This window comes from Mesorhizobium sp. B2-4-1 (assembly GCF_006442185.1).
GTDB lineage: Bacteria > Pseudomonadota > Alphaproteobacteria > Rhizobiales > Rhizobiaceae > Mesorhizobium.
In genome coordinates this window covers 1-55,567 of the sequence record NZ_VFVN01000015.1, presented here as the reverse complement: position 1 = coordinate 55,567, position 55,567 = coordinate 1, and the positions used below count along the sequence as shown (strand labels likewise).

Below are 55,567 nucleotides of genomic sequence, written 5' to 3'. Positions count from 1 at the left end.
CGAGCAGCGCCGCCTGCTGGCGCTCGACGCCAACGCCAAGCCGCGCGTGCTCGACCTGATGGATGCGATCACGCTGCGGCCCGAGGACACGTTCGACAACATGTCCCACTACCTCGCAATCATGAGCGCGCGCAGCCGGTTGAAGATGGCCGACAGCGACGACCAGTTGCGCAACGAGGTCTCCTATCTCTGGGAAATCGCACTCGGCATCGAGGAGGGCAATCTCTCGGCTGCCGAGAAGCGGCTGCGCCAGGCGCAGCAGGCTTTGCAGGACGCTATCAAGAACGGCGCCAGCGACGCGGAGATCGAAAAGGCGATGAAGGAACTGCGCGAGGCGATGAACCAGTTCCTGCAGGAATTCGCCGAGCGCGCCAAGCAGAATCCCAACGCCCCGCAGATGCAGCAGAACGGCCAGGAACTGCGCCAGAGCGACATCGATCGCATGATGGACCAGATCGAGAACCTGGCGAAGTCCGGCGATCGCGACAAGGCGCAGCAATTACTGTCGCAGCTGCAGGACATGATGAACAACCTCCAGGCAGGCCGCCAGCAGCAGGGTGGCCAGCAGGACAGCCAGATGCGCCAGCAGATGGACAAGCTCGGCGACATCCTGCGGCGCCAGCAGGAGATGATGAACGATACCTTCCGCATGGACCAGATGCAACGCGGCGAGCGCCAGCGCGGCCAGAACCGCGATGAACAGCTCGGCGAAGGCGGCGGCGAGGATCAGGACAGACCGGGCGCAGGCGAGAACCGCGATCCGCTCGCCGGGCAAAAGCCGATGACGCCGCAGGAATTCGCCGATGCGCTGAAGCAGTTGCAGGAAGGCCAAGGCCAGCTGAAGAACGACCTTGAGCAGTTGAAGAAGGGGCTCGAGGGCATGGGCATGGAGCCCAATGAAGGCTTTGGCGAGGCCGGCAAATCAATGGGCAATGCCGAGCAGGCCCTGGGCGATGGTGAAGGTGATCAGGCCGTTGGCCACCAGGGGCGCGCGCTGGAGGCGCTGCGCAAGGGCGCCAAGGACATGATGAAGCAGATGCAGGCGATGCAGGGCGACGAAGGCGGCAGCCAGGAAGGCGGTCGCCAGCAGAACGCCGATCGCGATCCGCTCGGCCGGCCGCGTGCCAGCCAGGGTCCCGATTTCGGCGATTCGGTGAAGGTGCCGGACGAGATCGACGTGCAGCGCGCCCGCCAGATCCTGGAAGCGATCCGCAAGCGGCTCGGCAATGCGCTCAGCCCCGATATCGAGCGCAGCTATCTGGAACGGCTGCTGGAACTGAAATAGGGATCGCCGCCGCGGCATCCGCTGGGAGCGGCTGCAACATCATGCCCAAACTCGGCACAGTGACGCCCATCCTGCGCATCTTCGACATTGCCAAGGCCCACGAGTTTTACGTCGGCTTCCTCGGCTTCCAGGTGCTGTGGGAGCACCGCTTTGACGACAACGCGCCGCTTTACATGGCGGTCGGCCGTGACGGCTGCATCCTGCATCTGAGCGAACACCATGGCGACGGCGCGCCCGGCATCGCCATGCGCATCAAGGTCGAGGACATCGCCGCCCTGCATCGCGAGCTGATCGGCAAAGCATACCGTTTCGCCAGGCCGGGCCTGGAAAAGACGCCGTGGAAGACCCGCGAGGTGTCGGTTGCCGATCCGTTCGGCAACCGGCTGCATTTCTACGAGGATGCGGCCGGCTGAGTCTGCCTGTTGACGAACGCCTCGCGGATCGCCTCTTGCATGCCGTCGATCGCCTCGCCCGACGCATTCGGGTTGCGATGCATCACCACATTCGAGGAATCGATGTCGCCGAAACCGTCGGCGGACGTCAACTCGCGGCAGCCGTCCGGAATGTTGCTGCGCGAAATCGGTGCGATCGCCAGTCCCGAGGTGACGGCAAGCTTCAGGCCGCCGGTCGTGTCGCTGGTGTAGGCGACACGATAGCCGAGCCCGCGCTGCTCGAGCGATTTGATGGCGAAATCCTTGCACCAGCCGGCCCGGTTGTAGAGCGCGATCGGCACCGGACGCTCCTCATGCATGTTATGCAGGATCGATGTCACCCACACCGTCGGATCGTGCATCAGCACTTCGCCGCCTGAAGGATCCTGCCATTCGAACACCACGCAAAGATCGAGCTCGCCGGCGGCAAGCGCCGCTATCTGCGCCCCCGAATGGGCATAGCGCACGGTGACCTCGACCTTGGTGTGACGCTTTGAGAATGCGCCGAGCGCGCGCGACAGGATGGCATGGCCATATTCCTCCGGAATGCCGATCCGCACCGGCCCGCCGAGCGGCGCCGCCGCCATCGACGCTGCCGTCTCGTCGAGCAGCGAGACGATGCGGCGGGCATTGACGATCAGATCGCCGCCGCGCCGCGTCAGCGCCACGCCGCGCGACCCACGCTCGAACAGGCTGTCGCCGATGACGCTTTCGAGCTTCTTCATCTGCATCGAAACCGCCGATTGGGTGCGACCGGCCTGCTCGGCCGCCTTGGTGAAATTGCCTGCTTCGACAATGGCCACGAAGGTGCGCAGGAGATCGCTGTCGAGAGTGGGCCGCATCCCGTCCGCCATAAGGAATTTTGATTGCTGGTATCATTCCAATTCGTTTGCAACATGTCAAACACGGGATGATAGTTGGTTCACCCATTGGATATGTGGCTGAGGATTCGGCCACGGACCAATCAACAGTCCTCACTCATGCCCGCTGCCCGAAACGGTGGCGGGTTCTTTTTAGCTTGCTGCAAGCTTGCTTGCGTCCTGGTACGGGAGCTTGGGATCCTTATGCGCAATCGGATGGTGCTCGGCATGCTGAGCCTGTGCCTGGGCGTGTTGGTCTTCTCGTTGCAGGACCCGCTGGTCAAGGCGGTGTCGGGCGGCTACCCCGTGACCGAGGTGATGGCCATCCGCGCGGTCGTCGCCCTGCCGATCCTGATCGTGCTCGTCCATGCCGATGTCGGGCTGCGTGCGATCCTGTCGCGGCGGTTCGGCATGCTGACCATGCGCGCCTTCATTCAGTTCACCTCCTACACCATGTACTACCTCGCCATCGCCGCCTTGCCCCTGGCCGATGCCGTGGCGCTCTATTTCATGGCCCCGCTCTGCATCATGGTGCTGGCCGGGCCCTATCTTGGCGAACGGGTCTCCTGGCAGACGCTGGCGACCGTGTTGATCGGGCTGCTTGGCGTCGTCGTGATGCTGCGCCCGGGTGCGGGACTGTTCGACTGGGCGGCGCTGCTGTCGCTGGGCTCCGCGGTGCTCTACGGCTTCTCGCAACTGATGGCGCGTAAGATCGGCGACACCGAATCTTCGACCGTGATGGCTTTCTACCAGAACGGTGCCTATCTCGCCGGCGCCGCACTGGTCGCAAGCCTGTTCTGGCTTGCCGGCATCAATCATGCCGCCCATCCCAGCCTGGAATTCCTGGTGCGGCCCTGGCTGTGGCCGACGCTGCCGGATTTCCTCAAGATGGCCGCCTGCGGCTTCGTCGCCTCCGCCGGCATGATCTTGCTGTCGCAGGCCTACCGGATGGCGCCGGCAAACCGCGTCGCCACCTTCGAATACACCGGCATCCTGTGGTCGCCGCTGTGGGGTTTTCTGTTCTTCGCCGAAGTGCCGCGGTCGACGACCGTGATCGGCGCCGCCCTTATCATCGGCGCCGGCCTGCTTGCGCTCAACACCGGACGGCGCAAGCTCCCGGTACTCGTCGCTGCCGATCCCGCCTGATCAGGCGAAAATGCTCAGCGCCCGTTCGACGCGTGAACGGATTTCGGCCAGCGTGAACGGCTTCTGCACGACGTCGAGGATGATGCCGTTCAACTCCTCGGCGCGCTCGCGCTGATCGGCATAGCCGGTCATCAGCAGTATCTTCATCGACGGGAAAAATGCCGAAGCTGCAATCGCCATCTCGATGCCGTCCATCTCGGGCATGCGGATGTCGGAGACGACGAGATCATAGGCGCCCTTCGCGGCGCGTATCAGCGCCAGCCCTTGCGCGCCGTCGGCGGCGATGTCGATTGCGTGCCCGGCGCGTTCGAGCGCCCGGGCTGCGAGGGTGCGGACGGACTCATCGTCCTCAACGATCAGAAGCTTTGCCATGGCCGGCATGTTTGGCGAGCAAACGTTGACTTTTTCTGAAGGGCCCGGCGCTCCGGCATGGGTTATTTTCTTGAAGCCGTTAAGGCCTTTTTCAGTATTTGCCGCTGCCTCACGCATCGCCTTTGACGACGCCGACGAACGGCAGTTCGCGAAAGGCGTGCGCGACATCCATGCCGTAGCCGACGACGAAATAGTCGGGGCAGTCGAAGCCGACATAATCGGCATTGAGGGTGGTCTGGCGACGCATGCGCTTGTCGAGCAGCACCGCGATGGCGCAGCTTCTGGCGCCGCGTGACAGCATCAGGTCGCGGGTGAAGCTCAGCGTCTTGCCCGACTCCAGAATGTCGTCGATCAGAAGCACGTCGCGGCCGGCGACCTCGTTGTCGATGTCGCGCAGCACCCTCACCTCGCCGCTTGTGGTGCCGGCGCCGTAGCTGGAGATGAAGATGAACTCGACCTCCGGCGACAGGCCGACATCATGCATGGCGCGGATAAGGTCTGCGGCGAAGATGAACGAGCCCTTCAGCACCGAGATCACCAGAAGATCGTGATAGTCGTGCCCGGCGATCTCCTTGGCGAGTTCGAGATTGCGTCGGGCGATGGCCGACGCCGAAAACAGGACCTCGATGTCCTTGCCGCGCACAACTGGCATTCTTCGTCCCTTCAAGATTTTCAAAGGCCTTCGCGCACCGGAAGCGCTGACATCAGCCGTTTGCGGGCCGGCCTCACCTGTCGCACATGCTATTCCGCGAAGGTGACCGACACCGTCCTTACGCCGTTTCTAGGGACGTCTAGCCGGCTGGCAAAGCCGAATCTTTCACTTGGCGCCAATGAGCGGCTGGATGTCCCCAAAGTATAGCGCGTTGTGCGCCCATCATTGCCGGTGACGCGGATCTCGAGAGGCGGCAGCGTCGCCGGACTTGCACCGTCATTGGCGGCCTCGCCGTCGACGAACAGCACGGGGTTCGCCCCAGACGCGTCCACGCGTGACGTCACCCCTGAAATGCTCAACGCCGAGGCCGGTCCGCCCGCGGCGGGCGGCGCCTGGCGCACCAGTGCATGCCCGCCGGAGATCCAGAAGACGGCAAAGGCGGCGCCGACACCGGCGATCCAGAAGATCGGACCGCCGCGCGGCGCCGGCGGCCGCACCGGCGGCGGCTCGGGCTTGCGCAGCATGTCCATGCCTTCGAGGGATGGCATGGACATCACGCGCCGCGGTGAAATGGCTTCGGCATGGGGCATGGCCCGCGGCACCACCACATAGTCGGCATCGACGATATCCGCCGCGCCAGCGCGCAGGATACGCTCCGGCGCGGCATTTGCCGGCGGGTCGGTCATGATTTCGCCGGAAACCGGGCGCGCGGTTCGATCCTCAGCCATCATGGCCCCAGCATTGCAGCACGTTCGCTTTTCGTTTCTTTTGCGTAAAGGCAAATGGTTAACGCTTCCCCCACCGGAGCCCTTGTGACGAGCCGAAACAACCCGCTAATTAACCGCCGGTTAACCATGCCGGCCGATGGTCTTTTCCCAGAACAGGCCGGCTTGCCGCCGACGGATTCCGATTTCAGGTCAAATCGACCTGAAATCTGAATCCGCCTCCGAATTAGAGTGATAGAGCATGATGTCGCCCGAAAACCGCCTCACACTTTTCGGCATCACGCTCTAGGAATTTCAGGTCGCCGAAAGTGATTCGCTTCGAAAATGTCGGCCTCCGCTATGGCATGGGTCCGGAAATCCTCCGCGACATTTCCCTGCACATACCGGAGCGCTCGTTCCAGTTCCTGAGCGGGCCTTCGGGCGCCGGCAAGACGACGTTGCTGCGGCTTCTCTTCATGTCGCTGAAGCCGACGCGTGGGCTGATCACCATCTTCGGCAAGGACCGCTCCCGCATCTCGCGCGCCGAACTGCCGCATCTCAGGCGCCGTATCGGCGTGGTGTTCCAGGATTTCCGCCTGCTCGACCACATGACCACCTATGAGAATGTCGCGTTGCCCTTGCGCGTGCGCGGGCGCGAGGAAGCGAGCTATCGCACCGACGTCACCGAGCTGTTGAAATGGGTCGGGCTCGGCGAACGCATGCATGTGCTGCCGCCGGTCCTGTCGGGCGGCGAGAAGCAGCGGGCCGCGATCGCCCGCGCCCTGATCGAGCAGCCGGAGATCCTGCTGGCCGACGAGCCGACCGGCAATGTCGATCCGCCGCTGGCGCGACGCCTGCTCAGGCTTTTCATCGAACTCAACCGCCTGGGCACCGCCGTGGTGATCGCGACCCACGATCTCGGCCTGATGGAGCAGGTCGATGCGCGCCGCATGATCCTGGCCGGCGGGAGGCTTGATATCTATGACTGAGCTTTCCGCCGAACACCTCGACGCACAGGCCGACGAAGCGGCCGCGCCAAGGCCGCGCGTCCAGCGCAAGATGGCGCCCATCGTGCCGGCGCAGAACATCGCCGGCCGCGCCCTGGTGCTGGTCATCGCCATCATGACCTTCCTGTCCTGCCTGACCTTCGGCGCGGTTACCCTGGTGCGCGACACCGCCTCGGTCTGGGAAAACCAGATCTCGCGCGAGGCGACGATCCAGATCAAGCCGGTCGACGGCCTCGACATGGAGGCAGCCCTTGCCCAGGCCTCGCAGATCGCCGGCGAATTCCCCGGCGTGAAGGCGACCAGGATCATCGACCGCGACGCCACCGCCAGATTGCTGGAGCCGTGGCTGGGTTCGGGCCTCAACATCGACGAACTGCCGGTGCCGCGGCTGATCATCGTCACCATCGACGAGAGCAACCCGCCCGATTTCGCCGCCATGCGCGCCGCGATCACGCCGAAGCTGCCGAGCGCATCGCTTGACGATCACCGCACCTGGGTGGACCGGCTGGTGGCCATGGCCCGCACCACGGTGACCATCGGTATCGCGGTGCTGGCGCTGATGCTCTCGGCGACGGTGCTGACCGTGGTGTTCGCCACGCGCGGCGCCATGGCCGGCAACGGCCACATCATCGAGGTGCTGCATTTCGTCGGCGCCGAAGCGCGTTTCATCGCCCGCGAGTTCCGTCGCCATTTCCTGATCACCGGCATGAAGGGCGCGGCCGCCGGCGGAGCCGCCGCGGTCGCCGTCTTCATCGTCTTTTCCTGGTGGTCCTCGCGCAACATGGCGACCCCGCAGGCCGACCAGGCGACTGCGCTATTCGGCAACTTCGCCATCGGCTCGGCCGGCTATCTCGGTGTCGTGCTGATGGTGCTGGTCATCGGCGCGCTGACGGCTGCAACCTCGCACGCCACCGTCGTCGCCTATCTCAGCGACATCGACGTGCGCCAGCCTGAAGCATGACGACGTCGAATGACCAGGATCGATCACGCATGAAGAACCGCCGTAACGCAAATTGCGATTTTTACCTACCAAAGGCCGCATTTCGGGATTAACCATGTCATGATGGAGGTGCGGGACTCGACCAGTACCGTTGGACCGATGCCGGCGTTGGCGGCGCGTCCGCATGGACGCGGCCGGGTTTCGGCCGTGCTGCGCGTTTCTTCTTTCGCCTTGCTTGCCCTGGTCGCCCTGTTTGCCGGCGGCTTCGGCTGGTTCGCCAACACCGTCAGCCATCTGACCACCCCTGCCAACCCGGCCAAGGCCGACGCGATCATCGTGTTGACCGGCGGCCAATCGCGCCTCGATGCGGCGATGGAACTGCTGGCGTCCGGCAAGGGCGCGCGGCTTTTGATCAGCGGTGTGCATCCCTCCGCCAGCCGGCGTCAGCTTCAGGCCGCGACCGGCGGTGACATCAGGCTGTTTTCCTGCTGCGTCGACATCGACCGCGCCGCGCTCGACACGATCGGCAATGCCGAGGAAAGCGCCAAATGGGTCGAGAGCCATGCCTACGGCACGGTGATCCTCGTCACCAACAATTACCACATGCCGCGCAGCCTGCTGGAAATGGGCCGGCTGCTGCACAAGGCCAAGCTCGAACCCTATCCGGTGGTCAACAGCAATCTCGACAATGGCGGCTGGCTGACCAAGCCGCGGGCGCTGCGCGTGCTGTTCACCGAATACAATAAATATCTGCTCGCATTGGCGCGCGGCATCGTTCCGGTGAAGCCGACGCCGGACGGCATCGCGTTGGCCGAGATCGCCGCCGGCAGCTGAACCTGCTCGTCATTTGGTGACGACGGATCCCGGCGCCTGCCGCAGGCGAGCGACTTCCTGTTCGAGCCGTTCGATCCGCCTGTCCCGTTCGGCCAGCGCCGCCGCCACATCGGCGGCCTCGAAACGCTGCGGAATGTGCTGCGGACAATTGGCATCCCAGGTCGCTACGGTGAACAGGATGACCTGTTCGGGCCGTGCCGCATAATCCCGCGGCATCAGCCTCGCCATCAACTCGGCGTCGCCTTCCACCACGCGCGCGCTGCCCCAGATCTTGACGCGCCGGCGATGGGCATAGTCGATGAGGAACAGGAAGGCCTGCGGATTGTCGGCGAGATTGCCCTGGGTGATGAACTGTCTGTTGCCGGCGAAATCGGCGAAGCCGATCGTCTTTTCATCGAGCACCTTGAGGAAGCCGGCCGGCCCGCCGCGATGCTGGATATAGGGCTGGCCAACACCGTTGGCCGTCGACAGGAAGACGCTGGTCTGCATCTCGATGAAGGCCGCAAGGTCCGATGTAATCACCGACTGCCAGCCACCGCGTTCCTCGACCCGGGAAAAGGCCTGGCGAGAGCCCTTGCGGGCCTGGATCGCCTTGACGGTCGGCGTGAAAGCGACGTCGCTGGTAAAAGCATGCGCGTCCATCGATAGCCTTTCTTACCCGGAGAGGTTAAAGCCCGAGTTCAGACAGCGACGGATGGTCGTCCGGCCGTCGGCCGAGCGGCCAGTGATATTTACGGTCGGCAGCGCCGATCGGCAGGTCGTTGATGCTGGCGATGCGCAGCCGCATCAGCCCATGTTCGTCGAATTCCCAGTTCTCGTTGCCATAGCTGCGGAACCACGAGCCGCTGTCGTCATGCCACTCATAGGCGAAACGCACCGCGATACGGTTGCCATGGAAAGCCCAGACCTCCTTGATCAGCCGGTAGTCGAGTTCCCGGCTCCATTTGCGCGTCAGGAAAGCCTGGATGGCATCGCGGCCTTGCAGGAACTCGGCGCGATTGCGCCAGCGGCTGTCTACCGTATAGGCAAGCGCGACACGGGCTGGATCGCGCGAGTTCCAGGCATCCTCGGCCATGCGCGCCTTCTGCGCGGCGGTTTCCGCGGTGAATGGCGGCAGCGGCGGGCGCTCTTGCGACATGACAATTCCTTCTTGACCCGGGTCGTCTGCGTCACGGCCAATATGGAGGCTTCCATCAGACAGATGTAGATGCCATATTTGTAATCTATCCTTCCAATTTCCGGAAGAATCGATGGACCGGCTCGAAGCCATGTCGCTCTTTGTCGCCGCGGCGGAGGCCGGCAGCCTGTCTGCCGCCGCGCGCCGTTTTCGCATTCCGCTGGCGACGGTCAGCCGCAAGGTTTCCGACCTGGAACGGCATCTCAAGACCCGCCTTCTGAACCGCTCGACGCGCCGGCTGACGCTGACCGATGCGGGCCAGGCCTATCTTGCCGCCTGCCGTCGCATCCTGGGCGAGGTCGGCGAGGCCGAGCGCATGGCGGCCGGCGAATACAGCGCCCCGACGGGCGAACTGGCCATCACCGCGCCGGTCGTCTTCGGCCGCCTGCATGTGCTGCCGGTCGTGACCGGCTTCCTCGCCGCCTATCCCGACGTAGACATCCGCCTGACCCTGGCCGACCGCATAACCCGGTTGGTCGAGGACCATTTCGACCTCGCCATCCGCATCGGCCGGCTTCCCGACTCCAGTTTTGTCGCCATGCGGATCGGTACGATCCGCCGTGTCGTTTGCGCGAGCCCCGGCTATCTGGCCGAACGCGGCGCCCCGACGGCGCTTGCGGACCTCGAGTCCCACAGCTGCATTACCTTCGAAGGGCCGGGCGCGCTCTCGACATGGAGCTTCACCGTCGGGAAGGCCGAGATGCCGATTCGGGTCCGCTCGCGGCTTCAGGTCAACACCGCCGAAGCTGCGATCGATGCCGCGCTCGCCGGCGTCGGGCTGACGAGGGTGCTGTCCTACCAGGTCGACGCGGCGGTGCGGTCAGGCGCGCTGTGCGTGCTGCTGCGGGAGTTCGAACCGGAACCCTGGCCGGTAAGCCTGGTGCACGCAGGCCACGGCTTGCTGCCGGTCAAGCTGCGCGCATTTCTTGACTTCGCCGCCCCGCGCCTGAAAGAAAGACTGGCGCGGCTGATGTAGCGCGGCTGGGCCGTGGGCGAAGCCGAAACGTCTTTCGGCGCCGTTCGTGGGCATCTTCGACCATTTCCTTTTTGCGCCCGCTTGGTGTAACCAACGCACACCTCCTTACCGGGCCTCCCCCAATGCTCCAAGTCCGATCGCTGGCGTTCAATTTCGTCTTCTACGTCAATCTGATCGTCCAGATGATCCTCTGGACTCCCTATTATTTCCTGTCGCCGCGCCATCGCGCCTGGTTCGTGCCGAAATTCTGGTCGCGCACCTCGATGTGGCTCTACGACAAGATCGCCGGGACCAAGAGCGACATCACCGGGCTGGAAAATCTGCCCGAAGGTTCCTTCATCCTGGCGCCCAAGCACCAGTCCTTCTGGGACGCGATCGCCTTCTTCCCCTATCTCCAGGATCCACTCTACATTCTGAAGCGCGAGCTGACCTGGATTCCGTTCTTCGGCTGGTACATCCTGAAAATGCGCATGATCCCGGTCGACCGCGGCAGCCGCTCCAAGGCGCTGAAGGCGGTGGTTGCGGCGACCAAGGAAGAAATCGCGCGCAACCCGCGGCAGCTCATCATCTATCCCGAAGGCACCCGCCGCGCGCCCGGCGACGAACCCGCCTACAAATACGGCATCGTCGAAATCTATGCGCAGCTCGGCATTCCCGTGGTGCCGGTCGCCCATGTTGCCGGCCTCTATTGGCCGCGCCGCAAGTTCCTGCGCTATCCCGGCACCATCAAGGCGCGCTTCCTGCCGCCGATCCCGCCGGGCCTGGACAAGGAGGAATTCATGCGGCGGCTGATCGGCGAAACCGAAACCGCCTGCGACCAGTTCCTCATCGACGCGTCCCGTGCACCCAATCCGCCCGCCTTGCCGCCGACGGCGGTCAAGCGGCTGCGGGAACTCGGCGCCAAAGCCTGAAGTGCGGCCTTCGGCGCGCCGATGGCGGCTCGCGCAACGTTCAAGCGAACACAGCCAGTGCGGTCGTCAGCACCAGCGTCGCGGCAAAGACCAGATTGATGATGCGCGAAGCCACCGGCCTGCGAAGAAAGCGCGCGAAAGCAGCGCCCGCAAGCAGCCACACGGCATGGATGGCGACGATCATGAATGCGAGAGCGGTCAGCTTCGGCCCGGTGCCGATGGCGCCGGCGCCCGAATCCGCGGACGCGCCGGCGAACACCGCGGCGATGGCCACATAAGCCTTCGGGTTGGCCACCGCCAGCAGGAACCCGCCGGTGAATGTCGGTCGCGCGGCCTCGCCGGCATCCGCCGCCAGGGGCGGCGCGCTGGCAATCTTGAACGCGAGATGGAGGATATAGGCAGCCGACGCCGCGACAAGCAGCGGCGCGAGCCGCGGCATCGCGGCAAGCATGGCGCTCACCCCGCTTGCCACGACCAGAAGCACGGTGATCGTGCCCAGGATGACCCCCAAGGCGTAGCTCAGGGAACGGCGAAGGCCGAACGCCGCGCCGACGGCGGTGACGCTTATCGTCGCCGGTCCTGGGCTGCCCATGACGGCCGTGGCGGCAAGCATCAGCGCAACGAGCTGACGCCACATATCCGGCTGCGAAAAAAGCGGGCCTGCCATCCGCGCCTCCTGTCTTGCCAAGCGTCAATGACGGTATGTCAAGGTCGGGGCGACCGTCTTGGACGATCGTGCGCGCTGCTGACGGCTCAGCCGCTCGCCTTGTCGAGCTCGGCCATGTCGTCGGCGCTCAGCTCCAGCGACACCGCCTTGATCAGGCTGTCCATCTGTTCAGGCTTGGTGGCGCTGGCGATAGGCGCGGTGACGCCCGGCCGGGCAATGACCCAGGCAAGCGCCACTTCCGCCTGTTTGGCCGAATGCCTGGCGGACACCGCGTCGAGTGCCGCGAGGATGCGCATACCGCGCGCATTGAGGTAATCTTTCACGCCGCCGCCGCGCGGGCTTTGACCGAGATCGGCCTCGCTGCGGTATTTGCCACTCAAGAAACCCTTGGCCAGGCTGAAATAGGTGATCACGCCGATGTCCTCCGCCATGCAGAGATCGCGCAGCGGGCCATCGAACGACGAGCGGTCGTAGAGATTGTATTCCGGCTGCAGCACTTCATAGCGCGGCAGGCTGCGCAGGCTTGCCACGTCGAGCGCGGCGCGCAACTGGCCGGCGTCGAGATTCGAGCAGCCGGCATACCGGATCTTGCCCTTGGCGAGGAGCTTTTCATAGGCGCCGAGGGTTTCCTCATAGGGCGTGGTTGGATCCGGCCAGTGCGACAGATAAAGATCGATGAACTCGGTCTGAAGCCGCTTCAGCGATGCATCGACGGCCTTTTCGATGTAAGCGGCGGACAGGTCCTTGTGGCCCTGCCCCATGTCCGAGCCCACTTTGGTGATCATCACGACCTTATCGCGGTTGCCGCGGTCCTTCATCCATTTGCCGATGATGGTTTCCGATTCGCCGCCCTCGTGGCCGGGCACCCAGCGCGAATAGGCATCCGCTGTGTCGACCGCGTTCAGGCCGGCGCCGACGAAGCGGTCGAGCAGGTCGAACGACGTCTTCTCGTCGGCGGTCCAGCCGAAGACATTGCCGCCCAGAACCAGCGGCGCGATGGAAAGGTCGGTGCGACCGAGACGGCGTTTCTGCAAGGCTGATCTCCGTGTTGGTGGGATTGGGCGGCTATCGCCCGTTGAGAGTCGGAGCCTAACCTAGGTCTCGCCGCATCGAGGTCAAAGACCTCGCCGGATTTTTCCGCAAGCCAGCGCTTCACAAAGGCGCGATCCGCCTGGCCACGTCTTCCAACCAGTGATCGCGGATGCCGAGCGCCCGGAGATGGTCCAGCGTGCTCGACACATAATCCTCATTATTGCCGGATTGGCCGACAGCGCCGCGCACCACATCAGCGGCGTGGGCCGCATCGAGCGCACCGGCATACTGCTCATGATTGCGGTCGACGATATAGGCCACGGCCTCGACCGTGCCGCCGCCGTCAAGGCGGACATTGAGCATGCGCTCGAGATAGACATTGGTGACCAGCTCGCGCTCACGCAGATAGGCGATGACCTCGTCCCGCAACTCGCCCGGCACCCGGAAAGCCAGCCCGACGCAGGAACCCCCGCGGTCAAGGCCGAGCACCAGCCCCGGACGTTCCCGCGTGCCGCGATGCACGAAGGAATAGACGCACAGCGCGCGACGATAGCCATGCAGGCGCGCCCGCCTTGTCTCGACATGCGCGAACCCCGGCCGCCATATCAACGAACCATAGCCAAACACCCAAAAATCGCCCATATCGCCGTGCCTGATTGCGTAAGAATGGCAACACCACACCGGAATCGGTGTTTTTTCCGTCCATCTCTGTCTACCTATTGTCGTTGCCAGAATCGACAGCCCGCCCACAGCCCCCATGCGTGAACGAGAACCGCAGCATGACGTCCACTGACGAACGCCAGCCGAAGCATCGCCGCCGCCTGTTCTGGCTTGCAGCGTTTGTCATCGCGCTGTTCGCCATCTACAGCGGCGGCTGGTTCTATCTCGCCGACAGGGTCCGGAGCGAAGCCGACAAGGCGATCGCCACGCTCAACAAGAGTGGCATCGAGGCCGGCTGCGCCAATCTCCAGGTCAGCGGTTATCCCCTGAGCTTCGCCGTCTCCTGCGACAATCTTGCTTATGAGGACGACGCCAAGAACCTTGCCGCCTCTGCCGGCTCCTTCAACGCCGTCGCCCAGATCATCCAGCCGCTGTCGCCGGTCGCGGACCTGCGCGGTCCGCTCAGGACCTCGGTTCCGGGCATGGTGCCGCTGTGGATCGACTGGGATGATCTTAAGGCCAACGTCAAGCTCTCATGGCCGCTGCCGCGACGCATTTCGCTCACGGCCGAGGGCCTGTCCGGCCAGACCGATCCGGCCGACGACACCGATCCGGTGCAACTGTTCAGCGCCGGCAAGGCGGCGGGCCAGCTGCAGCCGAACGGCAGGGATATCGACTATATCGGCAGCTTCGGCGATCTGGAGATCGACCCCGATGCGATCGGGGGCCGCGTCCTGCCGCCGCTCGACGCCAGTGGCAAGGCGACGCTGAAGAACGGCCTGGCCCTGATCGGCACGCAACTGAAAAGCCTGCGCGGCCAGGCCGTCGAGATCCGCAGGCTCGATTTGTCGTCGGGCACGGCGCACGTCACCGTTTCCGGGCCGCTGTCGGTCGACGCCGAGGGCCTGGTCGATGCCGATCTGATGATCAGACTGAAAGACCCGAAAGCCGTGGCCGCCATTCTCGGCGCCGCCATACCCGAGCAGAAGAACCAGATCGAACAAGGCTTTGCCGCCCTGGCGCTGCTCGGCAACGAACCGTCGATGCCGCTCAAGGTGGTCAAGGGCAAGGCCTCGCTCGGCTTTATCCCGCTGGGCAAGATCAAGCCGGTCGACTAAGCATCCCCAATGGACAGACCGGCAAAACTCCTGAGCGTCGGCGCGCTGACGCTCGACACCATTCTTCGCGTCGAAGCGCTGCCCATCCATCAGGGCAAGTTCATGGCCGCCGATGGCGTCCAGATCGCTTCCGGCATGGCCACGAGTGCCGCCTGCGCCGCACGCCGGCTGGGCGCCGAAGTGTGGCTTTGGGCGAGCGCCGGCGATGATCAGGTCGGCGACCAGCTGATATCGGGCATAGAGGCGGAGGGCGTCGATTGCAGCCTTGTCCGTCGCGTCCCCAGAGCGTCCTCGGCGCTGGCCGCGATCCTCGTCGATGGCCATGGCGAGCGCATCATCGTGCCTTTCTACGATCAGCGCGCCCAGGCCGATCCCGACGGCTTGCCGGTCGCCGATCTCACCGCTTTCGATGCCGTGCTGGTCGATGTGCGCTGGCCGGGTGCGGCAGCGCTGGCGCTCAGCGCTGCGCGCGCTGCCCGCCGCCCTGGGATCCTCGATGCCGACACCGCGCCATTGGCAGTGCTGGAGCGGCTGTTGCCGCTCGCCTCGCACATCGTCGCCTCCGAACCGGCGGCGCGCATCGTCTGCGGCCAGGCGCTGGACCCGCAGGCCGCATGCGCCGACCTTGCCTCGTGCACCGACGCTTTCGTCGCGGTAACCGCCGGCGGCGCCGGGACCTGGTGGTACGACAGGCAGGCCGGTTGCGTACGTCACGTCGCTGCGCCAAGGGTCAAGGTGGTGGATACGCTGGCAGCCGGCGACGTCTTTCACGGTGCCTTCGCCGCGGGGTTGGCGCAAGCCATGCCGATCGAGCAGGCGCTGCGCTTTGCCAGCGCGGCCGCGGCGCTCAAATGTCAGCGCTTCGGCGGCAGGCTGGGTGCGCCGGACCGGGCCGAGACACTGGCGATGATGGCGGCGACCTGGCCTGAAGGAGCCTAGTTCTTCGCTGGATGCTCGACCGCCTGGCGGCCGAAATCCGGCACGTCGATGTCCTGGCCGGCCTCGATGATCGAGCGTCGCACGGCGCGGGTGCGGGTGAACAGGTCGAACAGCTTGTCGCCGTCGCCCCAGCGGATCGCCCGCTGCAGAAAAGCCAGATCCTCCGAGAACCGCGCCAGCATTTCCAGGATCGCGTCCTTGTTGTGCAGGCACACGTCCCGCCACATGGTCGGATCGGAGGCGGCGAGGCGCGTGAAGTCGCGGAAACCGGAAGCGGAATATTTGATGACTTCCGTCTTGGTCACCGATTCCAGGTCATCGGCGGTGCCGACGATGTTGTAGGCGATGATGTGCGGCAAATGCGAGACGATGGCCAGCGTCATGTCGTGATGCTGCGGATCCATCGTGTCGATGTTGGCGCCACAACGGCGCCAGAATTCGGAAAGCCTTTCCAGCGCGTCCGGATCCGTGTCCGGCAGCGGGGTGAAAATGCACCAGCGGTTGTCGAACAGATCGGCGAAACCGGCATCGGGCCCAGATTTCTCCGTGCCGGCCAGCGGATGGCCGGGAATGAAATGCACCCCACCGGGTATATGCGGCTGCATCTGTGCGATCACGGAAGCCTTGGTCGAGCCGACATCGGTGACGATGGCGCCCCTCTTCAGCGCCGGCGCGATCTCTTGCGCCACCGCGCCGGACGAGCCGACCGGCACCGAGACGATAACCAGGTCGGCATCGCGGACCGCTTCCTTGGCATCTATGGCGTAGGAGGAGCCCAGCCCAAGCTCTTGCGCCCGCGCCAGCGTCGCGGCGCTGCGCGTCGAGATGGCGACATGGCCGGCCAGGCCCTCGCGGCGGATGACGCGGGCCAGCGACGAGCCAATCAGGCCGATGCCGACCAGCGCGATCTTTTCGAACATCGGTGATGCCATGGCGTTCTAGCTTTTCAGGAATGTCGTGAGTGCCGCGACAACGCCGCGATTGGCCTCTTCGGTGCCGACCGTCATACGCAGTGCGTTGGGAAAGCCATAGCCCGAAACACGCCGCAGTATGTAGCCGCGCTGGGTGAGATAATCGTCCGCCGCCGCGGCCGAATGCTTGCCGTCGTCAGGAAAATGAATGAGGAGGAAATTGCCGACGCTCGGCGTCACCCGCAACCCGAGCCCGGTCATCTGTTCGCTCAGCCAGGCCAGCCAGGTCTCGTTATGCGCGACGCTACGCTCGATATGGGCGCGGTCGCGGACGGCGGCGATGCCGGCCTCGATCGCCGTCGCATTGACGTTGAAGGGACCGCGTATGCGGTTGATCGCGTCGACGATGTGCATCGGCCCATACATCCATCCGATCCGCGCCCCGCCAAGTCCGATCTTGGAGAAGGTGCGGGTCATGACCACGTTCTGAGAGCTGCCCGCGAGCTCGATGCCGGCCTCATAGTCGTTGCGCCTGACATATTCGGCATAGGCGGCATCGAGCACCAGAAGCACGTTCTTCGGCAGGCCGGCATGCAGGCGGCGCACCTCCTGGAACGGCACGTAAGTGCCGGTTGGATTGTTGGGATTGGCGAGGAACACGATCTTCGTACGTGGCGTGACGGCCGCCAGGATCGCATCGATGTCGGCGCGCTCCTCGGTCTCCTTGACCGCGACAGGCGTCGCACCCGCCGACTGGATGTAGATCTTGTAGACCATGAAGGCGTGTTCGGTGAATATGGCCTCGTCGCCGGGCGCCAGATAAGTCTGCGCCAGCAGGCCGAGGATCTCGTCGGAGCCGTTGGAACAGATGATGTTCTGTGCGTTCAGACCATGCACCTCGGCGATTGCTTCGCGCAGGCGCCGGGCGGTGCCGTCGGGATAGACGTCGAGCTTGGCGGCGACCTCGCGCGCGGCCTCGATTGCCTTCGGCGAGGGGCCGAGCGGGTTCTCGTTCGACGACAGCTTGTGGACCTTGTCCACCCCGGCGGGGGCCGAGCTCTTGCCCGGCACATAGGCCTGGATGTCCATGATGCCCGCGCGCGGGGTTGGACGTGTCTTGTCCGAGGTCTGGCTCATATCGCAAAATCCGTCGAGAACGCCTCCATCCTGGAAGCCGCTGCGGAAATACAAGCCATGGCCGGCAATGTCGAGAGGTGGCAGTGGTGCCAGCAAGCGGCATTGACGGCGAGGCAGGTGAGTTCTAGAAGGGCATCGACAGTTCCGTGGTGATTTGGCCGGTCGGCTTGCAGCCACGTTAAACAATTCGCTAAAGGGCCGTTTGCGCGACGTAACCGGCTTTGCGAAGGCAATGCCGGTTTTTTGTTGTCCGCGATCGGCCGGACGAACGCATCGGCGGCGCGGAGATCGGCAGCGATTTCCGCAAAGGCAAGGTGCAGCAAGAGAGACGAGATGGCCGCTCAGCGCGCTGGCAGAACCAACAACGAGGCAGACCAACCGTCGAGCCCGGTCGTGCGCTTCGGCGCCGACAAGCCGCTCAAGCTCGACGCCGGCACGCTGCTGTCGCCGTTCCAGATCGCCTACCAGACCTACGGCACGCTGAACGACGCCCGTTCAAACGCCATTCTCGTCTGCCACGCATTGACCGGCGACCAGCATGTGGCCAGCACCAATCCGGTGACCGGCAAGCCGGGTTGGTGGGAAGTGCTGATCGGACCCGGCAAGATCATCGACACCAACCGCTTCTTCGTCATCTGCTCAAACGTCATCGGCGGCTGCCTCGGTTCCACCGGCCCGGCCTCCACCAGTCCCGCCACCGGCAAGCCCTATGGGCTCGACCTTCCGGTCATCACCATCCGCGACATGGTGCGTGCCCAGCAGATGCTGATCGACCATTTCGGCATCGAAAAACTGTTTTGCGTGCTCGGCGGGTCGATGGGCGGCATGCAGGTGCTGCAATGGGCGTCGAGCTATCCGGAGCGTGTTTTCTCGGCGCTGCCGATCGCCACCGGCGCGCGTCATTCCTCGCAGAACATCGCTTTCCACGAGGTCGGCCGGCAGGCCGTGATGGCGGACCCAGAATGGCATGGCGGCAAGTATTTCGACCACGGCAAACGCCCGGAAAAGGGGCTCGCCGTGGCGCGCATGGCCGCCCACATCACCTACCTGTCGGAAGCCGCCTTGCACCGGAAGTTCGGCCGCAACCTGCAGGACCGCGAAGCTCTGACCTTCGGCTTCGACGCCGACTTCCAGATCGAGAGCTATCTGCGTCACCAAGGCATGACTTTCGTCGACCGCTTCGACGCCAATTCCTATCTCTACATGACGCGGTCCATGGACTATTTCGACCTCGCCGCCGACCATGGCGGCAGGCTGGCCGATGCTTTTGCCGGCACCAAGACACGCTTCTGCCTGGTTTCGTTCACCTCGGATTGGCTGTTTCCGACAGAGGAGAGCCGCTCGATCGTCCATGCGCTGAATGCCGCCGGCGCGTCGGTGTCCTTCGTCGAGATCGAGACCGATCGCGGGCACGACGCCTTCCTGCTTGACGAGCCGGAACTGTTCGCCGCCATCAATGGCTTCATCGGCTCGGCCGCGCGAGCGAGAGGGCTCGGCGCATGACCCCGCAAAATTGCAGACCTGTCCATCAAGGGTCACGCACCACGACAAGGGGCAAGCCATGAGCGTCAACCGCGCCCAGCGCGTCGATCTCGAGGTGATCGCCGGTCTGATCCCGCCGCAATCGCGGGTGCTGGACGTCGGCTCCGGCGACGGCTCGCTGCTCGAGCTTTTGCAGGAAACCAAGCAGATCGACGGCCGCGGACTGGAGCTGTCGCAGCGCGGTGTCAACGAATGCGTGGCGCGCGGCCTTTCCGTCGTTCAGGGCGACGCCGACAAGGATCTCGAATTCTATCCCGACAAGGGTTTTGATTTCGTCGTCCTGTCGCAGACCTTGCAGGCGACCCGCAACCCGAAGCTCGTTCTCGACGAACTGCTCAGGATCGGCGAACACGCCATCGTTTCCTTCCCCAATTTCGGCCACTGGCGGGTGCGCCTGTCGCTGTTCGTCAAGGGCCGCATGCCGGTGACCAAGGACCTGCCCTATTCCTGGTACGACACGCCAAATATCCACTTCTGCACCATCCGCGACTTCGTCAATCTGTGCGAGGAGCTTGGCGCGACCGTGGAAAGGGCGACCGCGCTCGACGCCAACGGCCAGAAGATCGGCCTGTCGATGCCATGGTGGTTCTGGAACTTCTTCGGCCAGCAAGCGGTGTTCTTGTTGAAGCGATAAGGGCCATCCCGGAGGTGGCTATGACACCCCCTTTTCGGGCGAAGTCGAGCTGCAGGCTGATCTCTGCGACGAAGGTCATCAGCAGGTTGGAACGCATAGCCCGGCCAAGGCTCAGCGATCGAGCTCCGGGAAATACGGATCCGACAAGAACCGTCTGTCGCGTTCGCCTTGCAGGCAGTCCATCGGAGCCTCGGCTTCGGCGGGAATGATCCTGGTCTCGTTCTGAACGCCGCTCACTTCGAGAATCAGCTTGCGCCGGATTGCCGTCGAAAATTCGGCGGCTGTATAAATCGGCAGCACGAAGGAGCCCGGCCCGCCGGTGACGCACTGGGCGTAATACCGGTCGAGGTGGCTGAAGGTGGGCGATGGATTGATCAGGATCGGCAGGCCGTTGATGACGATGCCTCTGGCGTTTGCCGCATCCCGCGTGGCGGTGACGGGCAGCCCGATATTGTTTGGTCCGTCACCGGAAATATCGATGACGCTGCGTTCGCTTTCGAAAGTAGTGCGGTCGAAAAGCCCTGCACCGAAGGCGAGCGCGCCGGAGATCGACGTGCCGCGGAAGCTGCGGAACGGGCGGGCTGCAATCTTGTCGGCAAAAGCGTTGGCGCTCTCAGCGCCGTCGATGACCTGCCAGCCGATGAGCGCGTCGTCGCGCACAGTGCCGGCCCATTCGAAATAGGTGAGCGCGATGCGACCGGCGTTCCCGGCGCGGACCGCCTTGATGAAGTCGGGATGACGCAGCGCCTCCACATAGCCGGCGCGCTGCAGGGCGAACTCCTTCTCGTCCATCGACAATGAGATATCGACCGCCAGCACCAGTTGGACATCAACGGCCAGACTATCCGGCGCAGGCGCAGTCACGGCGGCCTCGGTGCAGGCCAGGCAGGCAAGCAGGCTGAGAGCATCAAGCATGGCCGGCTCAAGCTATGTTTCCGGTGCGATCTTCCCTCGCGATCACGGCGAAATAAAGCTGCCACGTGGCGTGGCGCGGGCTGGTCCGAATAGATGCCGGAAGTGCTATTTCTTGCGGCGAGGAGCGGCCGGCGGCGGCTCGATCGCGCCTGCCCTTATGCGCGCGGGCTTCAGAGCCGGCACGCCGGACGCCTTCACGATGGTCAGTGCGCGCGGGAAGAATTGATTGTTGTGCTGGCCGCGGCCTATATTGAGGATCGTCGCCCCGCCCAGCCGCTTCTCCAGCATCGACAACACCCGCCGCAGTGTCGGTCCGTCGAAGGCATCGAGAGCCTCATCGATGATCACCCATTTTGGTTGGCGCAGCACGAGGCGGGCAAAGGCCAGCAGGCGCAGTTCGTCGTCGGCCAGTTCATGCTCCCAGCGCGCGCTGCGGCCGAGCGACGACGACAGGTGTTCCAGGCCGATCTCGGCCAGCACGGCTGAGATATCGGCATCGCTTGCCGGCGCAACCCCGTCCACGCGGTCGAGCACTTCGCGCAGCGTGGCGGTTGGGAAGTAAGGCGTGCGCGGCACGAAGATGGGCGTCTCTCCCGCCGGCATGCCGATGCGCCCGCTCCCCCATGGCCACAGGCCGGCAATGGCGCGAAAGAACAGCGTCTTGCCCGCGCCAGGCTCGCCGGTGAGCATGACGCGTTCGCCGGCGTGGATCTCGACATGCTGGTCGGCGAGCCTCGTGCAGCCCTCCGGCGAGGCCACTTCGAGTTTCTCGAAGGTCAGCTTGCCGTTTGCATTCTCGCCGAATTCGATGCGCCTTTCCTGGCCGTGCAGCACATCGGTCTCATCCAGCGCAATGCGGAAATCGGCGACGCGCATCAGCGTCGCGCGCCAATCGGCGATGCTGCCGATATTGTTGATGAACCAACGCAATGAAGAATGGACCTGATTGAAGGCGCCGACCGCCATCATCAGTCCGCCGAAGCTGATATCGCCCGCGAAATAGACCGGCGAAGCGACCAGGATGGGAGCCACCACGGTGATCCAGCCATAGGTGTCCGTCACCCAGGCGAGATTGATCTGGGCGTTATAGATGCGTCGCATGGCGCCGAGCACGGTGCCCAGGTCGGTTTCCAGCCGCCGCCTGGCATCGGGCTCGCTTCGGGCGAGCGCGATGGCATCGATGTTCTCGTTGACGCGCACCATCGAGGAACGCAGCTCCGCCTCGCGTGTGTAGCGGTCGCTGTTGAGGTGGATCAGTGGCCGTCCGACCAGCCAGCTCAGCCAGGAAGCCGTTCCGGCATAGAGGATGGCCGCCCACACCATGTAGCCCGGTATGGCGAGCGATGTCCCGCCGACATGGAAGACGAAGCCCGAGGACAGCTCCCATAACACGCCGACGAAGGAGGCGAGCAGGATTAGGGATTGCAGCAGGCCAACGCCAAGATCCGTCGACAGGTCGGAAAGATGGCTCGCGTCCTGCTGCATGCGCTGGTCGGGATTGACCCCGATGGCGCCTGCATGCGCCAGGCGAAAAGCGCGCGCCGGCCGCATCCATCCATCGATCAGATCGAGCGTCAGCGCCTCGCGCAGCTTCAGCCGGATCGTCTGATTGAGCCAGGTCTGGCCGACATTGAGCACAAGAAGCCCACCGGCAATCGCGGCAAAAACGGCGAGCTGGTGCAGGAAGGCCTGCATGTCGCGGCGTGCAAGCGCATCGTAGAAAGGCTGGTTCCAGCGGTTGAGCAGAACCTGGCCGATCGAGGTCGCGACAATGACGGCAACCATTCCGATGGAGGCCCAGCGTAGCCTTTTGCGGACCGGCGACCCGGCAAGCGCCAGCTTGATCGTCACCACCTGATCACGCAGGCTCGAAGCTTCGACCGCAGCGATAGGCCGGGCAGAGGCATCATTGTCCGGATAATCGGCCATGAGCTGAAGTCCTTGCGTTCAAAAGCGGTGCTGAAAACCGGATGAAGTGTAGTGACGCCACCGGTCACTCAGCCAGGCTGCGAGCCCGTCAGCGACAGATAGGTCGCGAAATGCCGTCCGGCGCAAGTTTCCGGCATGATCACGAAGGTGTCATTCGCGGACTCGGCGATGTCGTGGCCCCGGTCTCTATTCGCCGGCCGAGCCGCGTTGCTGCATGCGGCGAAAGCACCGGCACGAAAACGCGTCGCGAAGCGCGCTGGGCGGCCGGCACGCCCTGATAGAGCCGCTTCTGCGCCTCGACCACGATGACGCCGGAGAAGATCGGCCACAGCCGCCGGCCGGCGCGCTCCAGCATATTGTGGAAGCGCATCATGAAACGCCGCCGCGATGGCGGAAAGAACAGGGCGTCGGACCAGGCGGCGGGCGTGAAATTCGCCTCGCGCAGCAATTCGGTGAGCTGACCGCGCGAGAAGGGCCTGCCATTGCCGAACGGCGTATGTTCGAACCGCGCCCAGACGCCGCGCCGGTTGGGCACGACGATGACCACCCGGCCGGCCGGCGACAGCACGCGCCAGATCTCGTTCAGCGTTTCGCGCGGGTTTTCGACATGCTCGAGCGAATGCACGAGCAGCATGCGGTCGATGCAGGAATCGACCAGCGGCAGTTCCTCGTCGAAAACCAGAGCCGTCGCCGTCGGTCCCGCCGCCGGCCAGACCACGGCGCCCTGCGTCGCCGGCATGAAGGCGAACACCCGCTCGGCGTCGCTGCCGAACCGTTCCAGCCAAGGCAAGGTGTAGCCGAGCCCGACAAGCCGCTCATTGGGCACGGTGGCCCATATCGATGACAAGGCCATGGTGATCGAATGCTCGGCGAAGCGACCGAGCGCTGTCGAATAGAAGGAGCGGAGATCGACGATGTCGGAATGCATGTCAGGGATGTAGCCGCGATATCGGCGGGTTTCAACAAAAGGCCGCGACGTCCCGAGATCCCGGATGTCGAATGACATCCTGACATTAGTCATCTCCGGGATGACATCCGCGCGTCGGCGTCCTATGTCTGCGGCGAAAGATGGAGAGATGCGATGGCGGTCGAAATCGAACAGTTCATGTGCCGCAGCGACAATTTCGGCGTGCTGGTGCATGACCCCAAAAGCGGTCAGACCGCGCTTATCGATGCGCCGGAAGAAGCGGCGATCCTGGCTGCGGTCAAGCACACCGGCTGGACGCCGACGATGATCCTGACCACGCATCACCATGCCGACCATGTCGAGGCCAATCTGGCGCTGAAGCAGCGCTTCAAGCTGCGCATCGTGGGTCCCGAAGCCGAAAAGGCCAAGATTCCCGGCATTGACGACACTGTCGAGGACGGTTCGATCCTGCATCTCGGCGAGGAGCGCATCGAAGTGATCGCCACCCCCGGCCACACCGCCGGCCACGTCTCCTATCACCTGCCGGCATCGAAAGTGGCGTTCACCGCCGACACGCTGTTCGCGCTCGGCTGCGGGCGGCTGTTCGAATGCAAGCCGCCGGTGATGTATGGATCCCTGAAGAAGCTCGCGGCACTGCCTGCCGCGACCGTGATCTATTGCGGGCACGAATACACGCTCGCCAACGCCCGTTTCGCGCTGAGCGTCGACCGGACCAATTCGGCATTGAGGGAACGCGCGGCAAAAATTGAAGCGCTGCGCGCCGATAACAAGCCGACGCTGCCGACCACGATCGGCGAGGAATTGTCGACCAACCCTTTCCTGCGCTGGCACGATCCGGCAATCCGCAGGCATCTCGGCATGGAGAAGGCGTCGGATGTCGAGGTTTTTGCCGAGATCCGCAAGCGCAAGGATAATTTCTAGGCCAAGCGACACTGGTCGAAACCATGACGAGTTCCGCAGAAATCATCGTCATCCTTGGCATGAAGCCGCATCCGGAAGGCGGCTGGTACACGGAAACCTTTCGCGACGGTGGCGGCGGAGCTCGAGGCCACTCGACGGCGATCTATTTTCTGCTGGAGCAGGGCCAGGTTTCCGCCTGGCATCGCGTCAGGGATGCAGCCGAGGCCTGGCACTTCTACGCCGGCGCGCCGCTGGCGCTGTCGATATGGGAAGAAGGCGGCCCAAAGGCTAACCGGGTGATCGAGCAGGTGCTCGGCATCGAGCTTGCGGCCGGCGAGCGGCCGCAAATCGTCGTGCCGGCGGGCTGGTGGCAATCGGCGCGCAGCCTGGGCGAGTGGACCCTGGTCGGCTGCACCGTGGCGCCGGGCTTCGACTTTGCGGCGTTTGAACTGGCGGAGCCTGGTTGGCGGCCTAAACAGCTCTGACGCAGCCGGAAACCCTTAGCGCAGCAGGAAACCAAGCGTGATCACGAGCTGCGCGGCGTAGTAAAGCACCCAGACCGCCAAACGCATCCAGGCGCGATGTGGCGAAATGGCGGCCGCCAGGAAGCGTTCCGTGGCCAGCAGCGCGTCGGACGCCATGAACAGCACGGCACCGCCGATAACAGCGGCACTGCTCGTCGTCAGCGCCGAAATGCCCATGGCGAGGATGGCCGCGACATAGCCCGCGATCGGCGCTCGCAGGGCCGGGCCGACGCGGCGCCACAGCGCCGCCAGCATGAGAATAACGAATACCGCCATCGCAAGTGCGATTGCCGCGCGCCAAGGTTCGGCCCCCAGCACTCCCATCCCCCCGCCGCTGCGCAGGAACAGCACGACGTAGACGATATGCGCGGCGAGAAAGCTGCCCAGCCCGCCCAGAAACATCTTTTCGCCATCCCGCGACAGGAAGGCGTCGCCGATGGCGCTCAGCGCAAGAGCGGCGACCAGTAGCAGCGGCCCGCCCTGCATCGCCGCCAGCACGGCAAGCATGGCCACGGCGAGCGTTTTTGCCGCCGAACGGGCGAGCGTCGGCGCCATGCCTGATGTGAAGGCGTAGACAACCGCCGCCACCAGCGAAAAGATCAGCGTCGCATTGGCGTTGGCGTCGATGCCGCCTGGAAACGGCATCGTCACGCCCGGGCTCCGCCTTCGGATGCCCCGGCTCCGTTTTCGGATGCCCCGGCTCCGCTTTCGGAAGCAGCGGGCTTGCGCAGGAACAGCGACTTTGCCGCAAGTGCGGCCCCCCCGGTGATGAGCACGCAGGCCGCGACAATGCGCAGCGACGGCTCGGCGACGCCGGCCGCGATCAACACCAGCGTCGACAGGAGCGGCGCGGCATAGCTTGCCGCGCCCAGCACCTGGATGTTGCCGCGCTTGACGCCGACATCCCAGGCATAGAAGGCTGCCCCCACTGGCATCAGGCCGAGCCCGAGCACGGCAAGCCATTGCCCGGCACTCGCGGGCAGCACCGTCTCTTCCAGCGCCAGATGGCAGGCAAGCGACAACAGCGCGGTCGCCGCGCAGAACCAAGTGACGATGCTGGTCGGCACCGAGGGGAAACGCCGCGACAGGAGCGAATAGGACGACCACAGCACGGCGCAGACGGCAGCCATGGCGTAGCCGAAGGCATAGCGCGCGTCGAAGGCGAGGCCGCCGCCCTTGGTGACGATGAGCACGGTGCCGGCAAGGCCGAGCAGCGCGCCCACGATATGGTTCCAGGCCAACCGCTCGCCCGGCATCAGCGCCGAGCCGAGCACGATCAGCAGCGGCCACAGATAGGCGATCAGGCTGGCCTCCACCGCCGGCGCGTTGCGCAGCGCTGTGAAGTAGAAGAAGTGGTAGCCGAAAAGGCCGGCAATGCCGATCACCCAGACCTGGCGCGGTATCTTCTGGCTTCTATCCGCGGCCGGCATGAAAAGGCGCGCGACAAGCCCGACCCCGGTGCCGATCGAGAAGGTGATGGCCGACAAGAGGAACGGCGGCACCTTGCCGGATGCGTCCGTAAGCAACGCCAGCAGTGCCCACATGGCGACGGCCGAAAAGCCGATCAGTGTCGCGCGCCCCATTCTGTCTCCAGCGGCGCGCGTGGCGCCTTATTGTATTGCTTCGAAACGCCTGGCGCTGATGGTCAAGGTGCCGATCTGCGTCCCGACCGTCGCGCGGATCGGCGCATATACCCCGGTTTGGCCGAGCGGCGCAAATGTCACCATTATGCGGCTTTTGTTCTTGAGGTAGTTGAGCGCCTTGCGGCCCTTGCGGTAGCCCGCCACCGGCTCGAAACCCATCCGGCATGTGACCGTGTCGCCCTTGTAGCCGGGCACCGAGATCGACCCTTTTGAAGCGTAGCTCAGCGTCAGGTTGGCGCGCATCTCGCCGTCATACAGCCTCACGGTGCGGCCGCAGACCTTGTCGAGGCTGCCGGCATGGATGACGGTTGCCGCCATCGGATCGAGCACCGATGCCAGGTCGCCGGCGCCAAGCGGCACCCAACTGTCGGGATCGCGCTTTTCCGGCGCGGGAACGACCGTCGTCGAGATGACGTTGCCATTGGCAAAACGAATGTCGATGGCGGAGGCTTTCTTGCCGGAAGTGTAGTCCGCGCGGAACGCCTGCGGCACCATCTTCTGGCCCGAAATCGTACCCTTGGACGAGATCGTGCCGCGCGTGTCATCGAACAGCTTGGCGAGACCGGCCGCGGAAACGCTGCCGTCGATCGAGTAGACGCCGTTCTCATAATGGCTTGAAAAGCTTGATTTCGCGATAGAAAGGCCGAGAAACGACACTGTGTATTCGCCCCTGAAGGACTGCGGCGAGGCGGCCGTCGCAGGCGACGGCGAGGCGACGGCCAGCGCGGCGGCAAGGGCATGGGGCAAGCGAAGCATGGCGCGATCGGATCCTTGATTTCAACCGGAGGCGGACAACTCCGGTCTGGCATGTCCCTATGGAACCGCTTATACGACGAATTCCGGCCTTAGTATGAAATGCCGCTGGGCCCAGGCTGGAGCTTGACGCATGGGCGAAATGCAACTATGGAACGCCAACTTTTTCCATAAGGCCGCTTGACCAGAACCGCGCGCCACCCGGCGTGGGCACGAAGGTTTGGCAGGTCCCCGAGAGAACTGAAGGTTAGAACCATGTCCCGCACCTGCGAACTCACTGCCAAGGCAGTCCAGACCGGCAACAATGTGAGCCACGCCAACAATAAGACCAAGCGTCGCTTCCTGCCGAACCTCGTCAATGTGACGCTGATTTCGGAAGCGCTGAACCAGAATGTGCGCCTGCGCATTTCCGCCAACGCGCTGCGTTCGGTCGAGCATCGCGGCGGTCTGGACGCCTTCCTGGCCAAGGCTGACGTCAAGGAGCTGTCGCAGCGCGCGCGCCTCTTGAAGAAGCAGATCGCCAAGAAGCTCGCCGAGCAGGCTGCGGCGTAATACCGTTTCAAGGCGGGGGACAACCGCCCTGGCCAACCTCTTGTTGGCCTTGGACATCGGGTCGCCGTCCGCAAGGCGGTTTCGGAAATCCGATGCTCGAACAAAGCGAGCGCGATCCGGTTTCGGCATGACGCTCCGCTGGTTCCATTACCCAGGATAAAAAAATGACTTCCTTCTCGCGATACCTGCCCTTCGTGGCCGCCATGGCGCTTGTCGTCGTGGCATCGAATATCCTCGTGCAGTTCCCGATGCAGGGTCGGATCGGCGGCTTGTCGCTGGCCGACCTGCTCACCTGGGGCGCGTTCACCTACCCGTTCTCCTTTCTGGTCACGGACCTTGCCAACCGCCGCTACGGGCCTGCCGTGGCGCGCCGGATCGTCTTTGTCGGCTTCATGACGGCGGTGGTCTGCTCGGTCCTCGTGCCGCCCTTCCTGTTCCGCCATGGTTTCATCGAGTTCGAGACCGCCGCCGACCGGCTGGTGCGCATCGCGGCGGCGTCCGGCGCGGCCTTCCTCACCGCGCAATTGCTAGACGTGACCGTGTTCAACCGTCTGCGCCGACAGAGCTGGTGGCGGGCGCCGATCGTCGGCACGCTGGTCGGCTCGGTGTTCGACACCGTCGTGTTCTTCAGCGTCGCTTTCTCCGCGGCTTTCGCCTTCGTTGGCCCAAGCGACAGTTTTGCGCTGGAAACGGCGCCGCTGATGGGCGTGCTGCCGGTCGAGGCCATGCGTTGGGTCTCTTGGGCGCTTGGCGACCTCAGCGTGAAGCTGATCATCGCCGTCGTGGCACTGATCCCCTATCGGCTGCTCGCCGCCCGCTGGAGCCAGCCGGCTGTTGCTGCGGTCTAGGCCGTGATTCCCTGGATCCAGCTGGACTCCGCGAAAACCCCCGATGGCGCGCAGGAGCTTCGGCTCAAGCGGCGCGGTTCCGAATTCTCGATCATGCTGGGCACCAACGAGTTGATGAACAGCCGCCTCAGCGGCTCGGAAGAAGCGTTGGCCAGGCTCTCCTGTCGGAGGATCGCCGGCCGCAGACAGCCGAGAATGCTGATCGGCGGGCTTGGCATGGGTTTTACGCTGCGCGCCGCTCTCGCCGAGTTGGGCGAGAATGCCGAAATCACTGTCGCGGAGTTGGTGCCGGCGGTCATCGCGTGGGCGCGAGGGCCGATGGCCGAACTGTTTGGTGGCTGTCTCGACGATCCGCGCGTCATCGTCCGGGAGGCCGATGTCGGGCAGTTTATAAGATCCCGGCCCGCGGTCTGGGACGCCATCCTGCTCGATGTCGACAACGGCCCGGACGGCATCGTTCACAAATCCAACGACGCGCTGTACAGCCTGCAGGGTCTGGCGGCAGCGCGCACCGCACTGAAGCCCGGCGGCGTGCTTGCCGTGTGGTCGCAAGGGCCGGACAGCGGCTTCACCCGGCGGCTGAAGCAGGCAGGTTTCGCGGTCGAGGAGGTGAGCACGCGCGCCAACGGCAAGCGCGGCGCGCGTCATGTCATCTGGATCGCCACCAACGGCTCGCGACCCTGAGCGGACGCCGTCATTTGATGAATAGCCGACCAAATCGAAGCCGGCGTTGAATACCTTCAACTTCAGCTTCGCAGTTGGAGCGCCAAATCAGTCCTGGTGCAAAATGAATTCCAGATAGAGATTGCGCTGCAGGATCGAGTGGTTGTCGTCGGAGATCAGCGACACCATCAGCGCGCCGTCTTCGCGCTTCCAGACGTCGAGCCCTTCCATATTGTCGATCTGGTAGCCCATATCGGCTTCCAGCAGCACCGGACCGTCGGCGACCGCGCCCTTCTCCACGGTCTCGCCATCAATGCGCCGCAGCCGCATCTTGAGACCTCCTGCCATCGTGAAACTGCGCTCCAGCAGCAGAAGGTCGCCATCCGGCAGGAAAGCCCCATCGGTGATATCGAAATCGCCGTTGCGCTTGACGGTGAAGACGCCCTTGTGCGGACCTTCGATGATGGCGGCATAGATGTTGCCGGCCTTGTCCAAGCTCTTTTCCGACACCACGACCAGGCCGCCTTGGTGGCGGCCATTGGCATTGGCGTGGGTGACGGTCTCGAAGCCTCGGTTCCGGCGCAGCTCCCATGCCGGAACCAGGAAATCCATCTGCCTGAACGGCGCCTTCATATCGTCGGGGCCAATTTTGAACTGGGCGACGCGATGGTTGCGCTCGAAACCCACGGTGGCAATGCCGTCCTTGACGGAAAGCCCCTCGGCATCGACTTCCGATTTCTCGTCGATCGGCTGGCCCGATGCATCGACCATCTGTTCCATGCGGAAGTCCCCGATGCCTGACGGGCGCTTGTCCGCATCATGGGTCACGGTGCCGAAGAACCAGAATCCGGTATCGGCGACGCCGACGAAGTCGCGACCGCCTTTCAGGAAACGGAAGGCCGACAGCGCGCCGAAATCGCGCGACGGCGACGTCATCTCCAGCCCGCCGACGAATTCGAGCGGACCGAATTGCTTGTCGGCACGGCCTATACGGAATTCGGTGATCGGGCGGGCTAAGACCTCGACCGGTTCAACCGAGGTCGCGCCGGCCGAACTGGATGGCACCGGGGCTGCACCGGCAAACAGGGCGATGGCGGCGAAAAGTGCTTGTCGAAATCCGCCGTGCGAAAAGATCATCCGGCGCGCCGCATGCCGCCGCGCCGCGTATCGCGTGCGCTTTCCTCGGCGAACAGCGAAGCCAATTGCTCGGTCATGGCGCCGGCCAGTTCCTCGGCATCGACAATGGTGACGGCGCGCCGGTAATAGCGGGTGACGTCATGGCCGATGCCGATGGCAAGCAGCTCGACCGGCGAGCGCGTCTCGATCAGTTCGATGACGGCGCGCAGATGGCGCTCGAGATAATTGCCTGGATTGACCGACAGCGTCGAATCGTCGACCGGCGCGCCGTCCGAGATCATCATCAGGATCTTGCGCTGCTCCGGCCGGGCGATCAGCCGGTTATGCGCCCACAGCAGCGCCTCGCCGTCGATGTTTTCCTTGAGCAGGCCCTCGCGCATCATCAGTCCGAGATTGCGCCGTGCCCGCCGCCAGGGATGGTCGGCCGACTTGTAGATGATGTGGCGCAGGTCGTTCAGCCGACCCGGATTCGGCGGCTTGCCGTCCTTCAGCCACTTCTCGCGGGCCTGCCCGCCTTTCCAGGCGCGTGTGGTGAAGCCCAGAATCTCGACCGAAACGCCGCAGCGTTCCAGCGTGCGCGCCAGAATGTCGGCGCAGGTGGCGGCCACGGTGATCGGCCGGCCGCGCATGGAACCCGAATTGTCGAGCACCAGCGTCACCACCGTGTCGCGGAATTTGGTGTCGCGCTCCTGCTTGAAAGACAGCGGCTGCATCGGATCGATGACGACGCGCACCAACCGTGCCGGATCGAGATAGCCCTCCTCCAGGTCGAAATCCCACGACCGGTTCTGCTGCGCCATCAGGCGGCGCTGCAAACGGTTGGCCAGCCGGCCGACGACGCCGGACAGGTTGGCGAGTTGCTTGTCGAGAAAGGCGCGCAGCCGGTCGAGCTCTTCTTCCTCGCAAAGCTCCTCCGCCCCCACCGTCTCGTCGAAAGCTGACGTGAAGACCTTGTAATCGATCTCCTTCGGAAGGTTGGTGAAAGGGTTGTCGTTGCGGCGCGCCTCGCCGGGCGTCTCGGCATCGGCATCGTCGTCGTCGGACAAATCGTCGGCAGTGGCGTCGGAGGCTTCGGTCTCGGCCGACTGCTCGTCGTCAGAGGAAGCCTCGGCATCTTCGGACTGCGACTGTTCGGAGCCGGAATCGTCCTCGCCGCCTTCCTCGCTCTGTTCCTCGCCTTGCGGCTGGTTGTCGTCATTGTCCTCTGAATCTTCTGTCTCCTGCTCGTCGCCGAGTTCCTCGGCCATTTCCATGGAGGCGAGCATTTCACGCACGACGCGGGCGAAGGCCTGCTGGTCGTCGAGCTTGGACGACAGCCCGTCGAGGTCGGCGCTGGCCTTTTCCTCTACCCAGGGGCGCCAGAGCTCGACCAGCCGCTCGCCGCTCTTGGGGATCGGCCGGCCGGTCAGCTTCTCGCGCACCATCAGCGCCAGCGCCTCCTCGATCGGGGCGTCGGCCTTGTCCTTGACGTCGACGAGATTGGCCTTGGCGTATTTGTCCTCCAGCATCGAGCCTATATTGTCGGCGACCCCTTGCATGGCGCGGCTGCCGATCGCCTCGACGCGCGCCTGCTCGACCGCGTCGTAGATGGCGCGGGCCGCCTTGCCTTCCGGCGCCAGTCTGCTGTGGATGCGCACGTCATGGCAGGCGCGCTTGAGCGCCATGGAATCGCCGAGGCCGCGGGTGATGGCTATGTCGGTCTTGGACGCCTTCTTGGGCAATTCCGGCAGCCGGGCGCGGCTGCCGGCGAGCGCCGGGCGGTCCTTGGCGAAGCCGACTTCCAGCTCCTTGTCGCCGGCGATGGCGCGCATGCAGACGGTGACGGCACGCTTGAAGCTGTCGGCTTCAGAGCCCGTCTTCGACTTGTTGCGCGTATTGTCGCCCGGACCCGCCATCGAGGCTCTGCTTAGCCCAGCACCACATTGGCGGCGCTCTCCGGCAGATCCTCGCCGAAGGCGCGCTGGTAGAACTCGGCCACCACCGAGCGCTCCAGTTCGTCGCATTTGTTGAGGAAGGTCAGCCGGAACGCCATGCCGATATTGCCGAAGATCTCGGCATTCTCCGCCCAGGTGATGACGGTACGCGGGCTCATCACGGTCGACAGATCGCCATTGATGAACGCCGAGCGCGTCATGTCGGCGACGCGCACCATCTTGTTGACGATGTCCTTGCCCTTGCCGTCGCGATAGTGCTTGGCCTTGGCCAGCACGATGTTCACCTCGTTGTCGTGCGGCAGGTAGTTCAGCGTGGTGACGATCGACCAGCGGTCCATCTGCGCCTGGTTGATCTGTTGGGTGCCGTGGTAGAGGCCGGTGGTGTCGCCCAACCCGACCGTGTTGGCGGTCGAGAACAGCCGGAACGCCGGATGCGGACGGATGACGCGGCTCTGGTCGAGCAGCGTCAGCCGACCCGACGATTCCAGCACGCGCTGGATCACGAACATCACGTCCGGACGGCCGGCGTCATATTCGTCGAAGCACAGCGCCACATTGTGCTGATAAGCCCAAGGCAGGATACCGTCGCGGAATTCGGTGATCTGCAAGCCGTCCTTGACCACGATCGCGTCCTTGCCGACGAGGTCGATGCGGCTGACATGGCTGTCGAGATTGACGCGCACGCAAGGCCAGTTGAGGCGGGCCGCGACCTGCTCGATGTGGGTCGATTTGCCGGTGCCGTGATAGCCCGAGACCATGACGCGCCGGTTGTAGGCGAAGCCGGCGAGGATCGCCATCGTCGTCGCCTTGTCGAAAAGATAGTCGGGATCGATGTCGGGCACATGTTCGCTGGTGACCGAATAGGCCGGCACCACCATCTTGGAGTCGAAGCCGAATTTGTCCTTCACCGACACCGTGGTGTCGGGCAGGTTGGCGATGTCGCGATCGACCTTGTTCATCTCTATCCACGTCTCCACGGGCGAAACGACTGATTTCGCCGGCAATCGATTTTCTCCGGGGGCGGTCTTAGAGCCTTTTCCACCCTTATGAAAGTTGGAAAACGACACGAACCGTTGGGTCGCTCAGCACAAACCCGCCTGCTTGAGCACGCGATAGGCCTGGAGCACATCGCGGAACCGGTCTTCCGAACCTCTGTCGCCGCCATTCGCATCCGGATGGTGACGCTTCACCAGTTCCTTATAGCGCGCCTTGATCTCCTTGCCAGTCGCCTTTGTATCAAGGCCAAGCGTTTCCAGCGCCTTGGCCTCAAGCGGCTTGGCCTTGCGCTCGCGCACCTCCCGGGGATCCTTCGGCCCCTTGAACAGGTCGAACGGGTCGCGCATCCGGTTGTAGTAGCCGGCGCGGCCGGAGCGCATCTGCGCCATATCGGGAGACGAGCGCGTCGAGGCGCCGTTGACGCCCATCTTCCAGGTCGGCCGATGGCCGGTCATCGCCTCCTTCTGGAAACGGGCGACCTCGGTGTCCGGAACGCCGGAAAAATAGTTGAAGCCCTTGTTGTACTCGCGCACATGATCGAAGCAGAAGCGGAAATACTCGCCCTCCTTCATGCGCCCGACCGGAGCGCGATGGGTGCCCGCCTCCTTGCAGCCATCCCACTGGCAGATCGGCGCGTGCGACTTCAGCTCCGCGTCCTTCTCCTGGCGGATGCGGATCTTCTCGAAATATTTGGGATACGGCTTCATCTAACCCATTTATGGGGCGTTCGCAGATGCGAAACAAGAATTGACATTTTCGCGATGATCGCCCTAACCGCTGAATCGCGGCATAAAGCAGGCGAAGGACCGATTTTGTTGAAGCGCGGCATGCAACGAAGTCGGTTCGGCTTTCGCGATCCCGCTGGCGATATGTGGTGAAGGGAGACGGCAATGTCCATACAGGCAACCATGGAAGACAAGTTGAGCAAGGCATTTTCGCCGGAGCGGCTGGTCGTCATCAACGAAAGCCATCTGCACGCCGGCCATCATCATGTGGAATCCGGCCACCAGGCTACGTTCGACGGCACCGGCGAGACGCATTTCCGCGTCCGCATTGTTTCGCCGGATTTTGCCGGCATGAGCCGCATCGAGCGCCACCGCGCGGTCAACGCGCTTTTGGCCGACGAATTGAAGGCTGGCCTGCACGCGCTGGCGATCGAACCGGCGGCTCCCGGCGAAAAGACGCGCTGGTAGGCCGGTCCTCCTCGCTCCTCGCGGTGACGTTCAGAGCTCCGTTTCGATGCCGCAATCACCCAACCGCCGATTTCAGGAATGCCAGTGCCGCCCCGGTCAAGGCGTCGCCGTCCTCGCCGAAATCGCGGTTGATCGACATGTGCGTATAGGCGCTGCCGTCGAACAGCGTCACCTTGGTGCCGGTGGCGCGCAAGCGCTCGGCGAACGCCTTGGAGTCCCCGTCCCGGCCCGAAGCGCCTGAGTAGGCGATGAAGGTCGGCGGGTGCTTGCGGCCATCTACATAACTGGCCGGCGATAACGCCGCCCATTGCGCGGGATCGGGGAAGGCCCGCGCATAGGCCCCCGCCATGCCGCCATTCCTGGAAAGCGCGGTGAGGTCATAGGCCCTGGTGTCGTCGAGAAGCAGCGCGGCGACACCCGGTAGACCGCCGCGCATGCCGGTCAGCGCAACGAGGTGGCAACCGGCCGAATGGCCCATGGCCACGATCCGCCTGGCATCGCCGCCATGCCGGGCAATGTTGGCGCGGACATAGGCATAGGCCTTTTCGACATCGTCGGCCTGGGTGGCGACCTCCGCTTCGGGCAGCATGCGATAGTCGATGGAGACCAGGCAAAACCCGTTGGCGAGCAGGAAGGCCGGCTTCGCGTTGACCTGCGAGCGCTTGCCGGAGCGCCAGGCGCCGCCATGGACGAAGAAGACGACCGGCAATCCGCGTGCGCCATCCGGCGCATAGATATCGAGCTTGGCCGGCCCGTAATCGAAGGTTGTCGGCACGGGTTGGCGCTGGCCCCATGCGACCGATGTGCCCAATGGCAACATCGTCGCCGCGGACACCAGAATAAGGCTTCGTCGATCGATCATCGCAATCTCCCGATCGTTGGGCCCGATATGTAGACGAGGAATGCCCGCACGCACCACGAGCATCCCGTTAGACTTGGGAGTGCTCAACGATCTGATTCAACACCGTACCAGCCGCATCAATGCACTCGCTTTGCCGTTCGGTTCACGAAATCGATATTTGCCCTTGACGGTCTCCTCTGGCCATCACCACCTGAGATATCAGACGAGCATTGTAACTGTGTGCTGTCCAAGTTCGATGCAGATACACGCTCTCTCTCCAACGTGGAGGGAACCACAATGCATCCCGGTAGTTGAATGAGATGAGCCGGGCGGCAGCCAGAATGGCTCTGAGGGCAACCATCATGGGTGAGAACCAGTCCGACGTCTTCGATCTGTTTTCGGAGATTTATGCAAACGCGGGCCAGGAGGAAATAAGCCTCCAGCAGTATCTCCTTGCCTGCCGGGAAGACAAGTCAATGTATGCCTCGGCGCCGGAACGGATGGTCGAGGCAATCGGCGAGCCGAACCTGGTCGACACCAGCAAGGACGAGCGGCTCGGCCGCATTTTCTCCAACCGCACGGTCAAGGTGTATCCCACCTTCTCCGATTTCTACGGAATGGAGGATACGATCGAACGCATCGCCGGCTATTTCCGCTATGCGTCGCAGGGGCTCGAGGAGCGCAAGCAGATCCTCTATCTCCTCGGCCCTGTCGGCGGCGGCAAGTCCTCCCTGGCCGAACGGCTGAAGAAACTGATGGAGGAACGCCCGATCTACACGCTCAAGGCCGGCAATCAGATCAGTCCGATTTTCGAGTCGCCGCTCGGCCTGTTCCATCCCGATCGCATGGGCGACCTGCTGGAGGACAAATACGGCATAGCCCGGCGTCGCCTCAACGGCATTATCTCGCCCTGGGCGGCCAAGCGGCTTGATGAATTGTCTGGCGACATTTCCAAATTCAGCGTGGTGAAATTGATGCCCTCGCGGCTGCGCCAGATCGCTATAGCCAAGACTGAGCCTGGCGACGAGAACAATCAGGATGTCTCGGCTCTGGTTGGCAAGGTCGACATCAGGCAATTGGAGGATTTCAGCCAGTCCGATCCGGACGCCTATTCCTACAGCGGCGGGCTGAACCGGACCACGCAAGGCCTGCTCGAATTCGTCGAGATGTTCAAGGCGCCCATCAAGGTCCTGCATCCGCTGCTGACGGCGACCCAGGAAGGCAGCTATAACGGCACCGAGAATTTCGGCGCCTTCCCCTATCAGGGCATCATCGTTGCCCATTCCAACGAATCGGAGTGGCAACAGTTCAAGAACAACAAGAACAACGAGGCCTTTCTCGACCGCATCCTCGTGGTCAAGGTGCCGTATTGCCTGCGGATCACCGAAGAAAGGCATATCTACGAGAAACTGTTGCGCGAGAGCGAGCTGGCCGGCAGCCCCTGCGCACCTGAAGTGCTGGATATTCTCAGCCGGTTCACGGTCTCGACCCGTCTTGCCGAGCACGACAATTCGCCGCTCTACACCAAGATGCGCGCCTATGACGGCGAAAACCTCAAGGAGGTCGACCCCCGGGCCAAGTCGGTTCAGGAATATCGCGACGCCGCCGGCGTCGACGAGGGCATGACCGGCGTAAGCACGCGCTTCGCCTTCAAGATCCTGTCGCAGACATTCAACTACGACACCAACGAGGTCGCGGCGGATCCCGTGCACCTGATGTACATCCTGGAAGAGGCGATCAAGCGCGAGCAGTTCCCAAAGGAGACGGAAGCGAGCTATCTCGAATTCATCAAGTCGGAACTGGCGACGCGCTATGCCGAGTTCATCGGCCACGAGATCCAGAAGGCCTATCTGGAATCATACAGCGAGTATGGCCAGAACCTATTCGACCGCTACATCGCCTATGCCGATGCCTGGATCGAAGATCAGGACTACAAGGATCCCGATACGGGCCAGATCCTCAATCGCGAGATATTGGACAAGGAGTTGTCGCAGGTCGAAAAACCGGCCGGCATCGCCAACCCCAAGGATTTCCGCAACGAAGTGGTCAAGTTCACGCTGCGTGCCCGGGCACGCAACCACGGCCGCAACCCGTCATGGACAAGCTACGAAAAGCTGCGCGAGGTCATCGAGAAGCGCATGTTCGGCCAGGTCGAAGATCTTCTGCCGGTGATCAGTTTCGGCTCCAAGCAGGACAGCGTCACGGAAAAGCGGCACAATGAATTCGTGCAGCGCATGGTGCAACGCGGCTACACCGAGCGGCAGGTACGGCGGCTGGTCGACTGGTACATGCGCGTGAACAAGGCGGGCTGAGAAAAGCCCGGATGGTTCCATGCCGATCTTCATCGACCGCCGCCTCAATCCGAAGGACAAGAACCTGGGCAATCGCCAGCGCTTTCTCAGGCGCGCGCGGGAAGAACTCAAGCGGAGCATCCGTGACCAGATAAGGACGGGCCGGATCGCCGATGTGGACAGCGGGCATGCCGTGCCGATGCCTCACAGAGGCACCAGCGAACCGACCTTCAGCGATGCCAGGGACAGTGGCCAGCGCCAGCACATCCTGCCAGGAAACAGGACGTTCATTCCCGGTGACCTGGTGCCCAAACCCGGGCAGGGCGGCGCAGGTTCCTCGTCGCCGGGAAACACGGCATCCGAGGACGACTTTCGCTTCGTGCTTTCGCGCGAGGAAGTTCTCGACCTCTTTTTCGAGGATCTCGAACTGCCGGATCTAGTCAAGCTCAATCTCAAGCAGATACTCGCATTCAAGCCAAGGCGGGCAGGTTTCGCGGCAACAGGATCACCGACCAACATTAATGTCGGGCGCACGATGCGAAACAGCCACGCCCGCCGTATCGCGCTTGGGCGCCCAAAGCAGCCGGAGCTGGATGCGATCCTCCAGCAGCTCGCCAAACTGGAATCGAAGCCGCCAAACGCCGCGACCCGCGAACGCATCTTGACTTTGCGGGAGGAACTCGAGCGGCTGGAGCGCCGCCGAAAGCGTATTGCCTTTGTCGATCCCGTCGACATCCGCTTCAATCGCTTCGACCCGCAGCCGGTGCCGAATGCCAGCGCCGTCATGTTCTGCCTGATGGACGTCTCCGGGTCGATGGGCGAGCGCGAGAAGGATTTGGCCAAGCGCTTCTTCGTTCTGCTGCACCTGTTCCTGACCCGACGCTATGAGCGCACGGAGATCGTCTTCATCCGCCACACGCACGAGGCCCAGGAGGTGGACGAAGAGACATTCTTCTACTGCACGCAAAGCGGAGGCACGGTTGTTTCCACCGCGCTGGAGGAAATGCAACGCATCATAGAACAACGCTATCCGGCCACGGAGTGGAACATCTATGCCGCCCAGGCTTCGGATGGTGACAATTTCGCCACCGACTCGCAGCGCTGCATAGAACTGCTCCATGGCAAGCTCATGCGCCTGTGCCAGTATTTCGCCTATGTGGAGATCATCGACGAACGCGAAAGTCATATTTTCGGCTCGACCGAAAATGGCACCTCGCTCTGGCGCGCCTATAGCGCCGTCGAGCAAAAATGGCCGAACTTCCAGATGAGGCGCATCGCCGCTCCGGCCGATATCTACCCGGTATTTCGCCAGCTTTTCGCCAGGCAGCCGGCTATGGCCAAGAGCGCGTAAGGGGTGCCGGATGGCTGGCCAGGCCAACAAATCGGGGTTGCTTTTCTCCGGATCCGACTGGGATTTCAAAAAGCTGTCGCGGGTCTATGAGGAGATCGAGGCGATTGCGGTCGACCAGCTTCATCTCGACACCTATCCGGTGCAGATGGAGGTCATCTCTTCCGAGCAGATGCTCGACGCCTACTCGTCGGTCGGCATGCCGCTGATGTACCGGCATTGGTCGTTCGGCAAGCATTTCCTCTACAACGAGCTTCTCTATCGCAAAGGCGGTCGCGGGCTGGCCTATGAATTGGTCATCAATTCCAATCCCTGCATCGTCTACCTGATGGAGGAAAACACCATGGCGCTGCAGGCCTTGGTGACCGCCCATGCAGCACTTGGACACAATCACTTCTTCAAGAACAATTACCTTTTCCGCCAATGGACGGATGCCGGAGGAATCCTGAGCTATCTGGACTTTGCCAAGGGCTACATCGCCCGGTGCGAGGAGCGGCACGGCCTGGCCGCCGTGGAAGCCATTCTCGATTCCGCACACGCGCTGATGGAGCAAGGCGTGTTCCGGTATCACCGGCCGCCGAAACTGTCGTCGGAGCAGCAGCGCGAGGGACTTCGCGAGCGCCTCGAATACGAGGAGCGTTCCTACAATGACTTATGGCGCACCCTGCCGCCCGCGCAGGACGCCGACAACTCCGAAGCGGGCGATGAAGGCGTGTCGGAGCGGAAGAAATCGCTCAATCTGCCCGAGGAAAACCTGCTGTATTTCCTTGAGAAGAACAGCCTTGTCCTCGAACCCTGGCAGCGCGAGATCCTCAGGATCGTCCGCGTCATTGCGCAGTATTTTTACCCGCAGCGGCAAACCCAGGTGATGAACGAAGGCTGCGCCACTTTCGTGCACTACACGCTCATGAACATGCTGTTCGACCGTGGCCGGATCACCGAAGGCGCGATGCTCGAAATCCTGCGCAACCACTCGAACGTGATCTTCCAGCCATCCTTCGACGACCAGCGGTTTTCCGGCATCAACCCCTACGCGCTCGGGCTTGACATGATGCAGGACATTCAGCGCATCTCGACCGAGCCGACAGCCGAAGATCGCGACTGGTTCCCGGACATAGCCGGCCGTGGCGACTGGCTTGAGACGCTGCTCGACGCCTGGGCCAACCACCGCGACGAATCCTTCATTCGCCAGTATCTCAGCCCGACCTTGATACGAAAATGGCGGCTCTTCGTCCTGGCCGATGGAGCCGACCAACCGCACTACGAAGTCGCATCGATCCACAACGAGCGCGGCTACAACAACATACGCGCCGCGCTGGCCCACAGCTATGATGTGGGCGCGAGCCGGCCCGACATCCAGGTTGTGGACGTGGACCTGCTCGGCGACCGGCATTTGCGGCTACAGCACAAGGTGAAGAATGGGGTCGTGCTGGAGAATGACAGCCGCGACGCGACCCTTCGCCACATCCGGCATCTCTGGGGCTATGAAGTCAGCCTGGCGGCCGTCGACGCCGACACCGACGCAATGGTCGGCGAACGCTCGACCAAGGACTGTTGAGCATCAGGGATGACGCGGTTGTGCGTGTCTGCGACACGATGGACCGTTCAGCTGTCGCCTGCCGGCCTGATCCTGAGCCTGGCGACGCGGTTCTTGTCGCGTTTCATGACGATGAAACGCTTGCCGTGGAAGGTGAAGGCCTGCTTCTCCTCGGGGATCGACTGCGTCTCATGGATGACTAGGCCGGCGATGGTGGTTGCCTCCTCGTCCGGCAGGTCCCAGTCGAGCGCCCGGTTCAGGTCGCGGATCGGCACGGTTCCGTCGACGACGACGGAACCGTCCGCCTCCTGCTTGACGCCCTGTATGTCGACATCGTGCTCGTCGGCGATCTCGCCGACAATCTCCTCGATGATGTCCTCCAGCGTCACCAGCCCTTCGACCTCGCCATACTCGTCGACGACGACGGCGAAATGCGCCTTGCGGCGCAGGAAGGCGTTGAGCTGTTCCTGCAATGTCGTCGTATCGGGCACGAACCAGGGCTTTGACGCGATCTTCATCACATCGATCCTGGAGAAGTCGTTGCCGACATCGTTGAGGGCGCGCAGCAGGTCCTTGGCGTGCAGCACGCCGACAATGTTGTCGAGCGACCCCTTCCACAAAGGCATGCGGGTGTGCGGGCTCTGCAGGATCTCGCGCACCACGGCTTCCGGTGCATTGTCGGCGTTGACCGAGCGCATATTGGTGCGGTGGACCATGACGTCGGAGACTTCGAGCTCCTCGAGGTCGAACAACCCGCCGATGCGATCGCGCTCCTCGCGCACCACCTGGCCGTCACGGCGGAAATCGTCGACGGCGCCGCGCAGCTCGTCCCCGCTCGAACGCTGCGGCTCGATGCGCGACAGTTCATAGCCGAAAGCGGCAAGCAGGCGCGTGCGCATGGCGACGGCCAACAGGATGAGGACGGCAAGGAAAGCGACGACGATCCAGCCGGCCCCGTTCATTTCGGACGGCTTCCTTGCCTGTCCGGACGGCTTCCTTGCCGGCCCGGACGGCTTTCCGTCGCGCTCGGGTGGTTCTCCCTGAGGAACGACAGCACTTCCGAGGCCGGCACGTCCTTGGCGATGAAGGCCTCTCCGATGCCGCGCGTCAGGATGAAGGTCAGCGCGCCGCGCGACACTTTCTTGTCCTGGGTGATGAAGCCAAGCAGCGCATCGGCGTCGGGCAGTTCGCCCGGAATGTCGGCCATCCGCCACGGCAGTCCCACCGTGTTGAGATGCGCCTCGACGCGCGCCGCGGCGTCAGGACTGGCCAGGTTGAGCCGCGACGAGAAGCGATGCGCCAGCGCCATGCCGATGGCGACCCCCTCGCCATGCACGAGGCGGGCGCCGTCATATCGGGTGGCGGCCTCCAGCGCATGGCCGAAAGTGTGGCCGAGATTGAGCAGCGCGCGGTCGCCGGTCTCGAACTCGTCGCGGGCAACGACATCGGCCTTGGCGCGGCAGGCCTCGGCGATGGCCTCTACCCTCTCCGGTCCGCCGGCGAACACGCTGGCCCAGTTTTTCTCCAGCCAGGCGAAGAATTCGGGCCGGTCGATCAGCCCGTATTTGGCGAGTTCGGCGTAGCCGGCGCGAAATTCGCGGATCGGCAGCGTATCGAGCACTCCGGTATCGGCCAGCACCAGCTTCGGCTGGTGGAAGACGCCGACCAGGTTCTTGCCGCGCGCGCTGTTGATGCCGGTCTTGCCGCCGACCGAGGAATCGACCTGCGCCAGGAGCGAGGTCGGGATCTGCACGAAGTTCATGCCGCGGCGCACGATGCCGGCGGCAAAGCCGGCCAGGTCGCCGATAACGCCGCCGCCGAGGGCGATGACGACATCGCCGCGTTCCAGCTTCGCGGCCAGGACGCCGTCCACCACCGCTTCGAGATGCGCGAAACTCTTGGTTTTCTCGCCGGGCGGCAGCGTGATCACGGCGGGCTCGATGCCGCTCTCGAGCAAGCCGGCCTTCAGCGTATGGAGATGCGCCGCCGCGACGTTTTCGTCGGTCACGACCGCGGCGCGTCGGCCCGGCAGGCGGCGCGACATCTCGGCGCCGGCGTGCGACAAAAGCCCCGGCCCGATCAGGATATCGTAAGCCCGCTCGCCAAGTCCGACCTCGACGGCAACGGCAGCAGCGGCGCTCATGGTTCGACCTCGCCCGCGGGAGTGGTCTGGGCTATATCGAAATGCCGGCACAGCGCCTCCACCACCTCGGCCGCGATGACTTCCTTGCGGTCGTCGCGGGTCGGCACGGTGACGTCCGATGTCGCATAGACCGGATAGCGTTCACTCATCAGCCGCTCGAGCACGCCACGCGGATCGGGGCTCTTCAGCAGCGGCCGGTTCTGTTTCTTGGAGACCCGGTCCATCAAAAGGTCGAGTTCGGCCTTCAGCCATACCGACACGCCATGTGCCGCTATCGCCTCGCGCGTCTGTGCGTTCATGAAGGCGCCGCCGCCGGTCGACAGCACCTGCGGGCCGTTTTCCAGCACGCGCAGGATGACGCGCTGCTCCAGCGCCCGGAACTCCGTTTCGCCATAGCGTTCGAACAGTTCCGGAACGGTCATGCGCGAGACGTTTTCGATCTCCTGGTCGCTGTCGATGAAAGGCAGCGCCAGCACGGTGGCGACCTTGCGGCCGATCGCGGTCTTGCCGGCGCCCATCAGGCCGACAAAGACGATGGAGCGGCCGCCGAGCCTGCCCAGCAGCGCGGCATGGCTCCCGCCCGGAGGATTTGCTGGTAGCGCGTTCATCAGCCTCGAAGCCCTCTTTGCCGGCGTATCGACATGAAAAGCCCGGTTGCGTCAAGCGCACTGAGGCAGGCTGGCCTCCCGCGAGCGAGGAACCGGCTGCATTGGAAGTTGCCGGCGCGCTTCAGCTTCTTGCTTGAATTGGCCGGATTGGCGTCCCATAAGGGCACAGGGTTTGGAAACGCAGAACAAGAAGACGGGCGAAGATTGATGCCGACACTGTTTCGCCTTGTCGTGATAACAGCGATTCTGGCGGGCATCGCCTATGGTACGATGTTCGCGTTGGTGATGTTCGTCGAGCCGAAAAAGGCGGAAATGAGCGTGCGCATCCCTCCGGAAAAGCTGAACCCAAAGAAAAACTGAGCCCGAAGAAAAACTTCAGGAAATGAACAGCGCCGCCCGCATCGAAGCCTTTCTGGAGATGATGAGCGCCGAGCGGGGTGCCGCCGAAAACACGCTTTCCTCCTATCGCCGCGACCTCGATGACGCTTCGCAGGAAATCCCTGGCGGTCTTGCCGGCGCCGGCGCCGCGGACATCCTCGCCTATCTCGACGACATCGCCGCACGCGGCTTCGCCCCGACATCGCAGGCACGCAAACTGTCGGCGATCCGCCAGTTCTTCAAATTCCTCTACGCCGAGGGTCTGCGCGGCGACGACCCGACCGGCACGCTGGACAGCCCGAAAAAAGGCCGTCCGCTGCCGAAGACCATGAGCGAGGCCGACACCGGCCGGCTGATCGACCGCGCCGCGCAGGAGGCCGGCGATGCCGGGCTTGGCGAGAGCGACAGGCTGGCGGCGCTGCGTCTGCACGCGCTGGTCGAAGTGCTTTATGCGACAGGCCTGCGCGTTTCGGAACTGGTCGGCTTGCCGGTGACGGTGGCGCAACGCGACGATCGCTTCTTCATGGTGCGCGGCAAGGGCGACAAGGAGCGCATGGTGCCGCTGTCGGCCAAGGCGCGCGCGGCGATGCGAGCCTGGCTCGCCGCCCGGGCCAAGGTGCCCGCTTTCGCTGACAGCCCGTTCCTGTTTCCTGCCGCGTCGGACAGCGGCTACCTCTCGCGCCAGGTCTTCGCTCGCGACCTCAAGGGGCTGGCGGCCCGGGCCGGCATCGCCTCGGCCAAGGTCTCGCCACATGTGCTTCGCCATGCTTTCGCCAGCCATCTCTTGCAGAACGGGGCCGATCTCAGGGCCGTGCAGCAACTGCTCGGCCATGCCGACATATCGACGACACAGATCTATACCCATGTGCTGGAGGAGCGATTGGTGCGGCTGGTCAACGATCATCACCCGCTTGCCGACTAGACCTCATATCGCTATGTGAGGGCGACGTTCCATCGCCCGGAGCCCCGGATTTCAGGGTCCCGCCAGTCTTTGCTTCCGACGTATCGGTCCGCCCAAGCATGTACAACTACCTCGATTTCGAAAAGCCGGTGCAGGATCTGGAACTCAAGATCCTGGAACTGAAGAAGCTTGCCGAGAACGGCGAGGCGGTCGATGTCGCCGACGAGATCAGCAGGCTCGAGAAGCGGTCGCGCGATGCCCTGCGCGATCTCTACAAGGCATTGACCCCATGGCAGAAGGTGCAGGTGGCGCGCCATTCCGACAGGCCGCACTGCGTCGACTACATCAAGGGCCTGTTCAGCGATTTCACGCCGCTCGCCGGCGACCGCAATTTCGGCGAGGACCAGGCGATCGTCGGCGGCTTTGCCCGGTTCCGCGGCGAACCGGTAGCGATCCTCGGCCAGGAGAAGGGCTCCGACACGGCGAGCCGGCTGAAGCACAATTTCGGCTCGGTGCGCCCCGAAGGCTATCGCAAGGCCGTGCGGCTGATGGAGCTTGCCGACCGCTTCAAGATCCCGCTGCTGACATTGGTCGACACGGCCGGCGCCTATCCCGGCGTCGGCGCCGAGGAGCGTGGCCAGGCCGAAGCCATTGCCCGTTCGACCTCGGCCTGCCTTGCGCTCAAGGTGCCCTCGATTTCGGTTGTCATCGGTGAAGGCGGTTCGGGCGGCGCCATTGCCATCGCCACCGCCAACCGCGTTTACATGCTGGAACATGCCATCTATTCGGTGATCTCGCCCGAGGGCGCGGCCTCCATCCTGTGGCGCGACACGACGCGCTCCAAGGACGCGGCGACCAACATGAAGATCACCGCCCAGGACCTTCTGGAGCTGAAGATCATCGACGCCATCATTCCCGAACCGATCGGCGGCGCCCAGCGCGCACCCGAAACGGTGATTGCCGCGACGGGCGATCTCATCGCCAGGACGATGAAGGATTTTGCCGGCGCCAACATGGATTTTCGCGAGCAGCGCCGCGAGAAGTATCTGGCAATGGGCCGCAGCCTCTGACCACGATTTGGCGGCTCAACCGGGCCGCCACAAGCCGCCTCCACGGCAACGCTCCACGGCAATGTGGCGGCGATGAGCAATTTCGCCACAAAAATGCCGCCGGATTCGGTTCAATGGAATTGCCGTGAGGGGTGGCCGAGGCTTGCGGTAAGGAATTTTCAAGGTTAACGGGCTTACGGTCCGTCTGTGTTCAGCATGCGGGCTCGGCCGTTTCGAAGCCATTGGCCCGAAAGAGAAGACGTAGCCTTATCCATGTTTGCCAAGCTTGCCCGCACCGGAATTCTCATCACCGCGATAGCCGTCGCCGGCTGCAATGATTCGTCGATGAAGGATTTTGCCCCGGAGGCCAACAAGCCTCTGCCCGACAAGATCCTGGCCGACATGAGGGCCAAGGGCATGGTGCGCACCTCCTCGGTGATGGCGCGCATCTTCAAGGAAGAGGGCAAGCTAGAAATCTGGAAGGCCAAGACCAACGGCCGCTACGACATGGTCGCCAGCTACGATATCTGCAAATGGTCGGGCAAGCTCGGGCCGAAATACACCGAGGGCGACCGCCAGGCGCCGGAAGGTTTTTATACCGTGCGTCCGGCGCAGATGAACCCGCGCTCGAACTACCATCTGTCCTTCAACATCGGCTATCCCAACGCCTATGACCGCGCCAACGGCCGCACCGGCTCCAACCTGATGGTGCACGGCGCCTGCTCGTCTTCGGGCTGCTATTCGATGACCGATGCCCAGATCGAGCAGATCTATGCGTTCGGCCGCGATGCCTTCCAGGGCGGCCAGACCGAGTTCCAGATCCAGGCCTTCCCGTTCCGCATGACCGCCGCCAACATGGCGCGCTACCGCAACGACCCGAATTACGAATTCTGGAAGATGCTGAAGGTCGGCTACGACAATTTCGAGATCACCAAGGTACCGCCGAAAGTCGACGTTTGCGAGAAGCGCTACGTCTTCAACCAGGTGGCTCCCGAAGGCACCACATTCAATCCGACCGGCCCCTGCCCTGCGTCCACGCAGCCGGATTCGCTGAAAAGCGCCTACAGTGCTTATCAGAGCACGTATGAGGCTGCGTTCAACGGCGCCCTCAAGGCAAGCACGCCGGCGCCCAAGCCCACCATCGCCGGCATCAAGGAAGCCAGCATCGTCTCCGACTGGTCCAAGCGCCGTGCGCGCGGCGAGCGCGTGCCGATCGACCCGCCATCGCTCAACTCGGACGGCTCGGTCACCGAGACGGCGCGCATGGGCCGCATCGATTCGCCCGCCGGCCGCAAGATGGCCGCGCTCGATGCCGAAAAGGCCGCGAAGCAAAAAGCCGAGGAGCAGCGGCTGGCCGCGATAGAAGCTGCCAAGCAGGCCAAGGCGCAAGCGCTGGCCGAAAAGGAAGCCGCCAAGGCGCAGGCGCTGGCCGAAAAGGAAGCGGCCAAGACCGCCAAGGAAGCCCCTGTCGCCACCGCGACGATCGAAGCGCCGGCCGAGCCCGCACCGCCGGCCGAAACGCAGGCCGCGAGTGCCGACGAGAGCCGCGTGACGAGGCTGAAGAACAAGCTGCTCGGCATGTTCGGCGGCTGACATTTTTTCGCAGTGACCGACGACACCGTCTACGATCTGAGAGGGCTGAACTGCCCTTTGCCGGTGCTGAAGGCGAAGAAGCGGCTGGCCGGGATGCGGCCGGGCAGCCGGCTCTGGCTGGAAACGACCGATCCGCTCGCCGTTATCGACATTCCGGCGTTCTGCGCCGACTCTGGTCATCATCTCGTAGAGACATCCGCCATATCAGGCGGTCACCGCTTCCTGGTCGAGCGCGGCGAATAGCTGTCGTAAAGGTCAGCGTCCCGCGATCGCCAGGGGATTGTTCTCCAGCGCCGCGCGGTCGGGCGTGTCGATCGAGGGCCGGTTGGTGAAGGCGGCAAACAGTCGCCTTACATAGTCTTCGGGCATGTCGAGCGTGATCAGCACCAGCCGGGTGCCGCGCTGGCCGTCCGGCCAGGACGGCAATCGAGCTGGCGGATGCAGGATTTTCTGCACGCCATGCACCACCAGCGGCCGCGACGGATCTTCCTCGAGTTCGATGACGCCCTTCATGCGCAACAGGCGCTCGCCATGCGTGGAGCGCAAAAGATCGAGGAACATCTCGATGGCCGAGAACGGCACCGGGCCGTCATGCACCAGGGAGTGGGTGCGGATTCGCTGATCGTGCCGGTGCCCGTGGTCGTGGCCGTGCCCCTGGTCATGCCCGTCATGATCATGATGATCAGGGTCATGCATCGCTTCTTCGCCGAGCCAGCGCCGCACATCGGCGGATTTGGTCGCCGGGTTGTAGAGGCCGCAGTCGAACAGCGCCGCGACGCTCGTTTTCGCATCGTCGACAGCCAGCAGTTCGGCGCCCGGATTGATCTGCCGCAGCCGCGTCCGCAGCGCTTCCAGTCCATCCGGACCAGCGACCAGATCGGTTTTGGAGAGCACGATGCGGTCGGCGACGGCGACCTGCTTGACCGCCTCGACATGGGCGTCGAGCGTGGCATCGCCGTTGACCGCGTCGACCAAGGTGATGACGCCGTCGAGCCGGAAAGCCTGGACCAGTGCCGGATGCGCCATGATCGATTGCAGCACCGGTGCCGGATCGGCAAGGCCGGTGGTCTCGACGATGACGCGGGCAAGGCGGGCGATGCGGCCGGTCTGCAGCCGGTCGACCAGATCGGCCAGCGTGTCGACCAGTTCGCCGCGTACCGTGCAGCAAAGGCAGCCGTCCGAAAGCTGGATGATGCCATCGGACGCCTGTTCCACCAGCAGGTGATCGATCGCCACTTCGCCATATTCGTTGATGATGACGGCCGTGTCGGCCAGCGCCGGGTCCTTCAGGAGCCGGTTGAGCAGCGTCGTCTTGCCGGCGCCGAGAAAACCGGTCAGCACGGAAACAGGGATGGGAAAACCGCTCATTGCCTAGTTCGCAACCTTGACGGGTTGGTCGCCCTGCGCAGCCGAGCCCGCCACCGTCGGGCCGGCGCCGGGCGCCGGTCTGTCCGGCCGCCAGGTCGGAATAGGCACGTCGGCATATTCCTGGCTGCCCTGGGCGAGCATGGCCAGCGGGGTCGGGCCGGTCGCGCCGCCAAGCCCCACGGCAACCAGTGTCGGCACGTGGTCGAGCTTTTCCTGGTAGGGCGATTTCGGCACGTTCTTGGCGACGACGGGCGGAGCCTCGGACTGCTCAGCCGGCGCCTTCTTCTTGCAGATCTCGTCACGCATGTCGTTGGGCGAGATGGTGTCGCCGTAGGGCGCCAGCGTGGCAATGGTGGCCGAGCCGGCGGCAGGCGTATCGAAACCCTGGTCGAGCAGTTTGGCCGCGGCCTCGGCACGGGTGATCGCCGACTTCTCGCCGAGCACCACCGCCACCAGCGTGCGGCCGTTGCGGGTCGCCGAACCGATCATGTTGAAGCCGGAGGGGCAGACGAAGCCCGTCTTCATGCCGTCGGCCCCGGGATAGCGACCGATCAACAGGTTGTAGTTGGGGATCGCCTTCTTGCCGACCGCAAGCCCCTCGATCGAGAACCACGGCGCATATTGCGGAAACTCGCGGCGGATCGCCGTCACCAGCACGGCCAGGTCGCGCGCTGTGGTGTACTGGTCCGGCGAATAAAGCCCGTTCGGATTGACGAAATGCGTTCCGTTCATGCCGAGCCGGACCGCTTCGGCGTTCATGCGCTCGGCAAAGGCTGCCTGCGATCCCCCGACATTCTCGCCGACGGCCATGGCGATGTCGTTTGCCGACTTGACCAGCATCATCTTCAGCGCATTGTCGAGCCGCATCACCGAGCCTGGCTTGAAGCCCATCTTGCTCGGCGGCTCGGCGGCGGAATGTTTCGTTACCTTGATCGGCGAATCGAGCCGGACCTCGCCGGCCGCTATCGCCCGGAAGGTCACATAGGCCGTCATCAGCTTGCTCAGCGATGCCGGGTACCAGCGCTTGAACGCGTCCTGATGCTGGAGGATCTTGCCGCTGTTCAGGTCGAACAGCACGACCGGATTGGCCAGCGCCGGCCCGGCCAGCGCCGAGAACGCCACGGCGCCCGCGCAGAATAGTTTGAGGAAATGCCTGTGCCTCATGATCGAATCCGAAATCGCCTCTTGCCGTAGTCGCCCCTGGCTCCGTAAGATTTACGCGATCGCCAGCAAAATGAGTCCGTCCTCAAAAACGGACCGCATTGTTGCGGTGCTATTTACTCTATGTGACGTCAACATGGCAAAGTGCCTGACGATCACAATTGCAAGGCAGCGGACCTGCCCCAACAGCGAGATGGAACTATCATGCCAATCCTGAACCGTGCCGCCGAAATGCAGGACGAGGTTGCCGGCTGGCGACGACATCTGCACCAGACCCCGGAACTGAATTTCGACGTCTTCAAGACAGCCGCCTTCGTCACCGAGAAGCTGAAGGCCTTCGGCTGCGACGATGTGGTGACGGGGCTGGGCAAGACCGGCGTCGTGGGCATCATTCGCGGCCGCCAGGGCGAAGGCGCCACTATCGGCCTGCGCGCCGACATGGACGCGCTGCCGCTTAACGAGATCACCGGCAAGCCCTATGCCTCGACCGTTCCCGGGAAGATGCATGCCTGCGGCCATGACGGCCATACGGCGATGCTTTTGGGTGCGGCGAAATATCTCGCCGAAACCCGCAACTTCGCCGGTTCGGTGGCGGTCATCTTCCAGCCGGCCGAAGAAGGCGGCGGCGGCGGCAACGAGATGGTCAAGGACGGCATGATGGAGCGTTTCGACATCGCGAAAGTGTTCGGCATGCACAACATGCCGGGCCTGCCGGTCGGCCAGTTCGCCATCCGGCCGGGCGCGATCATGGCGGCGACCGCGGAATTCACCATCACCGTGAAAGGCCGCGGCGGCCATGCGGCGATGCCGCACGGCACGATCGACCCGATCGTCATCACCAGCCAGTTGGTCGGCGCCCTGCAGACGATCGCCTCGCGCAGCACCGACCCGGTTGAAGCGGTGGTGGTGTCGGTGACCAAATTCCATGCCGGCGACGCCTACAACATCATCCCGGAATCGGCGGAGATCGCAGGCACGGTGCGCACCTTGCGCAAGGAAATCGCCAAGAAGTCGGAAGAGCGCATTCGTGCCATCTGCGACGGATTGGCCACGGCCTTCGGCGCGAAGATCGAGGTCGATTACCAGGCGAACTACCCCGTAACCTTCAACCATGCGGAAGAGACGGTTTTTGCCAGCGACGTCGCGGCAAACGTCGCCGGCGACGCTCATGTCCACCGCGGCATCCAGCCGGTGATGGGCGGCGAGGACTTCTCCTACATGCTTGAAGCCAGGCCCGGCGCCTTCATTTTCATTGGCAATGGCGACACCGCCGGCCTTCACAACCCGGCCTATGACTTCAACGACGAGGCCATCCCGCACGGCATGAGCTACTGGGTGAAGCTGGCCGAAACCGCGCTCGCCGCCTGAGGCCTGGCGGCGGCAGGGGCCGGCCGATTGTGTTCGGCCCGCCCCTTGGCGAAACGATCGGAAGCGGCTATGTGTCGGGCCGCGTGGTCCCGTAGCTCAGTAGGATAGAGCGGCAGATTCCTAATCTGTAGGTCACAGGTTCGATTCCTGTCGGGATCACCACGTTTTGCTGCTTAAGCCGGATACTGTCGGACCTGAATCGGACTGAAACCAGAGCCGATCACTGGGGTCGCATCGGTCATCTGTACGGAACCTGCATGCGGATTTCTACCGTTCGAATAACGTCAGAAAAGCGCTTGCAGACGTTCCGACAAATCGGAAATTGGTTGATTGGTTGGAGCCCGGTCGACGGACCGCAGCGGTCCCGTCCGGGATGAGGTTCAGAGCCGTTCCAGCGTCAGCATGCCCGGATCGCCCTTCCAGGCTTTGGAAAGTTCGTCCGCGGCTTTCGTTGCGGCGGCAGTATCGCCTTGGGCTTCCGCCGCCTGCTGCAGCCCGAACAGTGCCCAGGCGCTGCTGCGTGCGCGGTGGAGCGCCGCCACAAACTCCTTCGCCGCGTCCGCCGGCTGACCGTTCTTGAGGAGGGCGGCACCGAGGGACTGCCGCACGGGATAATACCAGTACGGAGGCTCCATGTAGGGGATCGTGTCCTCCGTTTCGACCGCTTTCTTCCAGAAGGCTATCGAGCCGCCGACGTCATTCTCGGCCTGCGCAGCGCGGGCACGTACGACATCTTCGGCCACTTGCAGGACCGACAATGCCGGGATTCCCCAGGCATCGTGCACCGACCAGTCGGTTTCCTGAGCGATCTTGTGGATGGCGTCCGCCTCGACTCGCGCGCCCGAGGCGTCCTTCTTCTCGGCCAGGGCGACGCCGCGCGCATAGTGCCACATCGATGTGATGTAAGGCGGCGCGCCGGCCGGCTCGGCCTTAGCCAGGATCGCATCGGGTTCGGCATATTGCGCCCAGGCGAAATACGGAGCTGCCTTCACCGGCTGCACGATCGGTATTGCCGTGGCCACCTCGTTAGTCAGAAACTTGTCCAGCTTCTCAGCCTCTGCAAGCACCGTCTTCGAGTCACCGAGGAGCTGGGCCGAAACCAATACGAAGTGCACGTTGTGGGAATAGTAGCCGAGCGGATAGACACCGGTAGCGCCGGTTTCGGCGAGATAGGTCTCGTCCACTTTCGAGGCAGCTTCGTTGGACTTCAGCGAATCCGTGTAGCGGCCGACGCGATAGTAGATGTGGCTCGGCATATGGACGATGTGTCCGGCCCCCGGCATCAGCGCTGCTAGCCGGTCCGCGTAGGGCTCGGCGCGCTCCGGACGATCCGAGGCTTCAACAAGATGAATGTAGAGGTGAATCGCCATCGGATTGTCGGGCTTCCTGGCGAGAACGCCTTCCAGCCGCCTCTGGATGTCGGCGGTGCGGCCCTTGGGTTCCTTGCCGCCCGGCTGCCAATAGTCCCAAGGCTGCGTGTCCATGCCGGCCTCTGCGGCCAGCACAGCGAGCTCGAGATCGTCAGGATATTTGTCGGAAAGCGCCGCAGTTGCATCGGCGAAGGCGGCGTTCAGGGTGTTTCGATCGGCCTTGGGATCTTCGGAATACCGCGTGGCGACCGCCTCGATCAGTCCCCGCTCCTTCTCGGTGGCACCGGATGAAAGCGCCTGCGCCTTTCGAAGAGCAGTGATCGCTGGTGCATTTGCGGTGGGATCCATCGGCACGTTGATGTTCGGGCCCAGGACCAGTGCCTCGCCGAGGAAGCACATCGCACAGTCGGGATCGAGGCTTTGTGCCCTGCGGAAGGCGCGTCGCGCCTCCGCGTGATTGAAGTTGGTGGCGAACCGCAGCCCCTGGTCAAAGTATTTTTGGGCATCGGCGCTCTTTGTGCTGATCGGATAGCTCAGGGAGCCCAGGTCATCCCACAATGGCGGCTGGGCCTCCTCGTAGGCCTTCAAGTCTTGCGGGGCCAGTGATTGGCCGGCAGCGGCCAGAGCGACGCAGTGTGTGATGTCGAGTTCCCCCGGCAACGATACTCTTGGCGCCGCAAGCTGCGACTGCAACGGACTGTCCGCGGCGTAAGCAATGGCAGCACCTGTGCCGAAACTCATTAAGGCAATAGCTGTCCATCCTGCACTTGGCAGGCAAGCACGCAGTTTCATCTGAACCTCCTGGCGTTCGGTACGATCGGCAAGCTCCGATCAGCCCTGTCTTTCCAATTCTCGATCGGAGGTGCGGGCGTTGATGATCCGCCTCGCGCCGCCGTTTGGCAATATATTTCCTACTGCTAATGTAATAGCGGACGCGATGTTTTCTGCTCACCTCTTCGGCCCGAAGGCACTAGTCGGACACCAGAGGGATTCAGGCACGCGCCGTTGCAAAAACCAAATATCGTCTGACCGCCCGCCCCGCTTGAGACGTATCGGATCGAGACCGGCGCCTGTTGTTGTGAAGTGCCACGGCCCCGATTCAGCGCAGAGTGCAACCCTTGGACCGTCAGGGCTTCACCCGAACGGGTGACACCGCGACTTCAATGCGTGGAGGACCCTTGGTATCGGGACAAGAGCTTCGCGAGTTCCGCCTGACTTCCGGTGCTTGTTTTCGAGAATATTGCACGGAGCTGGGTTCTGGCGGTTTCACGGCCAATTCCCAGGGCAGAGCTTGCCGCGCCGATACCTCGGCCATCGGCAAGGCGGCAGGCCAGCCGCGTTTCGGCTGCTGTTAGTTGAAAGGCGTGCCTTATCAGTTGCTTGGGTAGCGCCGGTTCGGCCACAAGATCGGTAAAATAGAGGAGCGCGTCTCCGCCGTTAAAGAGGTCATGGACGAACGAGGTCATCGGAATGGCTTCAGCAAGAAGCCATGGCGAACCCTCGCGAGCAATCAAAACGGGCTCCCCGTCGCTCAAGTCGCCGCATTGGCTGACCACGCCTGCGATCAATTTCTGCAAGCGTGAATCACTGGGCCGATCTGCCGCCCGGAGACGACCACCGTGGATAACGAGGCCAGTACCAAGCAGAGCTTCCGCGTGTTTATTGTAGCGGGTGACGCGGCCTCGGCAATTCAGCAACAGCGCTGCGCTTCCCATCCGATCCAGAATGGCCAGGTTCGGTTCGACTGCCGTTTCCCAAACCCTTTCCGCAGCACTGATGACGCGAACCATCGACGGAACGATCGCCAAGAAATCCTCGGCTTCATTCCGGTAGAATGGCCCCTTATGAGCGTCACGAAACATCGAGAGCATCCACCTTCGATCCTTCACCATGAAGTCTATTGCAGCCCACCATTCCCGGTCGCTTGGACGCGCGATTTCTTGGTAATAAGGGAGAACCTCGCGCTCATCACGAGTGGTGATCTCATCCTCGACAACGAAGCTGTCTGTCAGTTTTGCCAACCTCTTGCGCGGTCTACGTTCATGCGGATCGGGAGCACCTTCGATTCTTTCGATCCAAAGGGCGGCGAATTCGGCATGTTCGGTCGAATCGGGTCTGAGCGCGGTCGGCGATCGCTGATCGCTACGAAACGGGTGAGTTGGATCGCAGGTGCGGATAACGCAACTTGTGGCTCCTAGGGAGTGGGCCAGCATTTGAAGCGCTGCGGGCCACTGCCTAAACTCGAACGCGGCGTCGTAGCAAGCCTCGATCGCAGCGGCAATGTTCCGATTGTCGGACATAGGATTTGGCGTCGCGATCCCGGTTTCTCGCCCTTTTCTCCTCATGGCCCGTCGACGGCCCTCCAGCTACAGGCCCCGCAACCGGCTCCGGCCAGGGATGTTTATTTCCCGCGGCCATGCTCGACAGACGGTCAGCTGAGGACCTATCGTCAGACTGACGCATCGAATGAGAGATAGCTACATTAGCATAGTAGCCACGCAACTTCACCGATGCTTCTCGACGAAATCTCTGCACGCAGGTGAAAGCCGTTCGATCTGGCTTTCAAGGTCGCATTTACCCATCGGTTTCGTCGGGCAAAACCGTGCGTAGTCGCGGCGACATCCCTTGCCTTCGAAAATTTTGAAAGATCTTACCTGCGTAGGGTTTGTTGCGTTGACTGAACTGGGTATCAGCCCGGTTTCGATCTCCATCGCACCGTCACGACTTGACCCCTTGCTTCCACCCTTGCCCCCACCCTTGC

General features: G+C 63.5%; 57 protein-coding genes, 1 tRNA gene and 1 riboswitch (1 of these 59 cut by a window edge). Of the genes, 28 read left to right on the top strand and 30 right to left on the bottom strand.

Annotation, left to right across the window (positions count from 1 at the left end):
- Positions 1-1,285 carry the end of a TIGR02302 family protein gene (locus FJ949_RS27415; protein ID WP_140500794.1) on the top strand. The gene continues 1,310 nt to the left of window position 1, outside the view, so only the last 1,285 of its 2,595 coding nucleotides appear in the window; the start codon falls outside the window, past its left edge; the stop codon is at positions 1,283-1,285.
- Positions 1,286-1,326: 41 nt separating this feature from the next.
- Positions 1,327-1,698, top strand: coding sequence for a glyoxalase superfamily protein (locus tag FJ949_RS27410; protein ID WP_140500793.1), 372 nt, complete (start codon positions 1,327-1,329; stop codon positions 1,696-1,698).
- Here the strand turns inward: FJ949_RS27410 and FJ949_RS27405 are convergent.
- Positions 1,677-2,558 carry a LysR family transcriptional regulator gene (locus tag FJ949_RS27405; RefSeq protein WP_140500792.1) on the bottom strand — a complete coding sequence of 294 codons (882 nt, stop codon included), beginning with the start codon at positions 2,556-2,558 and terminating at the stop codon, positions 1,677-1,679. The genes FJ949_RS27410 and FJ949_RS27405 overlap by 22 nt on opposite strands.
- 222 nt (positions 2,559-2,780) lie before the next feature.
- Between FJ949_RS27405 and FJ949_RS27400 the strand changes: the two genes are divergently transcribed.
- Positions 2,781-3,722: a DMT family transporter gene (locus tag FJ949_RS27400; RefSeq protein ID WP_181165387.1), complete on the top strand. Its 942-nt coding sequence runs from the start codon at positions 2,781-2,783 to the stop codon at positions 3,720-3,722.
- On the opposite strand, the gene FJ949_RS27395 is transcribed toward FJ949_RS27400, so the two are convergent.
- The 3 genes from FJ949_RS27395 to FJ949_RS27385 form a co-directional block, all read right to left on the bottom strand.
- Positions 3,723-4,094, bottom strand: a complete 372-nt coding sequence (locus FJ949_RS27395) for a response regulator (protein ID WP_181165388.1) — start codon at positions 4,092-4,094, stop codon at positions 3,723-3,725. It lies immediately after the preceding gene.
- A 109-nt stretch (positions 4,095-4,203) separates the two neighbouring features.
- The gene (hpt, locus tag FJ949_RS27390; protein WP_023677924.1) at positions 4,204-4,746 is read right to left on the bottom strand and encodes a hypoxanthine phosphoribosyltransferase; all 543 of its coding nucleotides are present in this window, start codon (positions 4,744-4,746) and stop codon (positions 4,204-4,206) included.
- A gap of 89 nt (positions 4,747-4,835) precedes the next feature.
- A complete protein-coding gene (locus FJ949_RS27385; RefSeq protein ID WP_140500790.1) occupies positions 4,836-5,477 on the bottom strand; it encodes a hypothetical protein in 642 nt (213 codons plus the stop codon).
- Between the two features lie 302 nt (positions 5,478-5,779).
- Here FJ949_RS27385 and ftsE point away from each other — a divergent pair, with 302 nt between their 5' ends.
- From ftsE to FJ949_RS27370, 3 genes are all read left to right on the top strand, one after another.
- A complete protein-coding gene (ftsE, locus tag FJ949_RS27380; protein ID WP_027023302.1) occupies positions 5,780-6,439 on the top strand; it encodes a cell division ATP-binding protein FtsE in 660 nt (219 codons plus the stop codon).
- Positions 6,432-7,418 (top strand): ABC transporter permease, encoded by a 987-nt coding sequence (locus tag FJ949_RS27375; RefSeq protein ID WP_140500789.1) that lies wholly within the window; start codon positions 6,432-6,434, stop codon positions 7,416-7,418. The genes ftsE and FJ949_RS27375 overlap by 8 nt, the downstream gene beginning before the upstream one ends.
- Positions 7,419-7,517: 99 nt before the next feature.
- Positions 7,518-8,231 carry a YdcF family protein gene (locus FJ949_RS27370; RefSeq protein WP_140500788.1) on the top strand — a complete coding sequence of 238 codons (714 nt, stop codon included), beginning with the start codon at positions 7,518-7,520 and terminating at the stop codon, positions 8,229-8,231.
- 9 nt (positions 8,232-8,240) lie between these two features.
- On the opposite strand, the gene FJ949_RS27365 is transcribed toward FJ949_RS27370, so the two are convergent.
- Both FJ949_RS27365 and FJ949_RS27360 read right to left on the bottom strand, forming a co-directional pair.
- A complete protein-coding gene (locus tag FJ949_RS27365) occupies positions 8,241-8,873 on the bottom strand; it encodes a pyridoxamine 5'-phosphate oxidase family protein (protein ID WP_140500787.1) in 633 nt (210 codons plus the stop codon).
- 25 nt (positions 8,874-8,898) lie between these two features.
- On the bottom strand, positions 8,899-9,369 hold the full coding sequence (locus FJ949_RS27360; protein WP_140500786.1) for a DUF1348 family protein: 471 nt from the start codon (positions 9,367-9,369) through the stop codon (positions 8,899-8,901).
- A gap of 112 nt (positions 9,370-9,481) precedes the next feature.
- Here FJ949_RS27360 and FJ949_RS27355 point away from each other — a divergent pair, with 112 nt between their 5' ends.
- Positions 9,482-10,384 (top strand): LysR family transcriptional regulator, encoded by a 903-nt coding sequence (locus FJ949_RS27355; protein ID WP_140500785.1) that lies wholly within the window; start codon positions 9,482-9,484, stop codon positions 10,382-10,384.
- A 122-nt stretch (positions 10,385-10,506) separates the two neighbouring features.
- A complete protein-coding gene (locus tag FJ949_RS27350) occupies positions 10,507-11,295 on the top strand; it encodes a 1-acyl-sn-glycerol-3-phosphate acyltransferase (RefSeq protein ID WP_140500784.1) in 789 nt (262 codons plus the stop codon).
- 40 nt (positions 11,296-11,335) lie between these two features.
- Here FJ949_RS27350 and FJ949_RS27345 read toward each other — a convergent pair whose 3' ends face one another.
- From FJ949_RS27345 to FJ949_RS27335, 3 genes are all read right to left on the bottom strand, one after another.
- Complete coding sequence (locus FJ949_RS27345; RefSeq protein ID WP_140500783.1) at positions 11,336-11,962, bottom strand: LysE family translocator; 627 nt, start codon at positions 11,960-11,962, stop codon at positions 11,336-11,338.
- Between the two features lie 86 nt (positions 11,963-12,048).
- Entirely contained in the window at positions 12,049-12,996 is a 948-nt protein-coding gene (locus FJ949_RS27340) for an aldo/keto reductase (protein ID WP_140500782.1), read from the bottom strand.
- Between the two features lie 118 nt (positions 12,997-13,114).
- Positions 13,115-13,636, bottom strand: a complete 522-nt coding sequence (locus FJ949_RS27335) for a gamma-glutamylcyclotransferase (protein ID WP_140500781.1) — start codon at positions 13,634-13,636, stop codon at positions 13,115-13,117.
- 137 nt (positions 13,637-13,773) lie between these two features.
- On the opposite strand from FJ949_RS27335, the gene FJ949_RS27330 reads away from it, so the two are divergent.
- Positions 13,774-14,772, top strand: a complete 999-nt coding sequence (locus FJ949_RS27330; RefSeq protein ID WP_140500780.1) for a DUF2125 domain-containing protein — start codon at positions 13,774-13,776, stop codon at positions 14,770-14,772.
- Between the two features lie 9 nt (positions 14,773-14,781).
- Positions 14,782-15,711 (top strand): sugar kinase, encoded by a 930-nt coding sequence (locus FJ949_RS27325; RefSeq protein ID WP_140500779.1) that lies wholly within the window; start codon positions 14,782-14,784, stop codon positions 15,709-15,711.
- Here the strand turns inward: FJ949_RS27325 and FJ949_RS27320 are convergent.
- Positions 15,708-16,643 (bottom strand): prephenate/arogenate dehydrogenase family protein, encoded by a 936-nt coding sequence (locus FJ949_RS27320; protein ID WP_181167284.1) that lies wholly within the window; start codon positions 16,641-16,643, stop codon positions 15,708-15,710. The genes FJ949_RS27325 and FJ949_RS27320 overlap by 4 nt on opposite strands.
- A 6-nt stretch (positions 16,644-16,649) precedes the next feature.
- On the bottom strand, positions 16,650-17,759 hold the full coding sequence (gene hisC / locus FJ949_RS27315) for a histidinol-phosphate transaminase (RefSeq protein WP_140500777.1): 1,110 nt from the start codon (positions 17,757-17,759) through the stop codon (positions 16,650-16,652).
- Positions 17,760-17,895: 136 nt separating this feature from the next.
- Positions 17,896-17,973: riboswitch (SAM riboswitch) on the top strand.
- A 119-nt stretch (positions 17,974-18,092) separates the two neighbouring features.
- Between hisC and FJ949_RS27310 the strand changes: the two genes are divergently transcribed.
- A complete protein-coding gene (locus tag FJ949_RS27310) occupies positions 18,093-19,262 on the top strand; it encodes a homoserine O-acetyltransferase (RefSeq protein WP_140500776.1) in 1,170 nt (389 codons plus the stop codon).
- A 58-nt stretch (positions 19,263-19,320) separates the two neighbouring features.
- The gene (gene metW, locus FJ949_RS27305; protein ID WP_140500775.1) at positions 19,321-19,935 is read left to right on the top strand and encodes a methionine biosynthesis protein MetW; all 615 of its coding nucleotides are present in this window, start codon (positions 19,321-19,323) and stop codon (positions 19,933-19,935) included.
- Between the two features lie 111 nt (positions 19,936-20,046).
- On the opposite strand, the gene FJ949_RS27300 is transcribed toward metW, so the two are convergent.
- The 3 genes from FJ949_RS27300 to FJ949_RS27290 all read right to left on the bottom strand — a co-directional run bounded on the left by FJ949_RS27300 (position 20,047) and on the right by FJ949_RS27290 (position 23,707).
- Positions 20,047-20,850, bottom strand: a complete 804-nt coding sequence (locus FJ949_RS27300) for a DUF1194 domain-containing protein (RefSeq protein ID WP_140500774.1) — start codon at positions 20,848-20,850, stop codon at positions 20,047-20,049.
- A gap of 105 nt (positions 20,851-20,955) precedes the next feature.
- Positions 20,956-22,779, bottom strand: coding sequence for an ABC transporter ATP-binding protein/permease (locus FJ949_RS27295; RefSeq protein WP_140500773.1), 1,824 nt, complete (start codon positions 22,777-22,779; stop codon positions 20,956-20,958).
- Positions 22,780-22,918: 139 nt separating this feature from the next.
- The gene (locus FJ949_RS27290) at positions 22,919-23,707 is read right to left on the bottom strand and encodes a methyltransferase domain-containing protein (RefSeq protein WP_140500772.1); all 789 of its coding nucleotides are present in this window, start codon (positions 23,705-23,707) and stop codon (positions 22,919-22,921) included.
- A gap of 153 nt (positions 23,708-23,860) precedes the next feature.
- On the opposite strand from FJ949_RS27290, the gene gloB reads away from it, so the two are divergent.
- Both gloB and FJ949_RS27280 read left to right on the top strand, forming a co-directional pair.
- The gene (gene gloB, locus FJ949_RS27285) at positions 23,861-24,628 is read left to right on the top strand and encodes a hydroxyacylglutathione hydrolase (protein WP_140500771.1); all 768 of its coding nucleotides are present in this window, start codon (positions 23,861-23,863) and stop codon (positions 24,626-24,628) included.
- Between the two features lie 23 nt (positions 24,629-24,651).
- On the top strand, positions 24,652-25,092 hold the full coding sequence (locus FJ949_RS27280) for a cupin domain-containing protein (protein WP_140500770.1): 441 nt from the start codon (positions 24,652-24,654) through the stop codon (positions 25,090-25,092).
- A gap of 15 nt (positions 25,093-25,107) precedes the next feature.
- Here the strand turns inward: FJ949_RS27280 and FJ949_RS27275 are convergent, their stop codons facing one another.
- The 3 genes from FJ949_RS27275 to FJ949_RS27265 are packed head-to-tail and all read right to left on the bottom strand — an operon-like array spanning position 25,108 to position 27,530.
- Positions 25,108-25,782, bottom strand: coding sequence for a lysoplasmalogenase family protein (locus FJ949_RS27275; protein WP_140500769.1), 675 nt, complete (start codon positions 25,780-25,782; stop codon positions 25,108-25,110).
- On the bottom strand, positions 25,779-26,714 hold the full coding sequence (locus tag FJ949_RS27270) for an EamA family transporter (protein ID WP_140500768.1): 936 nt from the start codon (positions 26,712-26,714) through the stop codon (positions 25,779-25,781). The genes FJ949_RS27275 and FJ949_RS27270 overlap by 4 nt, the downstream gene beginning before the upstream one ends.
- Positions 26,715-26,741: 27 nt before the next feature.
- A complete protein-coding gene (locus FJ949_RS27265; protein WP_140500767.1) occupies positions 26,742-27,530 on the bottom strand; it encodes a DUF3108 domain-containing protein in 789 nt (262 codons plus the stop codon).
- Between the two features lie 252 nt (positions 27,531-27,782).
- On the opposite strand from FJ949_RS27265, the gene rpmB reads away from it, so the two are divergent.
- From rpmB to FJ949_RS27250, 3 genes are all read left to right on the top strand, one after another.
- Positions 27,783-28,079, top strand: a complete 297-nt coding sequence (gene rpmB / locus FJ949_RS27260) for a 50S ribosomal protein L28 (protein WP_140500766.1) — start codon at positions 27,783-27,785, stop codon at positions 28,077-28,079.
- Positions 28,080-28,243: 164 nt separating this feature from the next.
- Positions 28,244-28,927 carry a queuosine precursor transporter gene (locus tag FJ949_RS27255; RefSeq protein ID WP_140500765.1) on the top strand — a complete coding sequence of 228 codons (684 nt, stop codon included), beginning with the start codon at positions 28,244-28,246 and terminating at the stop codon, positions 28,925-28,927.
- A gap of 3 nt (positions 28,928-28,930) precedes the next feature.
- A complete protein-coding gene (locus FJ949_RS27250) occupies positions 28,931-29,611 on the top strand; it encodes a hypothetical protein (RefSeq protein ID WP_140500764.1) in 681 nt (226 codons plus the stop codon).
- A gap of 87 nt (positions 29,612-29,698) precedes the next feature.
- Here FJ949_RS27250 and FJ949_RS27245 read toward each other — a convergent pair whose 3' ends face one another.
- From FJ949_RS27245 to FJ949_RS27230, 4 genes are all read right to left on the bottom strand, one after another.
- Positions 29,699-30,727: an esterase-like activity of phytase family protein gene (locus FJ949_RS27245; protein WP_140500763.1), complete on the bottom strand. Its 1,029-nt coding sequence runs from the start codon at positions 30,725-30,727 to the stop codon at positions 29,699-29,701.
- Positions 30,724-32,622 carry a cobaltochelatase subunit CobT gene (gene cobT / locus FJ949_RS27240; protein WP_140500762.1) on the bottom strand — a complete coding sequence of 633 codons (1,899 nt, stop codon included), beginning with the start codon at positions 32,620-32,622 and terminating at the stop codon, positions 30,724-30,726. The genes FJ949_RS27245 and cobT overlap by 4 nt, the downstream gene beginning before the upstream one ends.
- An 11-nt stretch (positions 32,623-32,633) precedes the next feature.
- Positions 32,634-33,620, bottom strand: coding sequence for a cobaltochelatase subunit CobS (gene cobS / locus FJ949_RS27235; protein ID WP_140500761.1), 987 nt, complete (start codon positions 33,618-33,620; stop codon positions 32,634-32,636).
- Positions 33,621-33,743: 123 nt separating this feature from the next.
- On the bottom strand, positions 33,744-34,364 hold the full coding sequence (locus FJ949_RS27230) for a J domain-containing protein (RefSeq protein ID WP_140500760.1): 621 nt from the start codon (positions 34,362-34,364) through the stop codon (positions 33,744-33,746).
- Positions 34,365-34,547: 183 nt separating this feature from the next.
- Here FJ949_RS27230 and FJ949_RS27225 point away from each other — a divergent pair, with 183 nt between their 5' ends.
- Positions 34,548-34,850: a BolA family protein gene (locus FJ949_RS27225; RefSeq protein ID WP_140500759.1), complete on the top strand. Its 303-nt coding sequence runs from the start codon at positions 34,548-34,550 to the stop codon at positions 34,848-34,850.
- Positions 34,851-34,905: 55 nt separating this feature from the next.
- Here the strand turns inward: FJ949_RS27225 and FJ949_RS27220 are convergent, their stop codons facing one another.
- Positions 34,906-35,712, bottom strand: a complete 807-nt coding sequence (locus FJ949_RS27220) for an alpha/beta hydrolase (protein WP_140500758.1) — start codon at positions 35,710-35,712, stop codon at positions 34,906-34,908.
- 341 nt (positions 35,713-36,053) lie between these two features.
- On the opposite strand from FJ949_RS27220, the gene FJ949_RS27215 reads away from it, so the two are divergent.
- The 3 genes from FJ949_RS27215 to FJ949_RS27205 are packed head-to-tail and all read left to right on the top strand — an operon-like array spanning position 36,054 to position 40,888.
- Complete coding sequence (locus FJ949_RS27215) at positions 36,054-38,003, top strand: PrkA family serine protein kinase (RefSeq protein ID WP_140500854.1); 1,950 nt, start codon at positions 36,054-36,056, stop codon at positions 38,001-38,003.
- Positions 38,004-38,022: 19 nt separating this feature from the next.
- Complete coding sequence (locus tag FJ949_RS27210) at positions 38,023-39,333, top strand: YeaH/YhbH family protein (protein WP_140500757.1); 1,311 nt, start codon at positions 38,023-38,025, stop codon at positions 39,331-39,333.
- Positions 39,334-39,343: 10 nt separating this feature from the next.
- Entirely contained in the window at positions 39,344-40,888 is a 1,545-nt protein-coding gene (locus FJ949_RS27205; RefSeq protein ID WP_140500756.1) for a SpoVR family protein, read from the top strand.
- A gap of 47 nt (positions 40,889-40,935) precedes the next feature.
- Here FJ949_RS27205 and FJ949_RS27200 read toward each other — a convergent pair whose 3' ends face one another.
- Genes FJ949_RS27200 through FJ949_RS27190 form a run of 3 tightly spaced genes read right to left on the bottom strand, consistent with a single transcriptional unit; the run spans position 40,936 to position 43,618 of the window.
- Positions 40,936-41,829 (bottom strand): HlyC/CorC family transporter, encoded by an 894-nt coding sequence (locus FJ949_RS27200; RefSeq protein WP_140500755.1) that lies wholly within the window; start codon positions 41,827-41,829, stop codon positions 40,936-40,938.
- On the bottom strand, positions 41,826-43,010 hold the full coding sequence (aroB, locus tag FJ949_RS27195) for a 3-dehydroquinate synthase (RefSeq protein WP_140500754.1): 1,185 nt from the start codon (positions 43,008-43,010) through the stop codon (positions 41,826-41,828). The genes FJ949_RS27200 and aroB overlap by 4 nt, the downstream gene beginning before the upstream one ends.
- Positions 43,007-43,618 carry a shikimate kinase gene (locus tag FJ949_RS27190; protein WP_140500753.1) on the bottom strand — a complete coding sequence of 204 codons (612 nt, stop codon included), beginning with the start codon at positions 43,616-43,618 and terminating at the stop codon, positions 43,007-43,009. Before FJ949_RS27190 ends, aroB begins: the two co-directional genes overlap by 4 nt.
- A gap of 207 nt (positions 43,619-43,825) precedes the next feature.
- Here FJ949_RS27190 and FJ949_RS27185 point away from each other — a divergent pair, with 207 nt between their 5' ends.
- The 5 genes from FJ949_RS27185 to FJ949_RS27165 all read left to right on the top strand — a co-directional run bounded on the left by FJ949_RS27185 (position 43,826) and on the right by FJ949_RS27165 (position 47,782).
- A complete protein-coding gene (locus tag FJ949_RS27185; protein WP_140500853.1) occupies positions 43,826-43,978 on the top strand; it encodes a histidine kinase in 153 nt (50 codons plus the stop codon).
- A 22-nt stretch (positions 43,979-44,000) separates the two neighbouring features.
- Entirely contained in the window at positions 44,001-44,918 is a 918-nt protein-coding gene (locus FJ949_RS27180; RefSeq protein WP_140500752.1) for a site-specific tyrosine recombinase XerD, read from the top strand.
- Positions 44,919-45,016: 98 nt separating this feature from the next.
- A complete protein-coding gene (locus tag FJ949_RS27175; RefSeq protein WP_140500751.1) occupies positions 45,017-45,967 on the top strand; it encodes an acetyl-CoA carboxylase carboxyltransferase subunit alpha in 951 nt (316 codons plus the stop codon).
- Positions 45,968-46,219: 252 nt separating this feature from the next.
- Complete coding sequence (locus FJ949_RS27170) at positions 46,220-47,539, top strand: murein L,D-transpeptidase family protein (RefSeq protein ID WP_140500750.1); 1,320 nt, start codon at positions 46,220-46,222, stop codon at positions 47,537-47,539.
- 12 nt (positions 47,540-47,551) lie between these two features.
- Positions 47,552-47,782 (top strand): sulfurtransferase TusA family protein, encoded by a 231-nt coding sequence (locus FJ949_RS27165; protein WP_140500749.1) that lies wholly within the window; start codon positions 47,552-47,554, stop codon positions 47,780-47,782.
- Positions 47,783-47,794: 12 nt separating this feature from the next.
- Here FJ949_RS27165 and FJ949_RS27160 read toward each other — a convergent pair whose 3' ends face one another.
- Complete coding sequence (locus FJ949_RS27160) at positions 47,795-48,907, bottom strand: GTP-binding protein (RefSeq protein WP_140500748.1); 1,113 nt, start codon at positions 48,905-48,907, stop codon at positions 47,795-47,797.
- 3 nt (positions 48,908-48,910) lie between these two features.
- Complete coding sequence (locus tag FJ949_RS27155; protein WP_140500747.1) at positions 48,911-50,071, bottom strand: D-alanyl-D-alanine carboxypeptidase family protein; 1,161 nt, start codon at positions 50,069-50,071, stop codon at positions 48,911-48,913.
- Between the two features lie 201 nt (positions 50,072-50,272).
- On the opposite strand from FJ949_RS27155, the gene FJ949_RS27150 reads away from it, so the two are divergent.
- Both FJ949_RS27150 and FJ949_RS27145 read left to right on the top strand, forming a co-directional pair.
- Positions 50,273-51,436: a M20 aminoacylase family protein gene (locus tag FJ949_RS27150; protein ID WP_140500746.1), complete on the top strand. Its 1,164-nt coding sequence runs from the start codon at positions 50,273-50,275 to the stop codon at positions 51,434-51,436.
- 85 nt (positions 51,437-51,521) lie between these two features.
- A tRNA-Arg gene (locus FJ949_RS27145) sits at positions 51,522-51,598 on the top strand.
- A gap of 218 nt (positions 51,599-51,816) precedes the next feature.
- Here the strand turns inward: FJ949_RS27145 and FJ949_RS27140 are convergent.
- The 3 genes from FJ949_RS27140 to FJ949_RS30550 form a co-directional block, all read right to left on the bottom strand.
- Positions 51,817-53,598, bottom strand: coding sequence for a hypothetical protein (locus FJ949_RS27140; protein WP_140500745.1), 1,782 nt, complete (start codon positions 53,596-53,598; stop codon positions 51,817-51,819).
- A gap of 368 nt (positions 53,599-53,966) precedes the next feature.
- Positions 53,967-55,106 carry a helix-turn-helix transcriptional regulator gene (locus FJ949_RS27135; protein ID WP_140500744.1) on the bottom strand — a complete coding sequence of 380 codons (1,140 nt, stop codon included), beginning with the start codon at positions 55,104-55,106 and terminating at the stop codon, positions 53,967-53,969.
- A gap of 204 nt (positions 55,107-55,310) precedes the next feature.
- On the bottom strand, positions 55,311-55,567 hold a 257-nt coding region (locus FJ949_RS30550), incomplete at its 5' end, for a hypothetical protein (RefSeq protein WP_210241343.1).

Coding starts and splice junctions, on each gene's coding strand:
- FJ949_RS27410 (WP_140500793.1), top strand. CDS start 1,327: ATGCCCAAACTCGGCACAGTGACGCCCATCCTGCGCATCTTCGACATT.
- FJ949_RS27405 (WP_140500792.1), bottom strand. CDS start 2,558: ATGCGGCCCACTCTCGACAGCGATCTCCTGCGCACCTTCGTGGCCATT.
- FJ949_RS27400 (WP_181165387.1), top strand. CDS start 2,781: ATGCGCAATCGGATGGTGCTCGGCATGCTGAGCCTGTGCCTGGGCGTG.
- FJ949_RS27395 (WP_181165388.1), bottom strand. CDS start 4,094: ATGGCAAAGCTTCTGATCGTTGAGGACGATGAGTCCGTCCGCACCCTC.
- hpt (WP_023677924.1), bottom strand. CDS start 4,746: ATGCCAGTTGTGCGCGGCAAGGACATCGAGGTCCTGTTTTCGGCGTCG.
- FJ949_RS27385 (WP_140500790.1), bottom strand. CDS start 5,477: ATGATGGCTGAGGATCGAACCGCGCGCCCGGTTTCCGGCGAAATCATG.
- FJ949_RS27375 (WP_140500789.1), top strand. CDS start 6,432: ATGACTGAGCTTTCCGCCGAACACCTCGACGCACAGGCCGACGAAGCG.
- FJ949_RS27370 (WP_140500788.1), top strand. CDS start 7,518: ATGATGGAGGTGCGGGACTCGACCAGTACCGTTGGACCGATGCCGGCG.
- FJ949_RS27365 (WP_140500787.1), bottom strand. CDS start 8,873: ATGGACGCGCATGCTTTTACCAGCGACGTCGCTTTCACGCCGACCGTC.
- FJ949_RS27360 (WP_140500786.1), bottom strand. CDS start 9,369: ATGTCGCAAGAGCGCCCGCCGCTGCCGCCATTCACCGCGGAAACCGCC.
- FJ949_RS27355 (WP_140500785.1), top strand. CDS start 9,482: ATGGACCGGCTCGAAGCCATGTCGCTCTTTGTCGCCGCGGCGGAGGCC.
- FJ949_RS27350 (WP_140500784.1), top strand. CDS start 10,507: ATGCTCCAAGTCCGATCGCTGGCGTTCAATTTCGTCTTCTACGTCAAT.
- FJ949_RS27345 (WP_140500783.1), bottom strand. CDS start 11,962: ATGGCAGGCCCGCTTTTTTCGCAGCCGGATATGTGGCGTCAGCTCGTT.
- FJ949_RS27335 (WP_140500781.1), bottom strand. CDS start 13,636: ATGGGCGATTTTTGGGTGTTTGGCTATGGTTCGTTGATATGGCGGCCG.
- FJ949_RS27330 (WP_140500780.1), top strand. CDS start 13,774: ATGACGTCCACTGACGAACGCCAGCCGAAGCATCGCCGCCGCCTGTTC.
- FJ949_RS27325 (WP_140500779.1), top strand. CDS start 14,782: ATGGACAGACCGGCAAAACTCCTGAGCGTCGGCGCGCTGACGCTCGAC.
- FJ949_RS27320 (WP_181167284.1), bottom strand. CDS start 16,643: ATGGCATCACCGATGTTCGAAAAGATCGCGCTGGTCGGCATCGGCCTG.
- hisC (WP_140500777.1), bottom strand. CDS start 17,759: ATGAGCCAGACCTCGGACAAGACACGTCCAACCCCGCGCGCGGGCATC.
- FJ949_RS27310 (WP_140500776.1), top strand. CDS start 18,093: ATGGCCGCTCAGCGCGCTGGCAGAACCAACAACGAGGCAGACCAACCG.
- metW (WP_140500775.1), top strand. CDS start 19,321: ATGAGCGTCAACCGCGCCCAGCGCGTCGATCTCGAGGTGATCGCCGGT.
- FJ949_RS27300 (WP_140500774.1), bottom strand. CDS start 20,850: ATGCTTGATGCTCTCAGCCTGCTTGCCTGCCTGGCCTGCACCGAGGCC.
- FJ949_RS27295 (WP_140500773.1), bottom strand. CDS start 22,779: ATGGCCGATTATCCGGACAATGATGCCTCTGCCCGGCCTATCGCTGCG.
- FJ949_RS27290 (WP_140500772.1), bottom strand. CDS start 23,707: ATGCATTCCGACATCGTCGATCTCCGCTCCTTCTATTCGACAGCGCTC.
- gloB (WP_140500771.1), top strand. CDS start 23,861: ATGGCGGTCGAAATCGAACAGTTCATGTGCCGCAGCGACAATTTCGGC.
- FJ949_RS27280 (WP_140500770.1), top strand. CDS start 24,652: ATGACGAGTTCCGCAGAAATCATCGTCATCCTTGGCATGAAGCCGCAT.
- FJ949_RS27270 (WP_140500768.1), bottom strand. CDS start 26,714: ATGGGGCGCGCGACACTGATCGGCTTTTCGGCCGTCGCCATGTGGGCA.
- FJ949_RS27265 (WP_140500767.1), bottom strand. CDS start 27,530: ATGCTTCGCTTGCCCCATGCCCTTGCCGCCGCGCTGGCCGTCGCCTCG.
- rpmB (WP_140500766.1), top strand. CDS start 27,783: ATGTCCCGCACCTGCGAACTCACTGCCAAGGCAGTCCAGACCGGCAAC.
- FJ949_RS27255 (WP_140500765.1), top strand. CDS start 28,244: ATGACTTCCTTCTCGCGATACCTGCCCTTCGTGGCCGCCATGGCGCTT.
- FJ949_RS27245 (WP_140500763.1), bottom strand. CDS start 30,727: ATGATCTTTTCGCACGGCGGATTTCGACAAGCACTTTTCGCCGCCATC.
- cobT (WP_140500762.1), bottom strand. CDS start 32,622: ATGGCGGGTCCGGGCGACAATACGCGCAACAAGTCGAAGACGGGCTCT.
- cobS (WP_140500761.1), bottom strand. CDS start 33,620: ATGAACAAGGTCGATCGCGACATCGCCAACCTGCCCGACACCACGGTG.
- FJ949_RS27230 (WP_140500760.1), bottom strand. CDS start 34,364: ATGAAGCCGTATCCCAAATATTTCGAGAAGATCCGCATCCGCCAGGAG.
- FJ949_RS27225 (WP_140500759.1), top strand. CDS start 34,548: ATGTCCATACAGGCAACCATGGAAGACAAGTTGAGCAAGGCATTTTCG.
- FJ949_RS27220 (WP_140500758.1), bottom strand. CDS start 35,712: ATGATCGATCGACGAAGCCTTATTCTGGTGTCCGCGGCGACGATGTTG.
- FJ949_RS27215 (WP_140500854.1), top strand. CDS start 36,054: ATGGGTGAGAACCAGTCCGACGTCTTCGATCTGTTTTCGGAGATTTAT.
- FJ949_RS27210 (WP_140500757.1), top strand. CDS start 38,023: ATGCCGATCTTCATCGACCGCCGCCTCAATCCGAAGGACAAGAACCTG.
- FJ949_RS27205 (WP_140500756.1), top strand. CDS start 39,344: ATGGCTGGCCAGGCCAACAAATCGGGGTTGCTTTTCTCCGGATCCGAC.
- FJ949_RS27200 (WP_140500755.1), bottom strand. CDS start 41,829: ATGAACGGGGCCGGCTGGATCGTCGTCGCTTTCCTTGCCGTCCTCATC.
- aroB (WP_140500754.1), bottom strand. CDS start 43,010: ATGAGCGCCGCTGCTGCCGTTGCCGTCGAGGTCGGACTTGGCGAGCGG.
- FJ949_RS27190 (WP_140500753.1), bottom strand. CDS start 43,618: ATGAACGCGCTACCAGCAAATCCTCCGGGCGGGAGCCATGCCGCGCTG.
- FJ949_RS27185 (WP_140500853.1), top strand. CDS start 43,826: ATGCCGACACTGTTTCGCCTTGTCGTGATAACAGCGATTCTGGCGGGC.
- FJ949_RS27180 (WP_140500752.1), top strand. CDS start 44,001: ATGAACAGCGCCGCCCGCATCGAAGCCTTTCTGGAGATGATGAGCGCC.
- FJ949_RS27175 (WP_140500751.1), top strand. CDS start 45,017: ATGTACAACTACCTCGATTTCGAAAAGCCGGTGCAGGATCTGGAACTC.
- FJ949_RS27170 (WP_140500750.1), top strand. CDS start 46,220: ATGTTTGCCAAGCTTGCCCGCACCGGAATTCTCATCACCGCGATAGCC.
- FJ949_RS27160 (WP_140500748.1), bottom strand. CDS start 48,907: ATGAGCGGTTTTCCCATCCCTGTTTCCGTGCTGACCGGTTTTCTCGGC.
- FJ949_RS27155 (WP_140500747.1), bottom strand. CDS start 50,071: ATGAGGCACAGGCATTTCCTCAAACTATTCTGCGCGGGCGCCGTGGCG.
- FJ949_RS27150 (WP_140500746.1), top strand. CDS start 50,273: ATGCCAATCCTGAACCGTGCCGCCGAAATGCAGGACGAGGTTGCCGGC.
- FJ949_RS27140 (WP_140500745.1), bottom strand. CDS start 53,598: ATGAAACTGCGTGCTTGCCTGCCAAGTGCAGGATGGACAGCTATTGCC.
- FJ949_RS27135 (WP_140500744.1), bottom strand. CDS start 55,106: ATGTCCGACAATCGGAACATTGCCGCTGCGATCGAGGCTTGCTACGAC.